The sequence below is a fragment of the Bacteroides sp. AF39-16AC genome (assembly GCF_003602735.1).
Classification (GTDB): Bacteria; Bacteroidota; Bacteroidia; order Bacteroidales; family Bacteroidaceae; genus Bacteroides; species Bacteroides uniformis.
This window is the reverse complement of the sequence record NZ_QTLN01000028.1, coordinates 9,990-57,187: the sequence shown is the minus strand read 5'-3', so window position 1 is coordinate 57,187 and position 47,198 is coordinate 9,990. Positions and strand designations below refer to the sequence as shown.

Sequence of the window (47,198 nt, the reverse complement as noted above, 5' to 3'; positions counted from 1 at the left end):
CGAAAACGACCGATGCGACAGAAAGACGCATTAAAAAAAATGTCGGATAAACGTGGTTCCATAAACGGGGATATCCCTCTTTTACAATCTCCTTTTGTGTAAGGGCCGTACGTCCGATCTGTGCTTCCGGCACCCATATAGGCCGTGATTTGCCTCCCCGTATTATCTGCATGGCAAAAGATGTCATGGCAGGATCAAAAGGGTGTCCGATATCATTCCCATAGAGATGTTCCAAAGTCACATTTACAGGATAATTGTCGAACGACAGGACATCGCATTCATCTGCCAGTTCATAGAGGTTCATGGTGGTCACAAAGCCGCTTCCTCCGATATTAGTTGTCACTGTCATGCCGGGAGCCACGGCCTTAACCACATCCCGCTGTATACGGAAGAATTCCAATGCTACATCCGAATAAAACCGTTGATAATCCTGATAAATGCCCGGATTATCCATCCTGCGGGGTAACCATACCTGTTCGAAGTTATCTAATGTTTCGCTCCAGAAGACGGTTCCCCAGGCCTTATTTAAGGTTTCTATAGTCTGATATTTTTTCTTCAGCCATAACTGGAATTTTTTCAGGCATTCAGGACAATAGCAATAGGGCTCTTCGGTGGCCAGCTCGTTGTCTATCTGAAATCCGATGACGGATTTATTGTCTTTATAGCGTTCCGCCAAGGTGCGTGTAATGCGAGTGCAGTATTGGCGGTAATCCTCGTTGTTGAGACAGGCATGACGCCGGCGTCCATAGGGCTTTCTCTGACCGTCTGCTCCCATGATCATAATGTCGGGGTGTGCATCGTGCATCCATTTGGGTATGGCGGCAGTAGGGGTACATAATAGAGATTGTATGCCGCGCTGTGACAGTGTCCGGATAGCATGGTCTAACCATTCCAGAGTAAAGACTCCGTCTTTAGGTTCCATACTATGCCAGGCGAAATCACCCATTCGGGCTATGTTGAAATGCGCTTCCTCCATGAGGTGTGCATCCTTTTCAACCTGCTCTTTATCGGTATGCTCCGGATAATAGGCAGCTCCTGTATAAACTTGACTATGGATTGAAATGAAACCGCCAAAGAAGAGCAGGCAGCTGATCAGTAACTTCCTCATAGCTATAGCTGAATGATAATGGGATGATTGATGCATAATGCCTCATGGGCTATCAGGTTGATGAATGTCTCCCGTTCCCGGAACTGTTTGTCTCTCAACTCCCAGGCTGCATAAGCCCGGTAATTGTAGAGTCCGTTTGCGTCAGGTTTCATTTTGACGCACCAGGTTTTTATAATATCTGCGTTTTCTTCCGGTGCGTGGAAGGTTTCTACCAGATTGTCACCAGGTATCAATAAACTCATGCCGAAATAGAAGCTTTCGTTTACGGTCTGTTTGTCATGGGTGAGCATGGCATACTGTTTTCCTTCATATTCTTCTTCCGTGAAAGGTTGTGTATTCAGGTTATTGACAATGCCTGTCACCAGGAAGTAATTGCCGGGTAGGGTAGTGGTGCTGATTCTCTTTTCATATCCGTATTTTCCTGCCCATATACTGATTTCTTCGCAAAGATCTATCTTGTTATTTCCTATTTGCCATCCTTTATATGTCAAGCGAATGATGGAGCGGACCGGTCCTTCTGTAACCAGCTCGTAGTAGGTGGAGTCGATAACATCTTCTGTATAACTTGCGGGGACACCCATACGTACCAGGCTATCCGGAGTCTGCATGGCAAGTCCGCCCAAACCGAATGAGTTGGCTGCACTCAGAATGTCGCATCCCCATTCGCGTACTACCTGGTATGTATTTGCCGGATGTCCTTCCGGACTGATTCCCACTGTATCCAGCACCATTTCAGATATTCTTTTACCGAAAACATCGCAACAGTTACGACCATCGAAGTATTGCCGGAATCCCATTTTATCATTTTCCCAGACAGGACCATCCATTTGATAAGGATACATCTCACTTCCTCGTGGAAGATTGTGTTTGTCGTGTGCATCCCGGGACAGTTCTTCGATAATTCCGGGGGAGGTCATCTTTCCATAGCGGACATTCGTGCGAGGGGCGAATACCGGATATCTCTCCAGAGCAATCCATTCCACTTTTAAGCGGGTCTTTTCGGAAGGGGAAAAAGTATATACGAACGCCAACTCATCCCATTCTCCGTCTCCGTCGAGGTCGTCCAGCTGACAAGGAATATATTCTCCCTGTCTGTTGGTTATCACAGGTTTGAGTAGCTTTTCTGTCGGATTGAGTTGGGCACGTGTCAATACCAGTGCTTCGTCTTCACGATTTATATCCAAAGGATTCTCCACGGTAAATTCCTTTAAACTCTGCGGAGGGTTACAACCGGTCAGCATTGCCAATCCTCCTGACAGAACGAAACAACTCGCTATGAAATGATATTTTATATTCATGATTCTTCTATTGTTAATTGCGTATTACTTCCCATTCGTCACGGTTACCCATCTTTATTTCCAACTTGACAGGGCTTTTGCCCTGCTCTTTCCATTGAATATTTACTTGATAACCCTTATCTACCAGATTTTTTATTTTTATGTTTTGTGATAACTTGATAGCATTCGTTTCTTTGGAATGAGGTACCAGGACAGATAACCAACGTGTGGTTTTTCCGGCCTCCAGCGGACATTTGCTATAAACTGCATAATCATCATTCTTCCAATGTTTAGGCTGATACTGAATTCCGTTTTCCGATCCTGCCGGTGCATCGAAAGCAATAAACAGACATTTGTCTCCTTCACCGTATTTATCAGTGAAAGCCCGTGCTTGTGCAGGGTAATGTAGCAGGGAAGCATCAAACCAGTCAGCTGTAGCCCCATCCGAATTTCCGCAACGGGGAGTGGAGGGGACGTGCCATACCGGACCCGCCACCAGCTTATCAGCAGCTTTTCCCGGCAGGAACTCATCCAATACGATCAGAAAACCTTCTTCTGTCAGAAGAGTGCTTCTTTTCCAGGATGAATCGTGGGTCCAGATTTCTTTATAAGATACGGAACCATAACTGTCAGCTGCCTTATTTTCAGCTTTGGCATCAGTCAGAATACCACCTTGCTGACGGTCTAGGCGTAAGTTATGTTTCATATCGTTATCGTTGAAGGCTATCAGGATGGGTACTCGTGTCCAACCCTTGATGGGAGTGACGTATTTATATGATAATCCGATGCGGCTATAATCTTCATTCACATTAACCTGTTCATTCATTTTAATACGAAGAACCGTACGGCCATACTTCGTGCGGATGCGCAATACTTGTTTGCCCGTTTCTGCATCGGTTACAATGCCATAATCCTCTTTGGCTAATTCCGTTTCAGGGAATTGCTGTGTCTTGTCGGGAGCAACAAAACCAAATGATAGCTTGTCCGTCAGTTTATCAAACGGTACCAGTATTTTCTCTCCTTTATCTCCGGCAATGAACAGGTCACTGATATAAATATCTACGGGAACATCCGAAGGGCATACATTGCGTTTTTCATACCCTCCGAACCAAGTTCTTCCGGGAAATACCTTACCGACTGATTCTTCTCCTTCGGTAGGGAGTAGTGCAAACTCCAACCTGATTTCATGCAGGTTTATTAGGTCGTTATTTCCGGCTACAGCTTCCGGATTTCCCCACATATAACCATAAGGAGCCTTCTGGTCAGTCAGTGCATAATGGACATCGGTAGATTTTTGGGAATTGATGGTGTATCGTTTTGAAGGCATATACCCTCGGGTAACTCGCATATTGGCGGAAGAATGATACCATCGTCCGGAATATACTCCCGTGGTCTGACGGAAAGGATACTGCGCATCCGGTTCGGAAACCAGTAGCGTATTGTTCCATGCCGGCCATTCATAGCGCCCTCTGTCGGCAATGATCATGGTGCCGTCTACTTCATAATGTATCAGGTCGCCACGTGTGTCGGAAATTCCACCATGATAGAGGACATTGCAATCATCCTGAATCCAGAATTGGGCAAACGGAGCGCCTTCTTTGCGTGAAGGTGCCAGTATCAGACGATCTTTACTTTGGTAAGTGGCAGGGAAGAGGCATTGCACGGAAGCTTGTAGTTCCGGGGCTTTGGCTTCCATGCCTGCATATTGGGGATAAGCTTTTTCAAAAGCCTTTTCCGGAAGTCTTCCGGTTTTCATGTTGCCTGCCAGATACGTTTTTTTAAGCGCCCATAAAATAGTAGGTTCGGGGCAAACTTCCATAATGGCATCAAAAGCTTTTACGTAGGATTCCTGGTCGTACGGTTCTCCATCTCCTGTAGAACATACCAGGCCGGAAGAACTGACATGGTTTCTGAATTTGTAATATACCTGTTTCAGTTTATCTCCTTTTAATTCCTTCTGCTTGCCAAGCTTTACACCTAAAGCTATCAGGCGGGGAATATTATGGGCTACATATGCAGGTTCATAACTGTCTCCTGGTTCATACCAGTCATTCCATACGGCTTCGGCATAAGCCTTCCACAATTTGGCATCTTTGTGTTTCGGAAATAATCTGGCAGCTGCCAGTGCTCCCATGGCATAATTTGCTGCCCGGTTGTTCGGACCGCGTTCTTCACAGAAACTCATCTGACTGACAAGAGATTCGGACTGTTGTCTGAGTTCCGCGTCCATCAGTTTGTTTTCTTTAAGTATGCGTATGGCATCGAAGAATTTCTCGCGGGCAAAGAAAGATACTTCCAGGGGGCGGGATTGGTTCCGGGTAGACTCGAAGGCATCCAGGATACCTAATAGAATGGTTTTGCCTTGAAGCATTTTCTCCTTATTGCCGGAGCTTGCCAGATCATAGACAACGTAGATATCCTTATCGTTACTATGATAAAAAGTAACATGATCCTTGATTTCGGTGTGTCGGAGGATTTCCTGTCGGGCTTCACTGCGTGTCATCCGGTCGAGTACCTTTTCTTGTGCACACAGTGGTGGTGTGCACAAGAAAAAGGCTGTCAGCAAAGAATATCCGGTGATTAATACTATGTTTTTCATGTTTTGTGAGATTAGTTTTTACTTTGCAAAGTACGTGATTTTATTTGGCAAGTAATGCATAGGCGCACCATAAAACCGGAGCTTGTCCATGGAGATCTCCCGTTAAAGCTTTACGGTTGCGGTAGTGTTCACTATTATCTCCCAGCATGGTACCTTCGCATACGGCTTCCACATCTCCCTGTTCATTTACATATTTGGTTAAAGCTATCCAGGCGTTCCGGGCTACCGGTCCGTATTCTTCGGCAGGTAACCAACCTTTCTTGACACCTGTAATCATGGCGTATGCGAACATGGCCGAACCGGAAGTTTCTTCCCACATGGAAATATCATCCACTACCTGTTTCCACATACCATTTTCATCCTGCGTATCTTTTAGCTTCTCCATCATTTTCAGATATCCTTTCATGATTTCCGTTCTGTCCGGATTGTCTTGCGGAAGCATCCGGAGCAGTTCGGACATACCGACTGCCATCCAACCATTACCGCGTCCCCAGCAGAAGGGAGCTGTTGGTGCGTGATAGAACAGTCCTGAAGTTTGCTGTATTGAATCCAGGTAAAGCACCATTTCGCGAGCTGCTCTGTCTATATATTTACGGTCGTTCGTTACCCGATAGGCCTGCGCCTGGATAGTGGTGATCATATACATATCGTCCAGCCAAAAACGAGTTTGCCAGGAATAACCTTTGTCGGCCCATTCCTTTTGTTCCGGTTGGCAGATATCGGCATCTTTGAAGTCTCCATACATACTACTTTGACGTTCTTCGCCTTCTTTTAGTTTCCAGTTGGCTGGTAATTCCCATTGAGAGTCGGCATACATCATGCCTAATGTTTTATAGCGCTCTTCTCCTGTTTGCAGGTAGAGTTCCAGCGGCACGGCTCCGAAGACATTATTGTCTACATGATTCGGCTTCGGCTGCAAGTAAGCCTCGTTGGTGAATAAGGGCTCGAAACGGGCTTTCAGACGTTCTGTCAATTCCTTGTTATCTGTTTCCTGAGCAAACCAAAGTCCTCCCAACCAAGTGCATACATCCGGATAGGTGATTTGTGTTCTTGGTTCGTTCACTCGTAAGGGGCTGCCATATTGCGAATGCCCTTGCTCCAGAAACCGATTCGTAATTTTATTCCCGATTTCTATAGGGTTGGCTTCTTGTGGGAGGTTGTCAAAGTACCCGTTCTCTTTAGGAGTACAAGATGACAGCATCAACGCAGCTAATGCTGCTGTGAATAGTTTACTTTTCATATTTTCTTGTATTTTTTATATTGTTAGTTCGGATAATATTTCTCGGGTGTCATGAATGCAGGTACATAAGGTTCCATCCAGAATGCAGAGGTACGCTTGTATTTCAATTCGGTATTCGGATACCAGTTGGCCCAGGATGCCGGATGCGTATCGGCAACAGGAGACTGTACGCTTTCGCCATACCCGTTCACAGTGGTAACGGTATATTCATAGACTGTAAACGAACCGGCATCAAGAGTCGGATTGTCTAACTTACCGGGGAATCGGCATGCTTTGATGACTCCGGTTGTTTTCATGTCTGTATACTGATTAGCTTTACCTTCAAATATAAGTGCGAAATCTTTATCACCGGCCTTTCTCCGGTATATACGATATTTCTGTGCACCTAATACTTTTCCCCATGATAAGTCTACCTTCCCCTTGCCTAAATTCAGGTGCAGACCTTCCGGGTAATGTGGTGCTTGGTTAGTGGTATAAACCGGATACTCTTGGGCAAAGACGGCCGTATGTTTTCCATTTACGGACAGAGCTCGTACATGTATCTTCCCGGCAGGTTGCGGAGCAAGTTTGTATATTGACCGGGTGGTTGTGCCTACCTCCGTCCATGTTTGCCCATTGTCCCGTGATGTTTCTATTTTTACCTTTTTGGCTGATGCAGGTATATCCAGATAAATAAGGGTACCATTAGGAGTATATTCTGTGTCGATAATATCTGTTTGCATTGGAATTGCTTCACGTGCAAACTCTATGTGATGCTCTCCTGCGGGTAAAGAGATATTGCTTGTTCCCTGTTGTGCGATACCGTCGATATATAATTTTCCGCCGGACATTCCTTTTAGGGTTAACCTAGCTTTTCCATCACTCTTATAGCGTCCTTTGCAAGTGTTGGCGTTTGTGCGGGTCATGGCAATTGCCGTACCGGCGTCCGACAATTCAATCGAAAAACCATCGGCAGAAAGGAGTGTACCCTTCATTAAAGCAAGTTGCAAGGTTCCATTATCCATCCGGCGGATTACACCGACCTCTCCGGTGAATGATTCCTTTTCGGACTGATGGCTTATTCCTGTTCCATCACGGAAGATAACATCGGTACTGTGAGGAGCTTTGATATACAATATATTAGATGGTGCATTTTTTTGCTCGGACACAAATTCGTAAATGCTTGTATGGGCCAACAAAGCCGGGTTCACTACTTTCCCATGTAGAACGTTGATATCTCCTTTCTTGTGTGAAACCAATGTCAGTAGCGAACCGTCCGCATCCCGGTAGAAACCTTTGGAATTATTGGTTTCTCCTTTAGTCCAATGATCCGGGCGTGCTTTTTTGCCAAAGAAAACGATTTGTGGAAATTCATCTTCTTTCTGAACGAACCAAGAGAAACGGGCACCTGCTCTCCAGTTCGTTCCGGTCTGGTCGTAGAGTAGGAAGTAGTCTGTACCTACTAGTAGGATGCTGCGTGATAAATATTCCGGCCAGGCAAAACTGTCTTTTCCTTTAGCGGAACGAAGTTCTGCCAGCTGCACTATATCCAGGTCATAAAGTGGAGCCACAAGTTCGTTCATTCCGATGTTACAGAAAGCTCCATTTTTCATTACTCCGAAGTTAGTGATGCCATCCAGGTTATTTTGTACATGGTCGCCTACCACTTCGTTTTCATGCCCCGTATATATTTTACCTTTTGCATAGAAGTAAAGTCCGCCGGAGTTGCCTTGTCCCTGATGCCCCCAACGATAGTTAGGGCCTTTATCCACTTGGTTTAAGTGAATGGACAATTCTTCGTCTGTGTCTACTCCTGCACGCAGAACAATGCCGTGTCCGGTATATTTCGTGCTTCTTAAATGCGGATTGGTTCCCATGTTATGGGTAGGGTATTGTTTCTGATGGACATCCCCCCAATTGGTGTGTGTATCTTTGGTTTCAACACCCGGACCCATCTTGCCGGTCCAATATAGATTTTCGGCTAAGAGTGGATCGTAGTATTGCATCCAGTCTGCTAACTGGTAAACGGAGCAATAGCGTGGAACAATCCGTCCCCCTCCGTGAGCACCATGGGGCGGATAACTTCTTTCCATCTTTTCATTGTATTGAATGGGAGCGGTCATCATGTCCAACATCCAGTGTCCCCGTTGCGCCATGTATTTTCCGGCAAAACGATTTTTGCCATCGAACTCTTTTAGTGCGATATTGGTGGCTGAGGTAGGACGTAAGAAAGCCCAATTATAGATACCCAGGCTTTCTACCCAACGTCCGCCTTTGGATTCGAAGGCTTTTACTTCAGGACGTGTATAGAAGATACCGTATATTTCCAGTGTTTTTTCAAAGAAATCCGCCCATTCTTTGGCCATCGGGTGTTCGGGGTAGAGGAAAGACATCTGCCCCGGTACTGCCCAGCCGTCTGCTGCCATATTAGCGGTTCCTGCTAATGAAGTGCGAATGGTATTCATCGCTTCCAGTGTATTGATGTAGGCGGATATGAGCATCAGGCCGTCTACGGTCTTCTTTTGTTCTGTGGTCAGTTGTTTGTAAAGTGCTAGGTAATCTTCTATCCAGCTACCGAAAAGCGGGCGGTGAGAAATGGAATGAATGCCGGGAAATCCATTTAAGCCTGTCATATAATAAGCCATTGGAGAGGTTATTATCTGCTGATAGAATTGTTCGGCAGTGGGTGAGCCTGTTTTCCCTGTAAAGGGAGTATCCGGATGCTTTGCATGTACCGGATACTCCAGAATCCAATCTTTCACCTTATTTAAATTTAATAGCGCATACTGGCGGTGTAATAGCATAGCGTAGCGGAAGCCCATTTCATCCGAATGGTCTGCACCACCCTTGACTGCTATTTCGTCAATGCGTTTATTGAATTTGTCAACTATACCCTGTTTCTTTTCAATCGTGTATAAAGTTATGGCCGTGGACCGGCTGCCGGAATGGAGCGGGTACTTGAAATATAATTTCTGACCGGCATAACGGAAATATACAGATAAATCCGGAGTGGGTTGCCAGATCCCGTATTGCTGATCATCCCAGCGATTATGGTCATATACAAATATGCCTAATTCTCTGGCTGCATCCTGAGTTTCCCAGAAAGAGATTGCCGGAACCTGTTCACGTGTTGAATTTCCTCCGAAGGGTAAGAGGCGATACAACATTTGCTTATCGGGCTCTTCTATCCAGCCCATTCCTGTCCAGTGCGGATCTTCCTGGCTCCAGTTGGTGTATATGGGTTGGTCGATGGGCAAACCTCCGTCTACTGATATTTCCTTTTGTCTGTCCCAGTTGCCATAACGGCGCGTAGGATAGAAGTTATCCCATTCCATATCTATAAACACCTCATCTTGGTTTGATATATTCTCCATTTGTTCGTCGAGGATGACGAAGGGATAACCTTGTATGACTTTTACCTTGGCATAATAAGAAGCTTGGTTATCTAATATATAATGTATTCCACATTCTATAAACAAGTCGCCTAATTCTAAAACAGACGTTTCTATCTTTTTTACGGTGCGCTGTCCGGTGTGCAGCTTGTTATTGCCTATCTTTTGATGATCGTTCAATATGGAGATTATGGGAGCGGGAATTGTGTGCCCCGGATTGATTCCTCCGGCAGGTATTTCCACACCGAAGCTTCCGTCACTAATCAGCCAGGTTGACGCCTGTTTCTGAAGTATAACGGGTGAACTTTGCCGGGAAGCATTGTTTTTCCGAAGATACAATGTATAGTCGAATTCCCCTCCGCTTGGTAGCTCTGCGAAGAAGTTTATAACGGCAGATTTCAGTTTCCCATTTTCAATGACTTTGTTTGATAATTGGAATGGAACAGAACAGTTCTGCTTATTATCGGAAAGGTTAAGCTCCGATTCGGACTGTATTCCTTCCGGAAAGTAAACCGGATAACTTAAAAGGGTGCGGGGCCAGTCGTATATAGATAGGTTTATACAATCTTTCCGGGAGAAATTCAGCGGCTTCTCCCTGGATACGATGGTCTGTTGTGCAAAGCCTGTATTTGCAAAAAATAGTATGAGTAATAATGTAATCACGTGGTTTCTCATGGTCATAAACTTTACCTGAATTTTTTGCAAACTTAGGCGAAAAGCCTTTGACAGACTATGAAAATAGTGTCAAAGGCTTGTATTTTAGACCTGCGACCGATTATTTACCTATATTCTTGATATATTCGGTAGGAGTTTGATTGAATACAGATTTAAAAACCTTACTAAAGTAAGCCGGATCGGAGAAGCCTACTTCATAGGCAACCTCTGCAATGGTCATGCCTCCGGACTGGAATTTTTCCACAGCCATTTTCATCCGGATATTTAAGATCAGTTTGTTGGGTGATAAATCGGATATCGCCTTAATTTTCCGGAAGAATTGTGTACGGCTCATGCCTAATTTATTATATAGAACTTCCATGGATAATTCCGGATCCTGTGCATTTTCTGTAATTAATTCTACCAGTTTTTGCATGAATGGGTCCTCTACTGTGATTTCCTCTACCGGAACTTCTGTCCTCTCTAACTTCTGGCAGAACAAGTCTCTCAGTTTTTCTCTGTTTTTGATGAGGCTTTCTATTTTAGCCAGTAGTATTTGCGCATTGAATGGCTTTAATATATAGTCGTCGGCTAAAGCCTGATACCCATCTTTTACATGCTCTTCCAGGCTTTTTGCTGTTAGCAAGACTACCGGAATATGAGCTAAGGCCATATCATTTTTTATAACCCGGCAGAGTTCCAGTCCGTCCATTACGGGCATCATGATATCACTGATAATCAGATCGGGTATCTGCTCTCTGGCTATATTTATGGCACTTTTTCCTTCAGGAGCTTCCTGCACATTGTAGGTCTTGGATAGTTTGGAAACGATGTATTGGCGCATATCCTCGTCATCTTCTACTACCAGAATCCGCAGGCGGTTATCAGAATCTTCGGGTATTTGCTGGTGATATTCCGGTTCTACGGACAATACACTATTTTTTTCTACTTTCAATGTATGAGTAATTGCCTGGTCAGTATAGATAACATTGGAATTGGCGTAGTGTTCCTTTCCCAGTTGCAGGCGTATGAAGAACGTCGTTCCTTGTCCGGGCGTACTTTCCAGCCATATCTTGCCGAAATGCAGTTTAACCACGTATTGCACCAGATTAAGTCCGATGCCACTGCCGAACATTCCACCTTTGTTGCCATTTCCTATCTGAAAGAAAGGATCGAAAACTTTGCTTTGGTTTTCAGGAGATATACCTTCCCCGAAGTCTTTTACGGAAAGAACAACGCTGTTTTCCTCCATATTGGATTCTAGCTGGATCTTTCCACCTCTGGAAGAGTGCTTTATTGCATTTGAGAGCAGATTAAACATTACTTTACTCATCAGGTCTACATCTACCCACAAATTGTTTCCATAATAGTTGTTGGAGTACGAAATGGTAAGTTCGTGCTTGTTCAGCAATTCGGAGAAACTGTCAATCTGTTCAGTAATAAATACAGGTACATTCAGGCAGCTTAGTTTCAGTTGCATGGCTCCATGTTCTAATTTGCGGAAATCCATCAACTGGTTCACCAGAAGCAGCAGGCGGTTTGCGTTCTTTTGTATCTGTTTCATCGGATATTTTAAACCCGAAGGAAGCTGTTCATCGTTGATGATATCGTCTACCGGACCGGTTATCAATGTGAGCGGTGTCCGGAGTTCGTGAGAGAAATTAGTGAATAACTCAATCCTCATCTGGTAGTTCTTCTCGATATTCTCTTTTTCTATCTGTTCGATTTGGCGTTTGTACTTGGCTGTTTTCTTTTCATAAAAATAGCGTGCTAATACTGCCAGAAAGACGATGATGAATAAGATATAGAGGGCCTTTGCCCACCAGGTGGCCCAGAATGCAGGATGTACCGATATGATAATGGTTGTTTCTACCGTGCTCCAGATTCCTTCGTTATTGCATGCCTTAATACTGAAAATATACTTACCTGCCGGAAGATTAGAGTATATTACTTCATTATTTTCAATATAATTCCACTCTTTATCCAGGCCTTTTAACTGATAAGCATATTTATATCCCTTGGGGGAGATGAAGTCGAGCGCAGAGTATTTGATTCGTATAGATGAGTTATCATACGGCAGATCAACCTTGTTTCCTTCATTGAAGTTATTGATTTCAATATGGTCGGGTGCATTTTTAGAATTTAGTGACTCCACCAGGGATATCTGTACCAAAGGTGCCGTCTTTCTGTCATGAGACAAACGTGTCGGGTCCAGTTCCGCCAGTCCGTTGTTACCGCCTATATAGATGTGTCCGTTGCTGGCTTGCAACAGTGACTTGTGCGAAACTTCATTCAAAGGAAAGCCGTTGCCACGCGTAAAATTTACGATGATTCCATCCGGTTTGATCTGTGACAATCCGTTGATGGCAGATACCCATATATCCTTGCTGGTACGATCTTCCAGGATGGCACAAATGGAATTGTGTACTAATCCGTTATCTTTATTATAATGATGTATTTCCTGTTTTTCCAGATTACATTTATATAATCCATTGTCATAAGTACCGATCCAGATGTTCTTGGCGTGATCCTCGTAGAGTACACTTATATTCTTGTCATTCAGTTCTTCGAATGTGGTTCGTTCACCTTTAAAATAGTGTTCGGGATTTTCAGGTTGATGCCTGAATATCCATAAACCATTGGTACGAACTCCCACTATCATGTCATCTTCATATCGCAGAATATCCTGTGTCAACATATACCGGGTAGTGGCATTATAGTTGGTCGATAGATTCCGATCCAGCTTTTGCGTATTCTTATCCCAGTAAGACAAGTCATCTTCTGCTATCCATAGGCGATTTTCTGCATCTCTTGCCATTGCACGAATTTGTTCTTCACCACTCATTGGGGCGATCACTTTGGTTATGGAACGGGTTTTCAAGTTGAGTGAATAAACTCCCATATTTAAAAAATAGAGATAGAGCTCGTCTGGTGAATTCCGGTAAACATAGTATAAGTCCGTATCGTGTTTGGGAGAATTACCTCCGGATATATTTACTTCTTCTATATGCTTCGGATTGTTTACATCCATGGCTATAAGCCCCTTGCTATGTCCAATCCATAATTTACCTTGTGATTCGGATAATGAACCTACTACTTGGATTCCGGTGGCCTGCTGAGGGGAGGATATTAAAGAATGATGAGTAAAAGTAAACAGCTTGGGATGATAATAAATGGCTCCCTGACCGAAAGTTCCTATCCATAATGCTCCTTGATTATCCTTATAGACTGTCATTAGGCGGTCGCTTATAGCAAGGTGTTGATCAACTTTGGTATAAAAGAAAGAGTGCTTAATATCATAAGCCACCAGTCCGCGGTCGGTTGCAAGCAGCAAGGTGGAATCATTATATTCTGTGATGTCATGAATGTAATTACTTTCTATCGGAACATCCGGATGAACCGTGTATGAGATAGGCTTGATTTCTTCTTCTTTAGGAAAATATTGATAGAAATTCTTTAGCTCTTCTCCCAGCCAGATGCGTCCTTTGCTATCTGTAAATCCTTTCATTAAGGAGAAACGCTTTTCATTTTTGTGTAATATCTTGTAACGCTCGGTCCTTACGTCATAAAGTGCCAGCCCCTGATTCACCACATCCAGCAACAGGGCATACGGGCTCGCGGCAGCCATCATGTGAATATAGGTATCACGCATATCTTTCACATATGAACACGTTCCGTCGCTTTTGAAAACATATAATCCTTGTTTGGTAGCTACCCAGATGTTTTTCTTGGGATCTTCGTGCAGGCCTACAACCACGGACGAGGGAAATTCTTTCCCCGCATACCGTTCCTGTAAATCGATAAACTTTTCCTGCATGGGATCGAAGAGAACGATTCCGCTGAAGGTACCGATCCAGAAGAGACCGTCCGATAGTTGCGTAATACTCACTATATCGTTAGGCTGCTTGACTTCTTTGCCTGGCAGGTGATAATAGTTCTTTATTTCGTAACCGTCTAATCGGTTTAACCCATTTTTGGTACCAATCCAAATGTAACCTTTATCGTCCTGGCAGATAGCTTTTACAGTGCTGTTTGATAATCCATCCTTTACAGAATAGCTATTCAGCGTGATGTTCTGTGCCGATGCGCTAATATACCCTAATGAGAGTATGGACAAGATAAATAGATGCTTTGTGATATTCTGCATTATCTTCGGAAACATAAAATTCAAGTTATAAATTGAGCCCCTAAAGATAATGCAAAACATGCAATTCATACAAGCATAAACGCTTTTTATATGGTTATTTACGGAATACATTCCAATTCCCTTTCATGTCTATTTGAATGGTGATTTCTTCCTTGTTGTTTTTTATTTGAACGGTGCTGCATCCATCCAGAGTTCGTGTAGATAAAGACTGTACGATATCAACGGCCTTTTTCTTTATGCTGTAGGGCACGATTACGGTAACAAATGTCAAAGGCTCGAATGGAGTAACACGTTGCTTGGAGAAGACTGTGGTGGGCTGTATTGTATATTCTTGTTTCTGAAATCCGTAACTGCAGTCGGGTTGCTTTTCAAAATAGACTAGTAATTGCCTTTTCTCTATTTCGTTACCGGATGCGTCTTTCCACGGTTGACCTGCGTTTGGGGTATCCCTATATATTTTTTTCCCTCCGTGAGTACTGAACCAGTTTTCACCCCGTTCATCCATTTGATACAACTGCCAGATACTACCTGCCGTATATCCTTCGGTATCTTCTCCGGGAATCAGATGATCCTGTAATATCAGAATACCTTCAGCTGTCAATACCATGCGTCGTTGCAGGGTGGAACCATCGACACAGTGATTATCCAGAATCACTTCAGCGTATGAGTCTTTATCTTTATTCACAACTTTGGCTGTCCGCACGATATTGGGATTGAACAGCACACCTACTTCTTCATGTACATAGTCTTCTACCGGTTTTCTGATCTTGTTGTAGGCTCTAATCTTGAAACTCATGGGAGACTTGATTCTGCCGTCAGTCGTGTAATGTTTCCAGTCGCAACCAATGTATCGGTACTCATTCAGACTGAAATCTGCCGCCACTTTCAGATTAATAAAATGAATGCCGTTATCTTTCAAAGTAATACGTATCATCTTTCCACCTTTCTCATTGTCTGCAAGTTCTACACCGTCTCCCCATGCATCCAATGTGTTGCAATCATGCAGAATCTTTTCTCCGGCCTTACCTCGTAACCGAACCTTATCAATGCAGATCACTTCGCCCGGCTGTCCATTCTGAAAACGGAAAGTGATGTTTTGAAATCCCCTCATTTGCGGATCACTTTTTGATATATGTGTGGTTGAGCTGAAGTCAATCCAGTCTGTAAACCAACGGTTGGTCAGCCAGCGGTTGGAGCCTTCACCGAAAGGGAAACCATTGCTTTTTTCTTTCATCAGGATCACGGTGTTGCCATGACGCATATCCGTAGCATGACGTTGCACGCCGTGAAAGTGCGGGCAACAGTCGGTTTCAAAATAATTGATGGTTCCGCGCAGATTCGGATGTTTGTGAGAACCTTCGGCATAAAGATCACTCATGACAAAAGGAGTACCCGGAACGTGTGAAGCCGTTAGCAATAACTGGTCCGGTATACCACCTTGTCCTTCCCGGTTGGTGCGTGTTGTCACCATGCCACCCCAATCCGGGATAGAAGTCTTTGGAATAAATGGCGGTAACAGGGTTATTTCCGCAATCGAGGCCCATTCACAGGCATCCCGTAGAAACCAGCCTCGTTTAGTATATTTTTCGGGTAAATTAGGAAGTCCTGTTTTATATAATTTGCGGGCAGCTTCCTGATAGGTTGCATTACCAGTCAAGCGAGCCATCTTTTCAAAGACTACGATCCATTCAAAATAGGCAAAGAAGAAGTCATCTCCATATTCCGGCATGTAACCGCTGGGAGCTTGCTGATGAAGATAGCGTGAAAACCATTGTTCTATTTCGGGAGTCTGTAGCAATTCGACCCGTCCACTTTCTTGTGCGATGGTGATAATGTCATTTAAGTGGATGGCTGAATATAAAGTAGCGGTTTCGTCTACATCCTTATTGGCATACCAGAAATTCCACATAGTATCTGTATAGGCTTTCCACTGGTTTGCATTGGGAGCATCCGGAAACAAGTTATACATTCTGGTGAAGCCTAAAGCACGTTCCTGTCCCTGATTATGATCGGTGATGAAATGAGGCTCGAAGTGCAGGTCGGCAAAACGGATCACAATTTCCCGGGCTTCGTTTCCTTTCAGGCGTCTTTCTTTTTTAAGTAATTTGTAGGTGGCTGCCACGTTGCGGGTAGAGAAGAAATCATCTCGTCCCCGCATCAGTTGTTCGTCCTTTTCCCAGGCGGTGACGGCATACCGGAAAATCTCTTCGGACATGTTCAGAAATCGTTTCTGTCCGGTAGCTTCATAGAAAGTACCGGCAGCGCTCATCAGGTGGGTGGTCCAACGGACATTGCGGTTTTGAATTTCCTTCTGGATGCGTTCTTTACTGTATGGGTAGGTCTGGTTGTCAAAGGCTTCGACGGCTATGGACAACGGATCTTTGTCTATTGCTGGATACAGGTTTCCATACACTGAAATAATTCCCCAAAGGCAAAGAAAAATGGAGGCAGACAATTTCTGTATCATATTGGATTTCTTTTGATAGAGTTTATTAATAAGAGAGTGGGCAAACCGGATTTTCCGGCTTGCCCAACATACATATACTCTCTTTGTTCTATGACAGAATTTTAATATTCGGGATTTTGCCACATGATTGTTCCGTCACCATAGGCATTGATTTCAGATTGTGGAATCGGTGCCAGCAGATTACGTTTTTCCATTACATACATCGGTGTTTGGGTAGCTGTGTTGAAACCTTCGTTTTTGAGAGAGAAGTGTTTCTCCATTGCTTCTTCGGCAAGCCCCCAACGAATCAGGTCGGGCCAACGAAGTCCTTCGTAACAGAACTCGATAAAACGTTCGTGAACGATGTAATCGAATGTAGCTTGCTTACTGTTCAGTCTGGTAGCATCAATGGCTTCCAGACCGGCTCTTTTGCGCACTTCGTTAATGATGGATAAGATTGTAGTGATATTCTCTGCATAGCCCACTTCATTCAGAGCTTCGGCATACATCAGTTTGACATCCGTGTAACGCAGAATAGAGATGTTATTACCCCATTCGTCATAAGAACCGGGTTTCGTCTGCGTTGCTTTCAGGAACTTACGGGCTGTGTAAGTGTCAGCATGCTGGTAATCTTTATCGTAATAAAGGTTATTCACCATGGTAGCGGCCCGGCGGATATCGCCTTCTTCGTAAACACCTTCACCCCAGATGGACTCGGAAACCTGGGCGGTACCGGAAGGACCTTTGAACGTTACATTATGAAGGAACGGAGCATCCTTTTCAAGATTGATACTGGAAGCGAGCAACATACTGTTGAACGTTTGGCTGATACCCAAAGCTTTACCGGTGGAACCGCCCATGTATTGCACTTCCCAGACACGTTCGGATGTGTTGTCGAATTTATCATCGAAACAATCTTCATAGTTGTCGGCCATTTTATATAAAGCGGGTTCTTTGGCAATTATCAGCTTCAACCATTCTACTGCCTTTGCAGGATTATGCATATACAGGTAAGTACGTCCCAGCATACCGGCCATTGCATATTTGGTGATACGTCCCACTTCTGTGCCGCTTCTTTTTTCGGGAAGCAGGTCATAAGCCAGTTCGAAGTCCTTGATTGCTTGCTGGTAAGTCTCTTCCTGTGAAGAACGTTTCACTTTACGCAATTCGGCCAATGAAAGGTCCGTAGTGATAAGTGGAGAACCTCCCCAACACCAGGCGAATTGCAGATAGGCTAGTCCGCGCATGGCATAAGCCTCGCCTTTGATATGATTTTTCTGATCTTCATCAGAGAAGTCTACCCGGTTGATGTTGTCCAATATCTTATTGCTGCGTGATACCAGTACCCAGAGCGATTTCCATGCGGTTTCCCAGGTCTTTTCGGTAGAAGTATCCGTGAAGCGGGTGATGTTATTGTTCATGTTTTTAATAGCGTCTTCCCTCAATACGATTGCTTCCAGATAGTTACGATTATAGACAGTCTGTAGTTGTGAGTAAACTCCGGCAATGGAGGCTTCACAATCAGCAGGAGTCTTGTATAAGCTCTGGTCTGTGTAAATAGACGGTTGGTTGACGTCCAGATAGCTGTCGCAGGAGGATAGCCCCCACAAACAACATACGGCTACTATTTTAGTTATTATTTTCATGATCGTTACTGATTAAAAGGTTACGTTTACACCAAATATATATTTTCTTGACAGCGGATAAGTATTGTAATCTGCACCTCTGAGCATCGGATTGGTACTATAGCTATTGGTATCCGGGTTGCCGACATAATCGGTAAAGGTATGCAGGTTTTCTACTGTTCCGTAAATTTTGGCTGCTTTGATTCCCAGGGCATTCAGCCATTTCTTGGGCATATTGTAGGCCAGGCTGACATTCTGAATACGTAAGAAGGTTGCGTCAAAGATTTCCAAATCTGTTCTGTGTAATTGTCCGTCCTGCTCGGAGTTGTCACCCAAACCGTAAGGAGTCGGTGTTTTCCCATCCCATGACATATCTACACCCAGTTCAGTAGGAATGGGGTTGCCGTTCGGATAATCTTCTTTGTAGCAGTGCAACCATCTTCTCAGTGTGTTGTTGGCACCATATTTACCACCGGTATCCAGGTTACGGGCACCAATCCAAAGTACATTACCGCCAATCTGTCCGCGCAGGAATATGCTCAACTCGAAGTCCTTATAAGTAAATCTGTTGGTGAAACCGAACATCACGTCAGGTTCATTTGAACCGTAAGCTACTCTGTCGTCATTGTCGATAGAACCACTTCCGTCAACGTCTACGTATTTCACGTTACCGGGTCTCTGCTTTTTACCTTTTACGGTAGGAACCAATGGTTTGTTGGGATTATAACGCCCGTCAGCGCCTACTTCGAAGTCAGCTTCCGTTAGCAGACCGTCTGTGAGGTAAGTATAGAATTGAGAAATAGGACCTCCTACTTTTGTGATGAACTGTGCGTTCCATGCATCGGTGATGATTTCATCGTTTCCACCTAAATCCAGTACCTTGTTCTTGTTTCCGGAAAGGTTTAGTGTGCTTGACCATTTGAATGATCTTGTATTGATATTGGTTGTTGTCAGGTCAATTTCCCAACCACGGTTCTCAATGGAAGCCAGATTTGTGCGCATACTGTTGAAGCCGGTAGCGGCGGGGAGCTGCAAATTATACAGCAAGTCGTCCGTGCGGTTAATGTAATAGTCTACGTTCAACTGTATGCGGTTTTTGAATAGGGAGAGGTCGAAACCAAAGTCGAATGCTTTGGTCGTTTCCCATTTCAAATCTGAGTTGGCATAGTTAGTCGGATAGATGGCTATTTGTGAAGTATTTCCGTAAGCGACATTTCCGGTAGTGAAAGTAGAAACATAGTCACTGTAGCCGATACGATCGTTACCGGACATACCCCAGGAAGCACGGAGCTTTAACAGAGAGATGAACTCTACATCTTTCATAAATTCTTCACTGTTGATTTTCCATCCGGCGGATACGGAGGGGAAAGTAGCCCAGCGATTGGAAGGACCGAAACGGGAAGAACCGTCACGACGCATGGATGCAGATACTAAGTATTTATCATCATAATTGTAGCTTAAACGACCGAAAAGAGAAGCTGTGCGAACGATGTTCTTCAGGGTACTGGCCTGACTTGGAGTGGCACCTTGGTTCAAGGTCGGAACGTTATCCAACGGGAAGTCGGTAGCTTTCATATCGGCAGTATAGATGCTGCGGTTTTCTATACTTTGTCCTAACAATACATTCATCTGATGTTTTTTCCAGAGAGTAAAGTCATAGCTCAGTGTATTCTGCCATCCGGTACGACTGCCGGAGATCACTTTGCTTGAAGCAGTAGCGCTCTTGACAGACATTTTCTGCACGTCGAGCGGGAGGAAATATTCATCGATGCGGTTTTCAGAACTATAGTTGAACATAGACTTGAACGTCAGTCCTTTGATGATATTCGCCTCCACCCATGATGCAACATCGAAGTTCTTGATATTTCTGCTGTCGGTAACTTGTCTGAGGCGTTCGTATGGGTTAACGTCATCCTTTCTGAATTTGCTGAAGCCTAACGAGCGGGTACCTTCGTTGATACCGATAGTAGGAATCATGGTCAGGGCAGTCATGATGACTTTATCCTTACCTTCAGATTCACCTCTGTCTTGTGAGGAAATGGTAGGAGCAAAATTCACACCGGCTTTGATGTGCTTGTTAATGTTCATGGAAGCGTTGATACGGAAGTTGAAACGTTCGTATCCGGTATGTTTTACGATACCTTCCTGGTTCAGGTATCCGGCAGAGGCATAGATAGAATATTTGTCGCCTTTGCTGGAAACCGATACCTGGTGACTGTGGGTGAAAGCGGTCTGGAGAATGGCGTCAATCCAATCTGTCTGAGGAAGGTCGGAACGCAATGTCCAGTCGGCTGTGTCGGAATTAGGGTTCAACAACCAGTCCGGGTTTACGCGGTCACCGCTCGGACGGTCTTTATTGGGGGTATCCAGTGTATTGTTGCCGTCTTTTTGCAGCCACATCGCATTTTTCAGATACAGGTTGTATGCCATCCATTCTTTAGGAGACATCATTTCGGGCAGGCCCACGGCGTTCTGGAAACCTAAGTATGATTCCCATTTAACGACGGGAGCACCTTTCTGAGCCTGTTTGGTCTCAATCAGGATTACACCGGCAGAACCGCGTGCACCATAGATAGAAGTGGCTGCCGCATCTTTCAATACTTGGATAGATGCTACGTCGGAAGGGTTCACATTGCTCATATTTTCGGTGATGACTCCATCCACTACAATGAGGGGATTGGAAGAACCGTTGATAGAGCTGACACCACGTACGGTAATCTGCATTTCTTCACCCGGAATACCACTGCTGGTCTGAGTTTGCACACCGGCCAACTGACCGGAGAGGGCGTCACTCAGATTTGTGACCGGACGTCCTTCAATGGCTTCGGAGGTCATCTTGGATACGGAAGTCGTCAGATTACTTTTCTTTACGGAGCCGTACCCCACTACCACTACCTCGTCCAATGACTGAGAATCTTCTTCTAATGTTACTTTCAAATTTGTACTCCCGTTGAGGGCTACTGTTTTGTCTTTGTAGCCAATGAAAGAGATGGTTACTGTGGCCTTGTTGCTTTTTACATTTAAGGTAAAGTTTCCGTCAATGTCGCTGATTGTACCGTTTCCCGGTACACCTTTTTCTACGATGTTGGCACCGATAATGGCTTCACCCGACGGGTCTGTTACAACACCGGTAACTTTTACTTGTGCCCAAGTAAAATTACAGAAGCATAGAAGGAGTAAAGTCACCCAAAGTCGGGATTTTCCTTCCACACGTTTTGAGAGTGTGATTCTGTTTTCCATAAATTAAATTTTTTAGATACTATTAATTTCTTTAAATATGCATAAAGCAAGTTTGTTTTTCATTCGCAAAAGTAGCCGATGGGCTAGGAAGGGATATGGAAAATCGTTTCAAAACCTATAAAAAAGGTCTCAAACGACCGTTTTCCCCAGCTTTGGTACGTTATTCCAATTCCCAGCTTTTTGTACCTTCCGGGGTGTGGAACAGGAGTACGTTACTATTGGCTTTTTGCTCCATATACTTGCTTTGAGATATGTATTCGGTATTCAGTTTTACAGGATTTCCATTCAGTTTATACTGTCCGTTATAGGCTGTTTCAGGGGAAAAGAATGTCAGTTCCAGTGTGTGTCCCTGTAGGTTGGTATATGAAATTCCCGGAGTTTCACTCGTTTCATAGTCACCGGAACAGTTAAACTTTACCTTTTCGCGAATATCATTGGCTAAATTCTCCAGTTCAGCTTTCATATCTCTTCGGGCATCTTTGTATTGTTCGGTGATTTCAGTCGTTTCCAATACCCAGGAGCCTCTGCGACGCTTCTTGTCTTTAAGAATGAGAACATCGTGTGCTTTTATATCATACTTGCCGCCGGAAATTTCAAAAGCCCATTCTTCCGGAGTAGCGAAAGCGAACATCATGGAACCTGTGTGACACAATATCCATTGCAATCCGTTGATCTTCTTCACCATTCTCTTTTTTATGCCTTTGCGGCTGAATGGTACGTACATCTGATAGAAATGGGGGATATTCATATAGTTTTCTGTAACATTATATACGCCAATGGCACTTTTTTCGTATCCGAAGACACGGTGATAAGGATTCTCCCCATACCCCAGCTTGTTGGAGTGTGTCTGATAAATCTGAGGGCGTTCGGGGTTATCGTGGCACACACTGAATACGGATGCTTCCGAATTATCCGATTGCCAGACAAGATGTATGTTCTTAGTCTCTTTAAATGCGTAGGTGTATTGGAAATCTTTCAGTTTATCAGGAAAAGCTTCCACTGTCTGGGTGGATAAACCGTAATTCGGACTTTGATAAGTGTAGCGGCAATAGTAATGCTTGCTGTCTATCCGTAAAGCTTTGAAATCGTAAGGATAACTTTTCGAGTTATTCAGAGCTTGTAGGAAAGGGAGTGGTTTTACAGTACGTTCGTAGGCCAGCCAGAAGTTGAAACAGCCGAAATTGTCTCTGTTTGCAGCTTCACGGAGGATGATACGCTCATCGGGGCTACCGTAGAATAACCAGGTTAGCTGAACGATCTGTACGCCGGTGCTCAAATTACCTGTATATAAGTTCTTCCAACCTTTACAACGGGGAGGGTTGGCACAATACAGGCCTTGATTCCAGGGTAACAGCAATTGTGCCACAATATGGTGGTAAGCTGCTAAAGCACTTTTACGTATCTCTTCATTTTTAGAGAACTCGGCAAGCATCCTGATATATTGAAGATTGGTTCCCAGATAGGTAAAAGCATCTGCTTCAGGACAGTTATGAGTGATGAATTGCTTTAATGTATGTACGATTCTGTCATGCAGAAATTCTTTTAGCTGGACAGAGGTTTTGCCGTCGGCATCTGTAAAGTCAGGCCATTCTTCGGCGCAGAGCAATCCGCTGGTCTGATGCATGAGTTTCATATTCAGCGTACCGTTATCTCTGGTATATTTACCTATTTCCATAAAGGCTTTAATCTTTTCTCGCAGCGAATCCGGCATTTTTTCTTTGGTGAGCATGTAGCCGTGCATGGTGGCATGGGCAAAGAAATCCATATCGGAACCGGAGTTATAGAACGCTTTCACATGTTCCAACTGGTATTGATACATTTCGGTTAGTTTTTCTATGGCTTTTTCCTTTTCATAGTCACGCCATAAGCGGGCGAAGTAGAAAGGCGACACATATTTTATATTACCGTTGGCCACCGGTTGGGTCTGTAACATCTGGTCGATGAGTGAATGACTGCGTTCTTCATAAGTAGAACCGTGCATATAGGCTATTTGGGCATTTACGGCACTTGCAAAAAGAAGTCCAGCCAACAGAAAAATAAAGTGGTGATAAGATAGAGTTTTCATGTATTTCCGTATTTATATTTAGAGGACAAATGTAAATGCGAATCCTTTTTAGAGGTATGAAAATCGTCTTCTATTTTAGTAAAATCATCTCTTTCTCGTCTTCTTTTGTTTGCTTATGGGAAAATCAGTACCTTTGTACCCTAAATCATCACCCAAAGGGTGAAGGATATGGCGAGAGACTTGTTCTTCCAATCGCAATGCCTGAAGTTGCGTACCTCACTTGCGAAGTGGGGTTTTCTATTTTGATAGGTAAAGGACTTTTAACTTCATTTTCTGCCTACTTTCGTTCTTGACAGATCTTACAACGTAAGTAAAGAATTTCTATTTTACAGGTCTAATTGCCATTTTAGCGAAATTAGCATTCCAACTTGCATTATAATAATGGCTTTTCGCGTTATAATAGAAGATGTATCCAAAACGCCCATAAGAATCTTTATAAGATTCTCCTACCCAATAATAACCATCATTAGCATTTGTTATTTGAGTCTGTCCTATAGGACCACTCATCGGCAATCCATAACCCGTAGGAGGTAGAAATATACTGTTTCCATTACGACCAGTTACTTTCATACCTACCACCCCGTTTACTGTAGCTTTTGCCCATGTACATTGCGTTACCAGTTCCACTTGCTCTGTTTTACTCGGTAACCTCCACGTCCCTCCCCATGTTGCGCGTACAATATCATATTTAGTTCCACAAATATTATCAACATCCGGAGCTTCATAATAAGGTGTCATTCCACTATTCTCAACATCTCCCCACAGATAAAGCCCACCTGCTTCCGAAGATGTTGTTGCTCCTAAATTGAATGAAGCCCATTTTACACTAAGGCCTAAGTCAATAGCCTTATAAGGTGACTGTTCGCCTAAAGGAATAACTACTTCTGTTCCATCCTTAAGAACAATTCTCAGTTCATCTTCTGTTGCTTCTACTGATTCAAAGAATGAATCACCATTTTTACCAGAGGCTTTTACTGCATTTCCATGTTCATCAAGTAATTTAGAATAGGTGTACCCATTGTCATAACTTACAATCCAATAATTATCTGAATCCACTTTCAATAATGGCGTAATCGCATCTGTTCCTGACGCAGGAATTCTATTTCCTTCAGTATCATAAAGCCAAGTAGTTGTACCATTAATAGTCTGGGTCCAATAGTATTTACCATTATCATACCGAACATTAATCACCGGAGCATCCTTTCCATCAACTCCATCTTTTCCATCAGATATTGTTATTTTTGAACCGTCAGAAAATGTAAGAGTATAGCCATCTCCTGACGTAGTAACCTTGGCAACGTACAACCTATCCTGAAGTGCAGCCACAATGGACTTAATGGTAGTAATATCACTATTCAGCAATTTTAACTGCTCTTCAATGGAAGTCACTCTATTATCCAGTGAATTAATCTCATCCCATAATTCGCTGTCATCATACTTACTGCATGCCGACACGCAGATTAACAATAGGATTACTCGACAAATAAACTTTATTTTTTTCATCTTCCTTCAATTTAAATATATCATTAATAATTAAAAAACACATAATCATAATTTCCATTCAACAACGACTCCTCATAAGTTGGCTTATAAGCAAACCCATGTGAAAGTTCCAATCTTGTGCCTAAGAAAGTATCTACATTCACTATTTGATCATCAATTCCAAAAAGTCCACAATCCAAAACAAGATCATCCATATTCCAGCTATAACTTCCATTATATTGAATAGTGCCATTTACCAATCTGAATCTTCCATCAGTATAAAATGTTAAAACTGTATCTGTTGCTATATTTTTCCAACTCCCAACAATCACTTGTCGATTCATATTGAGATCAAAAAAAGAATTAGCCTTCCAGTATTCATGGTCCGCAATAGAATTACGAGCCTTAAAAGAATGGTAATTTCCATCCTAATCAATACAAGTCATAGCATACGAAGCCAGTTCTGTAATGCAAAAATCATATCCACATGTCGTACTTATTCTCCGAGTTTTAGGATCATACCCCCAACTACCTTTTCTATTTAAGGTATCAAAACCTCAATATATTTTGCATGTCTTATCAGCGTTCAACCGCATCCCCAAACTATTCCAATTAGGAGCATCCCAAATGCCAATAACTTCTCTATACTCTGAAAAATAATCTATAAGAAGTACATCGTCATCTAATTTATCGTAAGCAGACATACTTATCCCTATAAATAATATGAGTATAAACTTATAAACATCTTCTTTCTATTATTCTATAATAAAAGGTTTAGCATTTGACCTAACATATTCTAACTCATCTTGGTGAAAGGTCACATTTAGACTATTATCTTTCTCCAATTTTCTACATACTACAAAGTCAGTCTTTTGCATGGACAAGCCTAAACCAAAGACTTCTTTATAGCGAAGTACTTCCCATTCATTTCCCAATTTATCTTTAACAAAGTCTCCTACGTTATAATTTTTTTGTTGTATCATAGTTCATATTTAATTATACATTCTATTTATTGCTCACCGCAAAGCAATTAACATTTAAACTACTACTATCCGTTTCTTTCTTAAATATATTATTTACGCCACTTGTTCCTTAGAGTTGGGGCTATTACACAAAAAGACAGCGTGGAACTGCGTGCTATTCATTGTCTTTGAAGGTCCTAGGAAAACCCAACTATACAAATGAACAGACAGCAGACCCACGCCGAAACCAGCGTAGGAGCAGTCTATGCCATTCTTGTATAGTTTCGAAAATTTCCTAGGTTCTCAAAGACAAGAATGAAGCACAACGCTTCTTACAATATCATTTCACAAAACATTGAGGCTAAGGACACTTCCTTGCTTCGATGGCAAATTTAACGATAAAGAATGAAAACAAGAAAAAGATTGGAAAGTATTTTTAAGGCTGATACCTACAGAAGATAAATATGATTTTGTCATTCTGACACTTTGTATTTTCTATCGCACGAGAATCCCGTACTTCCGACCGATTATCCACACAGAAAGAAATACGAGAGCGAAAATCCATAAGTGTCAGGTTATAAGCATTATACCAAAACGAACGTCCTTCCAATAAATCGAAATCACACCTCCGAAAGCCCTGATACACCGAAAATGCAAAAGCAAAAGAACGTTTTACTAAAACAGAGTAACCGTTTTACTAAAACGCAATACCCCTTTTAGTAAAAAGCAATCACCCTTTTAGCTTAAAGGTGTAGCCAATTTCTGCATAAAAGCCCTACAAAAGCGGAAGAATATGCAAGAAGAACGCATCTTTATGAACCGAATATCCACAACATATCCCAAATCCGTTCTTCTGTAAAACCAAGTGCGGCAGGAAAACCGGGAAAGACATTGCTTTTTGTCAAGGTTATAGGGATATTCCCGTCTTTCTGCCCCTTTCACAACAACCCATGCAGTTCCCACGCCCGCACATGCCGTATTCCTTCATTGGACGGCAGGCAGAAGTCATCAAGCGAGACAACCAGTTTCTCATAATTATCTTGTATCGCCTCCAACGAAGCATACTCACGGCGCGCCGTCTGTTCATCTACCAGCATGTAGGTGGATTGCAGATATATCGTACGGTCACCTTTCCGAGCGATGAAGTCCACCTCTTTTTCTTTTGCACATCCGGTATAGACATCATAGCCCGCCCGAAGCAACTCCAGATAGACAAGATTCTCCAGTTTATAACCCACACCATAGGCTGTTCCGGGATAGAGGAAATTCTTAAAGGCAAGGTCGTTGATGTAATATTTCGCCGTACCGGACAGTATTTACTTTCCGCGCAAGTCAAAGCGTTCACAACGATACGCCAAGAACGAGTCTTCGATATAGCCTATGTAGGCAGCCACGGCATCATAGCTCGTCTTCCGGCCCTGGCTCTTGAAATAGTTCACGATGTTGCCGATGGACACTAAATTAGAGGCATTGCCTACAAGAAACGCAAAAAGGTCCTCAAGCAGTCGGGGGTCACGTATGCTGTAGCGTTGGATGATGTCCTTCAGCAAGATGGTGTCCTTCAAGGCAGACAAGTAATTGCGCTGCACCTCCTGCTTTTCGGGCAAGACAAAAAGTTCCGGGATTCCGCCCGTATTCATATAGCTCTCGCGGTTCTGTTCCAGATGCCTTATCTCTGCATACTCCTGATAGCTGAAGGGATATACCGGGAATTGGACGTATCGCCCGGAAAGCAGCGTGGCAAGCTCACCGGACAGCATCCGTGAGCTGGAGCCACTGATAAAGAGCTCGTACTCCTCGGTATAGTCCTGCGAATAAGAATTGACCGACTTTTCCCATTCTTCGATGAGCTGCACTTCGTCGATGAAAATATAAATCTCCTCTTGTCCAGAGATTGTACTTCCTAAGTATATCCATTCTTTCGTTCATAACCTAAAAAGTTTGCGAAAAAGGCTAGATTTTCGGTTATAAACGAAAGATTCATTTAGACAAGCAAGGAGGATACTTCCTTTCCGCATCCCCTTTATCGGCCGGATATTCCCTCTATAGAATCATCATTGTTGCATCTATATATCCACCGCGTTGCATCTATACTTCCACCGTGCTGCATCTATAGATGCAGCAAATCCCTTAACCTATCCTAATAATGCTGCTTATTGTCACCTATTTAGAAGCGAAATCATTATATTTGCGCCCATATATGCCAATACGTTAACTAAGCGGATGGCAAAACAACTTGTAAAAAACAAAACTGAATTATAACGAATTTCATCTGAATGAAACAGTACAAAACCGTAAACAACCTTGTAGGCTGGATTACCTTCCTCATTGCAGCGACGGTCTACTGCATGACCATCGAACCTACTGCAAGCTTTTGGGACTGCCCGGAGTTCATCACCACTGGCTATAAGCTGGAAGTAGGACACCCGCCCGGCGCACCGTTCTTCATGCTGGTAGCCAACCTGTTCTCACAATTTGCTTCCGATGCCTCCACCGTGGCCAAGATGGTGAACTACATGAGCGCACTGATGAGCGGCGCATGTATCCTGTTCCTTTTCTGGAGCATCACGCACCTGGTACGCAAACTTGTGGTGACAGACGAAAACAATATCACACGCGGCCAGATGGTTACCATCATGGGTAGCGGTCTGGTGGGCGCACTTGCCTACACGTTCAGCGATACCTTTTGGTTCAGCGCTGTGGAAGGCGAGGTGTATGCCTTCTCCTCACTGTTCACTGCCGTCGTATTCTGGCTCATACTGAAATGGGAGGACGTTGCCAACGAGCCTCACAGTGACCGCTGGCTGATTCTCATTGCCTACCTGACCGGTCTGAGTATCGGCGTGCACTTGCTGAACCTGCTCTGCCTGCCCGCCATCGTACTGGTATACTACTACAAGAAAGTACCCAACGCCAATGCCCGAGGTTCCCTGCTGGCATTGCTCGCTTCGGGCATACTGGTAGCAGCCGTACTCTACGGCATCGTGCCGGGTATCGTGAAAGTGGGCGGCTGGTTCGAACTGCTCTTCGTCAACACGCTGGGCATGTCCTTCAACACGGGTGTCATCGTATATATCATCCTGTTGGCAGCCTGCCTCATCTGGGGTATCTACGAAAGCTATACCGAACGCAACAAGGCACGTATGGCACTCTCGTTCATACTCACTATCGCCATGCTGGGTATCCCGTTCTACGGACACGGTACCAGCTCGGTAGTTATCGGTGTCATTGTCATTGCCGCATTGTGGCTCTACCTCCGTCCGAAGACGCAGGCAGCCGTCAAAGAGAAATTCCGCGTATCGGCACGCACGCTGAACACCTCGCTGCTCTGCACCATGATGATTGTCATCGGATATTCCTCGTATGCACTTATCGTCATCCGCTCCACCGCCAACACGCCGATGGACCAGAACTCTCCGGAGGACATCTTCACACTGGGCGAATACCTGGGACGCGAGCAGTATGGCACACGCCCGTTGTTCTATGGCCCTGCCTTCTCCTCGCAAGTGGCGCTGGACGTGAAAGACGGTTACTGCGAACCGCGCATCAAGTACAACGGCACGAAGTTCATCCGCAAGGAGAAAGCTACACCCGATGAAAAGGATTCGTACATCGAAATCCCCGGACGCATTGAGTACGAATACGCCCAGAACATGCTGTTTCCGCGTATGTACAGCAGTGCCCACACACAACAATACCATGCCTGGCAGGACATCAAGGGTTACGATGTGCCCTATGACAAATGCGGCAACATGATTATGGTAAACATGCCCACACAGTGGGAAAACATCAAGTTCTTCTTCTCCTACCAGCTCAACTGGATGTACTGGCGCTACTTCATGTGGAACTTCGCCGGACGCCAGAACGACATACAAGGCAGCGGAGAAATTGAACACGGCAACTGGATTACCGGTATCCCGTTCATCGACAACTGGCTGGTGGGCGACCAGAGCCTCTTGCCTCAGGAACTGAAAGACAACAAGGGACACAACGTATTCTACTGCCTGCCCCTGCTGCTGGGTATCATCGGCCTGCTATGGCAAGCCTACCGTGGACAGAAAGGCATCCAGCAATTCTGGGTGGTCTTCTTCCTCTTCTTCATGACCGGTATTGCCATCGTGCTCTACCTGAACCAGACTCCGAGCCAACCGCGCGAACGTGACTATGCCTACGCCGGTTCGTTCTACGCCTTCGCCATCTGGATTGGTATGGGTGTGGCAGGACTCGTCCGTCTGCTTCAAGACTACGCCAAGATGAAGGAACTGCCTGCTGCCGCCATCGTTTCCGTAGCCTGCCTCTTTGTCCCCGTGCAGATGGCAAGCCAGACTTGGGACGACCACGACCGCAGCGACCGCTACATGGCACGCGACTTCGGCCAGAACTACCTGATGTCCCTGCAAGAAAGCGGCAACCCGATTATCTATACCAACGGTGACAACGATACCTTCCCCCTCTGGTACAACCAGGAGACCGAAGGTTTCCGCACCGACGCCCGTACCTGCAACCTCTCGTACCTGCAGACCGATTGGTACATCGACCAGATGAAGCGCCCCGCCTACGACAGTCCTTCTCTCCCCATCACGTGGGACCGAATGGAGTACGTAGAAGGCACCAACGAATACGTCCCCATCCAGCCTGAGTACAAGAAAAGCATCGACCAGCTCTATGCCGAAGCCGAGAAGCAGGCACTGGACGGTAATCCCGAAGCACTGGTCAATGTAAAGAAAGAATTCGGTGACAACCCGTATGAGCTAAAGAATATCCTCAAGAACTGGGTGCGCAACAAGAATCAGGACTTGAAGGTGATTCCTACCGACAGCATTGTCATCAAGGTAGACAAGGAAGCCGTGCGCCGCAGCGGCATGATGATACCGGGCGACTCAATCCCCGACTACATGCACATTTCGCTGAAAGGCAAACGCGCCCTCTACAAGAGCGAGTTGATGATGCTCGAAATGCTGAGCGAGGCCAACTGGGAACGCCCCATCTATATCGCTGTCAGCGTAGGCAGGGAGAACCAGCTGAACATGGAGAACCACTTCGTTCAGGAAGGTCTTGCCTATCGTTTCACTCCGTTCGACACCAGTAAGACGGGCGTGACGATAGACTCCGAAAAGATGTACGACAATCTGATGAACAAATTCAAGTTCGGCGGCATCGACAAGCCGGGCATCTACATCGACGAGAACGCCATGCGCATGTGCCACTCTCACCGCCGCATCTTCTCGCAGCTCGTGCAGCAGCTGATGCGCGAAGGCAAGAAGGACAAGGCAAAAGCTGCCCTGAACTATGCCGAAAAGGTGATTCCCGCCTACAACGTGCCTTATGACTGGCAGAACGGAGCCGTACAGATGGCCGAAGCCTACTACCAGCTTGGCGACACCGCCAAGGCGGACGAGATGATGAAAGCCCTTGCCGACAAAGCCGTAGAGTACCTGACCTGGTATCTGAGCCTGGACGACAACCGCTTCATGATTTCTACCCGTGAATTTGAATACCACTGGGCTGTACTCGATGCCGAGGTGAAGGCCATGAAGAAGTACAACTCCAAGCTCGCCGAAATCTACGAGCCGAAGGTGGAAGAACTGTATAATATGTATGTGGACAGAATGAAGGAGTGAGAATAAGGATTAGGGATTAGCCTGTGCAGTTCATCACTAATCATTAACCCCTAATCCTTAACCCCTAATCCTTAATCCCTAATCCCTTAATCCTTAATCACGTGTTTATAGAACAACCTCCTGAGTTTTTTCGCAAACTATATCCCGGTGCAGTCTGGAGGATGGACCCCAATGAAAAAGCCGTTTATCTGACTTTCGACGATGGCCCTATCCCCGAAGTAACTCCCTGGGTGCTCGACCTGCTGGATAAGCACAACATCAAAGCCACCTTCTTCATGGTAGGTGACAACATACGGAAGCATCCGGACGAATTCCGGATGGTCGTTGAGCGTGGGCACCGCATCGGTAACCACACCTTCAACCATATCCGTGGATTTGAATACACGGCCAAGAATTATCTGGGAAATACCGAACAGGCGAAGATTTTCATGGAAATGGGTGGGGACATCAATTGCAATGTGGAGAAGGTTCTCTACCCTCTCTTGTTCCGCCCTCCCCACGGCCATATGTTCGCCAACCAGTATCTCACGCTGAAACGAACCTACAAGATTGTGATGTGGGACCTCGTGACCCGCGACTACAGCAAGAAGCTGCGCGGTCCGCAAGTGCTAGCCAACGTGATGCGCTACGCCCGCAACGGCTCCATCATCACCTTCCACGATTCCTTGAAATCCTGGTGCAACGGAAACCTGCAGTACGCATTGCCGCGCGCCATTGACTTCCTGAAGGAAGAGGGATATGAATTCAAAGTATTATAAACTTGAAACAGCAGAAAGTTACCAACATCTGCTGTCACAATAAATTCCACATAAAATAAGAAGGGGTTGTCTCGGCAAAAGGCAACCCCTTACATTTTATAGGCTCATGTCCTGTTCCACAAGAATAAACAGATGTTTTATAATTACCAAATAAATGTACATCTGTATTCATCCCACTGGTCTTTTACAACCAGTTCCGTAGGATAACTGTCGGAATTCAATGTCCATGTAAAATACATATCGGACACAGAGTCCTCGCCATTGTATGTATAATGCCCTACAAGCGGCAGATGTTTCGTAGCCTTACCAAGCATGCCTCCATAATAGGCATATATCATCTCGTCCATATCCACATCCAGTATTTCATCAAACAACATCAGGCAGCCCTTATTCTCGATAGGAGCTGTTATATTATCCGTCGTATAGTCTATGGCAGCACTATACTCCCACTCGTCATTGCTGTCGATAATTCCGTCACCATTGAGATCCCCACTAGCTACATAACGTGTGGAAGTCTTCACCACATCTCCATCCTTATAGGTGATGTTCGTTATTTCACCATCGCTTTCAGAGCGTTTCATTACAACCAGATGGCCTTCAGTGTCGTATTCCATCTCCCAAGTAAACTCATCGGCATCGGGAGTACCAGCGTGGTCTATTGAGTTGCAAAATTCCACATAACCATCGCTGTTGAGCTGCAAGTTCAGTTCTGTAACATCGCCCTCTTCATCCGTCACGGTGATTCTTGCTCGGTCCTTTGCAACATCTGCCTTTGTAGTAGCGGGAAAGTACTCAAAGACGGCTTTATCCCCATCCTCAGTTGTAATGTTCGTCACCAGCCCTTCTTCATTGTGAGAAATCGCCATGCCCGAAACCGACTTCGGAAGCCCTCCCGTAAACACTTGCGAAGGATTGACCACAGTGGCGGTGTTTTCGCCACCCTCACCATTCTCATTTTCGTCATCGTCACTGCAAGCAGTGAATCCCAAGCACAACGCCACACCCAACATGGAGGCAGCCATCATTTTAAACATTTTCATAAGTTACAAATCTTGTTTTATCCCCATCCCTCTAAGGAAAATCCATAATAACAAAAGTATAAGGAATGCCGTCCGTATCTCACGACAACAAGACTCTGCCATTCAAACCCGGACAGATACTTTTGGCCATTTATCATTCCCAGACAAAGCTTAATATTTTTTGCAAAGTAATAAACTTTTCCTTTCACTCCTTGTCACTGAAAAAGGTGATTTTTCAGCCACATACAGAAAAAATTCAGCATCTCCAATAAAAAGCAAAATGAATAAGACGTATATTTGCAACAACTAAGCACAGATTGAATTCCACTAAAATATACCGATATGAGGGTACGCCATACTAAGCTATTATCACTCCTCTTTTCTTTAACCACTATCCTGCTTCACGCCGGAGAAATACCAACAGACACTCTGTTGGCACACTTCTACAACCGGGCAGCCAATCTCATGGAAGAAGGACACTACGATGAAGCGCAACGTAGCTTCGACAGCGCCTTTGCCACCCGGAACGTAAAGCACTCCTTCATGTATCCCATCTTGCTGAACGAACAAGCCACACTACTGATCTATGTGGGAAAGACAGAAGAAGCCTTTGCCATGAAAAAAAATGTGCTCCCCTACCTGCCGCAGATAAATGATTTGGAAAAGCACATCAGCGTATACAACGATTTGGGCCTCCTCTACCGTCAGCACCAAATGAATGACTCTACACTCTACTATTACAATAAAGCACTGGACAGTGCCTTGCAATATGGGGACGAAAGCTGGATAGCCCACATCTGCAACAATGTGTCCATCCTATACTTCAATATCAGGCAGCTGGACGAAGCCGAAAAGTATACCGACATGGCCGCCGAACATGCCGCCAGAACCGAAGACCCATTCGTAGCTTTCACCACCTGGCAAATCAGAGCAACCATAAAGGCTGAACTAAACAAGCTGGATGATGCTGAAAAATCCAACCGCAAAGCCTGGAACATTGCCTGCCACGGAGAGGGAAACGAAGACCTATGGAAGATACGCTGCCTGCCCGGCATGCTGAGACTCTTTGAACGAAAAGAACAACCCGATTCCATAGACCACTACTTGAAATTGGGGAACAAACTACTACAACGGGTACCATCCAACTCCATCGCTGCCATAGGATTCATACAATCGAGGGCAGCCACCGAAACAAACCGCAAAAACTATGCCCGCGCCTTGAAGGACTTCCACTGGCTGCGTAACCGGAAAACCGGTACCGAGCCCAAAACATTATTTACACAAATGGCACGATGCTACGATGCCTTGGGAAACCCCAAACTGGCCTACACCTATATGGATAGTGCCCGCATGTGGACTGATACGCTGGCACAGCACAATCTGACGCAACAAATGGCAGAATTCAACGTGAAATATCACACACAAGAAAAGGAATTGGAGATAGCCCACCTGCAACAAGAACAACTGGAACACCAAGCCTTCCTGCTAAAAGCCTCCATTGCTGTAGCCCTTCTGTCCGGTCTTGCTCTCATTACTTTGTTGACGCTCCGCCACAAGAAACGAATAGCCGAAAAGAAGATTGAACTGCTAAAGCAAGAAAACGAACTGAACTCGGCACGCCGTTACATTGAAGGGTTGGAAGAGGAATGCAAATATTTTGCCAAGGAACTGCATGACGGCATAGCCAACGACCTGCTGGGGCTGCAAATGAAGATAGAAACTTCTGCCAGCAAAGGGAATGAGCAGGAACTGGCCTCACTCGTCAGCAAACTGAGAAACAACGTGCGGAATATCTCACACGAACTGATGCCTCCCGAATTCGAGCATCTCAGTCTAGACCAGATACTCGACCGTTATGCTGCCAAACTGACCGAGAACACCGGCATAGAGGTCAGCTATCATCCAACGGAGAACAACGCATCACGCCATCTTCCCAATGAAACCGCTTATGAGCTGTACCGCATCGTACAAGAGCTCACCATGAACATCGTGAAACATGCCTCAGCCAGTCATATAGTCATCAGTCTCCGTGCCGACAATGAAAATAAATATACCCTGCAAATTACAGACAACGGTAAGAATGCAAACAAGCAACAAACAGCAACAAACAACAATGACGGCATAGGATTGCGCACCGTAAACGACCGTATCAGAGCCATCAACGCTACCGCCAATGTATGCTCGTCAACAGAAAACAACGTTTTCACCCTACTGCTTAACATAAACGAATGAAACCAAACAAAGAAACATACAGAATACTGGTAATAGATGACCACCCGATTGTTGCTGAAGGCATCATCGCATTGGCCTCGCAACTCGAAGGAGTGACGTGCAAAGGAGCCACTTGTGCAAAAGACGTGGAACAACTGACCCTCAAAGAGAGATTCGACCTTTGCATCATTGACCTTGAACTACCGGATATGAATGGATTCCAACTCATATCCCACCTTCACAGCCAGATACCCGAATGCGGCATTTTAATCTATACCATGCATGAAGAACCTTGGATCATAGCCAAATTATCCACCCTAAACATCAACGGAGCTGTTTCAAAAAATGCCAGCACCAGCGAATTGAGAGACGCCATCAGTACACTGAAAAACGGAACCAGATACTTCAGCAATGTTTTCAGCGAACTGGACAAGGAAAAACAAAACACCCTACCACATGCACTTCCCGAATTGTCGAGACGTGAAAAAGAAGTGCTCGCCTATCTCTCGCAAGGACTGAGCACTTCTGAAATATCCCAATTACTATTTCTCAGCATCAATACAATACAGACTTACCGGAAGCGCCTGATGGAAAAACTGGAGGCCAAAAACGTTGCAGAACTTGTCTACAAGGGGAAGAGCTTATTCTGAGAACACTTGTCATTCGCCCAGACAGTTACAAGCCTCCAGCTTCTCAAGCTTCTCCGTCTGAAAAGGAAGAAAATCAACTTAGCGGATACTCACCGTCATCGGATTGCGCACCTTCTGTGCAAAATCAGCCATGTATCGGTTCCAGGCTTCAGCAGTCTTGATGTCCGCGCGGTCCCAGGCAAAGCCCCAGTAATACACGTAGTCAGCGCCCGGCTCATAGTCGCTGACAACCAGTACATGACCGTCCGCATTGTTACGCATCTTCTTCTCCTCTATGGGGAAAAGCACGGTTTTGGCTTCCTTCACAACGGCAGGGAAAGCGGCCCCCATAAATATCTTGCCATTATCCGGTCCGGTAGTGGGGTCTACATACGTCATATAGCCACCGGCGGCATCAGCCACCACAGCACCGTCCGGTTCGTGCAGCACAATACCGGTAACAATGGGCAAAGATTCCTTTAGATTGCTATACGAAACGGCAGTACGGTTCAGATGAGAACCGGCATCCAGCGTAATCAGACGCGTTTCCACCACCGCAGTATCCCCTTTCACAGCCAACGGATTGAACTCCAGCTTCACCGTGAAGCGCAACGGACCGTTGTCCAGCACCTCCTGCGTCTTGTAGCACCACGGATAGATAATGGTATCATTCACCATCAATGCAGACACTCCGGCTCCCAATGTTGGGCCTACTGCATAGCAGTCCATGCCATAACCGTGGTCTATATGATAGGAGAATGTGCGTACCAGCTCATCGGCTGCCTTCGGGTCTGTCTTGCGCAATTCATTAACCTGCTTCCAGGAGTCTGCATCCAGTTCCTTGGCATATATGTCTTCCAGTACCGGTGCAGCAGTGCCTCGCTTCGTAAACAAGTCGTAGCCGAAACCGCGTTCACCCCTTGCCTGCAATGCAGGACCGTAGGCACGGAAGCCTACCAAGTCGTTCTCCCAGGCCATGTCGTCCAGACGTTCGGGATACTGCCGCCCACAAGCCCTTACCTCCACATCGACGGGAGTACCGGCCTGGACGGTATATGCAGCCGATGCATTGGCAGCTACCGTCGCAGGGAAGATTAATTTGTCATCGTAGGTCACTTGGTAAGGCACCTGCTCCCCTTCGACATTCAGAACCACAATCTGTGCGGTGTCTGCCAGATTCAGAAGGTTTGAGATTTCGGTCATGGACACCTCTACCATCTCATCGGAACGGTCCATCGCTAACGGATTGGTTACCGTAACAGTCACTATCTTGCTATCGTTGCAAGCAAGACAGCAGAGGGCCGCCATACATAATAAAAGAAAGTTTCTCATATAATCATTGCTTTTTCCTAATCAGTTGTATAACTTTCTTTTAGGCGCGGATTATACGGATTTTCCTTATCCTTTCCGCGAAATCCGCGTAATCCGCGCCCAAAAGAAAAAGGTGACAAGTGACATTATCCTGCCACTTTATCACCTTCTCAATTATCCTTAAATTTATTTCGGTTGCTTTCCGATATAAGCCAAGATACCTCCGTCTACATAGAGGATGTGACCGTTTACCGCATTAGAGGCTTCCGATGCCAGGAACACTGCCGGACCGGTAAGTTCTTCCGGAGCCAGCCAGCGGCCTGCCGGAGTCTTGGCGCAGATGAACGAGTCGAACGGGTGACGGCTACCGTCGGCCTGCTTTTCACGCAGCGGAGCAGTCTGCGGGGTAGCGATGTAACCCGGACCGATACCGTTACATTGGATGTTATATTCACCATATTCAGAGCAGATGTTGCGAGTCAGCATCTTCAAGCCACCCTTGGCAGCGGCATAGGCCGACACAGTCTCACGCCCCAGTTCGGACATCATAGAGCAGATATTGATAATTTTACCGTGGCCCTTCTTCATCATGGCAGGCAGAACAGCCTTTGATACGATGAACGGAGCATTGAGGTCGATATCGATTACACGACGGAAGTCAGCAGCCTCCATCTCGTGCATAGGAACACGGCGGATGATGCCGGCATTGTTTACGAGGATATCAACAGAGCCTACTTCCTTTTCAATCTGGGCTACCATGGCCTGAACAGCAGGTTCATCTGTCACATCACATACATAACCGCGTGCCTTGATACCCTTTTCAGTATAGGCAGCCAAGCCTTTGTCTACCAACTCCTGGTTGATATCGTTGAAACAGATAGTTGCTCCTTGCTCTGCAAAAGCTGAAGCGATAGCAAAACCGATACCATAAGAAGCACCTGTAACAAGGGCTACTTTACCTTCCAAAGAAAAATTCAAATACGGATTCATAACGTTAAATTATTAAGTTTAAATAAGTGATATTCTATTTATGTACGATTTGCAAGTAGTTTATACTCAATGGAAACTTTATTTTGGGAGAATGCCTTCCCTATAAGGAAATCGCAGCGAATGCTTTTCGTATCGTAGCTTTTCACATCATCGGGATGCTCAGCATAGCGAATTTCATAGTTCGTTTTCATGATTGCACTACATTTAATAGGTTATAACTTCAGCCATCAAATACACATCGTTTGCGTACACGATGCAAATGTAACAAAAGAAAATGGAGAAACCGTATAAATTTGTGTCAATTATATAGCAATATCGTTCAAAGATTCGTAAAAAGAAAAAATCTATACCTATAGTGCCAACAAGAGGGGGAAAGAATAACAAAAAAACCCACTAAAACTTGCGATTTTAGTGGGTTTTTAGCTGCAATTAGCTGTATCGTAGTTGGACTACCAGGATTCGAACCTGGACAAACAGAACCAAAACCTGTTGTGCTACCATTACACCATAGTCCAAACATAGGGCTTTCTGTTAAAAAGCGGTGCAAAGATAAAAGGAAGCCCCGAAATATCCAAATATTTCGGGGCTATTTTTACTGCCGAAGCATTATTTCCTTAATTACTTCTCTTTAGGATACCGCTATTTGGCGATAATCAGATAGTAATTCTTCTTGCCGCGCTGTACCAGCAGGTATTTTTCGTCCAGCAGGTCGGCTGTCGTAATCACCTGGTCGAAAGCAGCCAGTTTCTCCTTATTCAGAGAAACGCCACCGCCTTGCACCAGCTTACGCATCTCGCCCTTGGAAGCGAATACAGCAGCATTATCCACGAACAAATCCACCGCCTTCACACCGGCAGCCAGTGCATCACGGGATATTTCGAACTGGGGAACACCCTCGAACACAGCCAGCAGCGTATTTTCGTCCAACTTCTTCAGTGCATCAGAAGTTGCATTGCCAAACAAGATGTTGGATGCATCCACGGCGGCATTATAGTCCTCTTCGGAGTGAACCATGATAGTCACTTCCTTCGCCAGACACTTCTGAAGGACGCGCAAGTGGGGAGCAGCGTCGTGCTCGGCCGTCAGAGCGTCAATCTCTTCCTTGGACAGTGCAGTGAATATCTTTATGTAGCGTTTGGCATCCTCGTCGCTCACGTTCAGCCAGAACTGGTAGAACTTATATGGAGAAGTGTAGCGCGGGTCGAGCCAGATGTTTCCGGACTCTGTCTTGCCGAACTTGCCACCGTCGGCCTTCGTAATCAGCGGGCTGGTCAGTGCAAATACCTCCCCACCGTTCGTACGGCGAATCAGTTCGGCACCGGTGGTGATGTTACCCCACTGGTCGCTGCCACCCATCTGGAGCTTGCAGCCTTTGGTTTCATACAGATGAAGGAAGTCGTACCCCTGCAACAGCTGGTAGGTGAATTCCGTGAAGGAAAGACCGTCACGTGCCTCACCGTTCAGACGCTTCTTTACAGAATCTTTCGCCATCATATAGTTTACGGTGATGTGCTTACCCACTTCACGGGCAAAATCGAGGAAAGTGAAGTTCTTCATCCAATCGTAGTTGTTCACCAACTCGGCACGGTTGGGGGCATCCGAATCAAAATCCAGGAACTTGGAGAGCTGGGCCTTCATACCAGCCAGGTTGCGCTGCAACGTCTCTTCCGTAAGCAGATTGCGTTCGGCAGACTTTCCGGAAGGGTCACCAATCATACCCGTAGCACCGCCAATCAGTGCCAACGGCTTGTGTCCGCAACGCTGGAAGTGACGCAAAATCATCACACTGCAAAGGTGCCCGATGTGCAAAGAGTCCGCAGTAGGGTCGAAACCAATGTATGCAGTCACTTGTTCCTTAGCCAGAAGTTCTTCCGTACCCGGCATCATATCGTGGAGCATGCCACGCCATCTTAATTCTTCTACAAAATTCATCGAATGATTAAGTTATCTGATTAATTATTTAAGTGATTATCTATGAATTGTTTGATTCCTATTTTAATCTGCGCAAAAATACGACTCTTTATTCGAAGAAACAACTCTTAGGGTTTAAAAAAGACTTTGCAGACATTTCTCCGGAGTGTTTCTCCAAGCTCCTCGGGAGAGATGCCGCGCACTTCGGCAGCGCGTGCATACAATTCCCCGATGGAAACTTCGCTTTCATCCGTTTCGATGAACAGCCGGTCGGCAGGTACCCGGCACAAGGCTACTTCCTGGTATTTCTCCCCGAATGAAAGGTAAAAGCCATGTTTCAGATATTCCTCCACCAGCGCCGCCTTGCCACGGAAACCATGTATTATCCACGGATTCGACGGGCGCAAGTCCCGCTTCACCTTCAGCAGTTCATCAACCGCCTTCACCAGATGAATCACCAGCGGCTTTCCCACTTCCTCTGCCAAACATGCCTGGCACCTGAACACTTCCACCTGCAAATCCATCGGAGCATCTGCCAGCTTGTCCAGCCCGGCTTCGCCCACGGCAAGTACTTGGGGATGGCGCACTAACTCCTCCAGGCCGCACACCCTGCTAGCCACAGCACCTTCAACTCCTGAGTGTTCACCTCCACTCCGACCTATACGCCAGGGATGTATCCCCACCGAATACCATCCGCCGCTCTGTGGAGAGAACGTTTCGGGATAGCAATTTGCAATGGCAGTTCCGGGTACTTGCGGAAGCCGGTGTGTATGTATGTCAACTGGAATATTCATGGAACGGGATCATATCCGGAACCTCCCCAAGGATGGCAACGCAGAATGCGCCTTACTGCCAGACAAAACCCCTTGAAAGGTCCGTGTTTCTTGATGGCCTCCACCGCATATTGCGAACAAGTGGGGGTAAAACGACATGAAGGCCCTATCATGGGCGATATGCACTTCTGATAGAAATAGATGGGAAGCAGCAGCAGATATGAAAGCAGACGCTTCATGACACCTGCGGAGTTTGCTCAGCTTCAGCATTTGCCGCTACCTTCTCGGCAATGCGTGCCAAAGCTGTCTTCATACGGTCCTCAATGACAGAAGAGTCTACCAACTGGTCCGAAAGATAGATGAAGGCCACGGCCAGACGGCACTTTTTTTCCGTCAGCACGGCCAGCAGTCCGTGTTTGTTCATGCGGTAGGCTTCACGTATCTGGCGTTTCACGCGGTTGCGCTTCACCGCCCGCTTGAAACGGCGTTTCGAAACACTTACAAGAATGGAAACGGGTGCCTCCAGCTCCTCCACCGGCAGATACACCACACGCAAAGGGAAAACCGAAAACGAGCGTGAGCCGCCCGCAAACATCTTCTCTATCACTTTCTTCTTGTCCAACCGTTCGGACTTACGCAAGGTATTTGGCATGGGGTGATGAGTTATAAGTTATGAGTGATGGGTGATGAGTTATGAGTGATAAGTTATGGGGGCGATACAAAAACGAGCTACAAGTACCTGGCAACATAAAAGCACAACCACTTGTAGCTCAATTTTATAAATCCATTGTTATGCCTACAAGCTATAAGCAAATCACTCATAACTTATAACTCATAACTCTTTTTACTTTCCTTTATTATTTTCCTTGATAAACATGTCAAGCGCCGCCGTCATTGAGGGTGCCTGCACGCTGGGAGCTTCCAGGTCAAGACGAAGCCCGGCATCACGGACTGCCTGGGCAGTGGTAGAGCCGAATGTTCCGATCTTGATTTCCTTCTGGTCAAAATCAGGGAAATTCTTCTTCAAGGCACTGATGCCTGCCGGACTGAAGAACACCAGCATGTCATAATCAAAAGCCTCATCTGCAGCAAAATCATTGCTGACAGTGCGGTACATGACAGCTTCCGTGTGCTGAATCTTATTCTTATCCAGCAGATTCTTCACGTCATCATTGTGTACATCCGACATCGGTACCAAGTACTTTTCAGTCTTATGCTTAACAATGGAAGGTATCAAATCGTCAATCTTCCCGGTGTTTCCGAAGAAAATCTTACGCTTACGATACTGCACATACTTTTGGATATACAGAGCAACGGCCTCCGTCACGCAGAAATACTTCATTGTTTCGGGAATTGTCACACGCAATTCTGTACACAAGTGGAAGAAATGATCAATAGCATGACGCGAAGTAAAAATAACGGCAGTATGATCCAAGACCGAAATTTTCTGTTGTCTGAACTCTTTCGCTGAAAGGCTCTCCACTTTGATAAATGGGCGAAAATCTATTTTCACACCATACTTCTCGGCGATGTCGTAGTAAGGAGATTTCTCTGATGCCGGTTTCGGCTGCGACACAAGTACTTTCTTAATTTTCAACGTCCTAAAATTTTATTATCAAATAATCGTTTAGCTGCGTCACGCCTTGATATAACACAAAACAAGGCATGATTTCAAGGGCACAAAAGTACACAATTAAAAGCAAACCGCCATATAAATTGTTACAAAAAAGCTTTAACCACTTGTATAACATCAATATTTTAGCAAAAAAGGCTAAAATCAATCCGATTATTATCGTCAGCTGCAAACTCAAATCAAAATAGACTACGAACAGGGCAAACGGGAAAAGGGCGAATCCCAAGTAATAAAGTAGCGTAGAATAGGACTCAAGCCATAGCGTTGTAACACTTTCGTCAAAAAAAATCCAACCCAGAAAAGAGTAGAGCATCCACTTCAAGCACAAATAGAAGAGACACACACCGATGTAAATCCCCAGCAGAAGCCCCGGCGACACATGACGTACCAGTTCCGGCTGTATATCATTGAAGTAGCTGAAGATACAGACACCCGCAAGGATGCAAGTCTGCAGGATGAGCAGCAGCAAATAGCGCATATCGGCGGCTGTGGAAGTGGCAAATATGCTGGTACGTTCGCGATGAAGCAGGAAATCCTTCACCAGTTGCAGCAGGAACTTGCGGCTGCGTGACAAGACATAGGCCGACAGAAAGAAACAGCACAAAAGGACCACGGTGATGCCATCGTCCATTCTCGGAGAATATGGAATAGGAATCCCCTCCGTCCCCACTACTGCCCAAGCCATCAACAGCCCTATCATATTGCAGCGAATTTACGGATGGAGGCGTCCCACAAGGGAGTGGTATATATCAGTTCCACGGCTTCCTGCGGTGTCTGCGCCACATGCCAGATGGCACCGTGCTGCGTACGCATGAAGTTTTCGTCCACCGCCTGTCGGAGCATATCGAGCAGAGGGTCGAAATAGTTCTTGACATTCAGTATCACAATCGGGTTCAGATACAGTCCGAGTTGCTTCCAAGTGATGATTTCCAGCAGTTCTTCCAGGGTGCCGCAACCACCGGGCAGGGCGATGACGGCATCGCTCAGGTCGGCCATTGTCTTTTTCCGCTGGTGCATGCTTTCCACTTCCACGAGTTGGGTAAGTCCGGTGTGATGCCATCCCTGCTCCACCATGAAGCGGGGAATGACGCCCGTCACCTCTCCCCCTGCCCGGAGTGCCGCATCGGACACAGCGGACATCAGTCCCATATTTCCCGCACCATTAATCAGGCGAATTTGCCGCTGCCCCAGCAGAGTGCCCAACTCACGGGCTGCATCGAAATAAACGGAATCTATCTTTGTGCTCGAAGCACAATATACGCATACGGAATTTATCTTGTTCATCATCTTGTTACTTCCTTTTTTAGGTACCGCCACAAAGGTACATGATTTCGGGGAGATTTGAAACAAATTTCTTTCTTCCCACTTACGACGGGGGATTTTTCATGAGTCAATAACGGATTATGTGTGCCGCAGGCACTGATAAGGCACATTAAACAGAGCTACACCCTTTGCCCCGGATAGCTACACCCTTTGGGGTAAATGGCTACACCATGTCAGGGAAAGGGTGTAGCCTTATATAAAAGGTAAAATTCCCTGTTGACATATAGTGATGAAAGCAGGGAATCGTTCACTTTATTGAATCAGAGGACCTTATATATCAATATTCGAGCCAAAAGTAATCCGTCAAGGTCAATCCGATTAATAGGATTATTCCCGCAATAAGCATAGAGACTTGTATTGAAGTAATTTTCAGCAGAAGGGTCCACCGTCGTAAACCTTCCCAGCGCAGCATCATACATGCGTGCCCCATAATCATACAGATTCAACCCCTTCTTGCCATCGTACTCCTTGCCGTTGTATTTATAAGGCTGCACATTGCCTGAACTTGCAAACACACCACCGAAGGGATAGTAATGGTTCGCTTCCTCAACAGCACCGCTGGAACTGAGGACAACGCGGTTGTTTCCCTGATGGTCCTGCAGGTAATAGTGATACTTCTTGTCCGAAAGCGTAACATACCCCTCTTCCGTAAGAAGAAGCTTGGCAACACCGTTTTCATAGACCACATTGCAGCAATACACAGTAGGAACCGGATTGCCCGAACCATCTGCCTCCTTATACATCATGCGCCGCTTGATGCCGTCGGCAGTATAGCCATACTGTATGAAACCGCCGGAAGCAAAAGTGACGCCTGTTGGCAAATTTAATACATTATACGTAATATCGCTAATTCCCTTGTTTAAATCTTTGGTCAAATTGCCGTTCGCATCATAAACGTACTCGTTCGCCTGCTTCACACCGTCCTTGAACTCGAAGCCACCGTTGTAGGCGGAAGCCGTCACGGCATCGTCCACACGGGTCAGCTGATTGCCGTTCAAAGTGTAAGTCAGGTTATCAATCAAACCGTAACTGGAAGCAGCGGTCTGACCGTAACGTTGCAGGGTCTTGATGTTGCCGTTTTTGTCATAGGCGGTTACATTCTCACTGAAACGGTTGGTGTTCGTATTGATGCCGGCTGTTTCACCGTAGGTGGCGTTCATCAGGCGGCTTAATCCGTCATAAGTGAATTTGTAACCGCGGACTGTACTTTCGTTCCCGGACTTCCAGGTCATGCTGCTGATATTGCCATTGTACTTCGCTGTACCCACACCCGTGTTGTAGTACACGTTCTGTGTGAAGCATGTACCGCTGATGCCCGTCAGCCAGCTACGCAGGTTGTAGGCATATGTCAGTTTGTTGATGCTCGTTCCGTGATACTGCTTGGTCAGCAAACGACCGAAGTTGTCATAAGTGGCTTTTCCACTGCCTCCCAATGTATGCTCCACCTTGCTCACCCTGTCAGCATAGTCGTAGCTGTAAGTGTATACTTCCTCTCTTGTAGTCTTTCCGGAAGCGGGAAGTAAATAAAAAACTATCCTAACATGCAAGATATAGTAATATCTGATGTTAGGATAGCAATTAAATAGATTATTTCAAGAATATAAAATACTTATTTATTTAAGATATACAAAACTCCAGTTTCGCAATCTGTATTAAGATAAACTCCATGATGAAATAACAAATAAATCAAATATTTTTCTTCTGGATATGACAAACCAACAGAAAGTACACCTTTCTCATTAAAAAGCAAAGAAATAAGATTTTCTACTTTTCCTTTATAAATTGAATCTATGTATGGCTGTGGAGTTACCATACAGTCCATTTCCTTTAGTGAACAAAATGTAATGCTGTCTATACCCAATGTCTGTTCTAATAAAATTGGAAAAAGTTCATATCGATATTTCTTATTAGCTACCCCATCATTCAGAAATAGGTACATATCTCCTTCTCTTGGAACTATCGAATATACACTATCTTTGTATTCTATATTCATTGCAACAAAAGGGCTTTGCCAAGTAGAATCAACAAACATATCTTCATACCTCTCACTTGTTTTATGTACACACATTACAAATAAGAGATTAATACCCAACATAAGGATAATCTTATTCCAACAGTTTTTGGGGTATTTTCCTTCCACGATATTCCGTTCTTTTTGCATCTCCTGTTCTTTTTCTAATTTTATTCTCAGTATTAATAGCACGAATTTCTCTCATGGGTATTCCATTTCCTATATTTTCATAAGACATAATACCTTTATCTACATCCGACGAATGCTGTAACTCATGGATTAAACCAATTCTTGGTGTCCGATGATTTCCATTAATATCCGTTTTAACATCAGGGTCATAATTTATAATGCTTCCTTGCGGAGTGTCTTTTTTAGCTTTTTCTCTATCAAATCCTGAAGAATTAGACTCTCCTCGTTTAGTCCTTGTTATTGAATGAACATTCTTACTTTTCTCCAGTTCAATAATCATCTCACCAATTTCCTTATCATCCTTCTTAAGTTGCTGCAAATCTGCTTTCACGTCCTTTTGATACTTGGTATCAAATCCAAAGAACATTTTCACATTATCTATCAAACCATTCGGGTTCGGATTTACAACAATTGTATCTCCATTCACATCTATGTTATTCACCGGATTATTCGCCCCATACTGATACGGTGACATCGAATAATACTTCTCTGCAAACCTGTCATTCGTCGTAAACCGTCCCAACGCAGCATCATAATGTCTCGCCCCATAATCATACCAGTTCAAACCCTTCTTCGTATCAAGCTCCTTACCGTTATACTTGT

The 47,198-nt window shown here is 45.0% G+C and carries 29 protein-coding genes, 1 tRNA gene and 3 pseudogenes; 4 read left to right on the top strand and 29 right to left on the bottom strand.

The features are described 5' to 3' along the window. The 14 genes and pseudogenes from DW039_RS18010 to DW039_RS17945 form a co-directional block, all read right to left on the bottom strand. Positions 1-1,108 (bottom strand): beta-galactosidase (locus DW039_RS18010; RefSeq protein ID WP_207810815.1); only part of this gene is annotated, 1,108 nt, incomplete at its 3' end. Between the two features lie 2 nt (positions 1,109-1,110). After that, positions 1,111-2,406 carry a DUF4861 domain-containing protein gene (locus tag DW039_RS18005; protein WP_120382190.1) on the bottom strand — a complete coding sequence of 432 codons (1,296 nt, stop codon included), beginning with the start codon at positions 2,404-2,406 and terminating at the stop codon, positions 1,111-1,113. Positions 2,407-2,419: 13 nt separating this feature from the next. Beyond that, a complete protein-coding gene (locus DW039_RS18000) occupies positions 2,420-4,984 on the bottom strand; it encodes a hypothetical protein (protein WP_117703886.1) in 2,565 nt (854 codons plus the stop codon). A 40-nt stretch (positions 4,985-5,024) separates the two neighbouring features. Next, positions 5,025-6,224: a glycoside hydrolase family 105 protein gene (locus DW039_RS17995; RefSeq protein ID WP_044467393.1), complete on the bottom strand. Its 1,200-nt coding sequence runs from the start codon at positions 6,222-6,224 to the stop codon at positions 5,025-5,027. Positions 6,225-6,247: 23 nt separating this feature from the next. Next, a complete protein-coding gene (locus DW039_RS17990; RefSeq protein ID WP_165853120.1) occupies positions 6,248-10,270 on the bottom strand; it encodes a hypothetical protein in 4,023 nt (1,340 codons plus the stop codon). Positions 10,271-10,370: 100 nt separating this feature from the next. Then, on the bottom strand, positions 10,371-14,411 hold the full coding sequence (locus DW039_RS17985; protein ID WP_052573184.1) for a two-component regulator propeller domain-containing protein: 4,041 nt from the start codon (positions 14,409-14,411) through the stop codon (positions 10,371-10,373). A gap of 79 nt (positions 14,412-14,490) precedes the next feature. Then, on the bottom strand, positions 14,491-16,863 hold the full coding sequence (locus DW039_RS17980; protein WP_052573214.1) for a hypothetical protein: 2,373 nt from the start codon (positions 16,861-16,863) through the stop codon (positions 14,491-14,493). Positions 16,864-16,964: 101 nt separating this feature from the next. Further along, a complete protein-coding gene (locus tag DW039_RS17975) occupies positions 16,965-18,488 on the bottom strand; it encodes a RagB/SusD family nutrient uptake outer membrane protein (RefSeq protein ID WP_044468231.1) in 1,524 nt (507 codons plus the stop codon). 12 nt (positions 18,489-18,500) lie between these two features. Continuing rightward, a complete protein-coding gene (locus DW039_RS17970) occupies positions 18,501-21,707 on the bottom strand; it encodes a TonB-dependent receptor (RefSeq protein ID WP_044468230.1) in 3,207 nt (1,068 codons plus the stop codon). Between the two features lie 160 nt (positions 21,708-21,867). Further along, positions 21,868-23,772, bottom strand: a complete 1,905-nt coding sequence (locus DW039_RS17965; RefSeq protein WP_052573212.1) for a hypothetical protein — start codon at positions 23,770-23,772, stop codon at positions 21,868-21,870. A gap of 321 nt (positions 23,773-24,093) precedes the next feature. Continuing rightward, the gene (locus tag DW039_RS17960; protein ID WP_120382188.1) at positions 24,094-25,275 is read right to left on the bottom strand and encodes a DUF4988 domain-containing protein; all 1,182 of its coding nucleotides are present in this window, start codon (positions 25,273-25,275) and stop codon (positions 24,094-24,096) included. Positions 25,276-25,298: 23 nt separating this feature from the next. After that, positions 25,299-25,598, bottom strand: coding sequence for a hypothetical protein (locus DW039_RS17955; RefSeq protein WP_120382187.1), 300 nt, complete (start codon positions 25,596-25,598; stop codon positions 25,299-25,301). A 411-nt stretch (positions 25,599-26,009) separates the two neighbouring features. Beyond that, entirely contained in the window at positions 26,010-26,237 is a 228-nt protein-coding gene (locus tag DW039_RS17950) for a hypothetical protein (RefSeq protein ID WP_117703882.1), read from the bottom strand. Between the two features lie 917 nt (positions 26,238-27,154). Then, a pseudogene (locus DW039_RS17945) lies at positions 27,155-28,102 on the bottom strand (ATP-binding protein); the annotation flags it as partial. Positions 28,103-28,492: 390 nt separating this feature from the next. Between DW039_RS17945 and DW039_RS17940 the strand changes: the two are divergent. Together DW039_RS17940 and DW039_RS17935 are read left to right on the top strand one after the other, a co-directional pair. Further along, on the top strand, positions 28,493-31,837 hold the full coding sequence (locus tag DW039_RS17940; protein ID WP_120382186.1) for a DUF2723 domain-containing protein: 3,345 nt from the start codon (positions 28,493-28,495) through the stop codon (positions 31,835-31,837). 101 nt (positions 31,838-31,938) lie between these two features. Then, a complete protein-coding gene (locus DW039_RS17935; RefSeq protein WP_005831030.1) occupies positions 31,939-32,595 on the top strand; it encodes a polysaccharide deacetylase family protein in 657 nt (218 codons plus the stop codon). Between the two features lie 143 nt (positions 32,596-32,738). On the opposite strand, the gene DW039_RS17930 is transcribed toward DW039_RS17935, so the two are convergent. Beyond that, the gene (locus tag DW039_RS17930; RefSeq protein WP_120382185.1) at positions 32,739-33,635 is read right to left on the bottom strand and encodes a DUF4595 domain-containing protein; all 897 of its coding nucleotides are present in this window, start codon (positions 33,633-33,635) and stop codon (positions 32,739-32,741) included. Between the two features lie 321 nt (positions 33,636-33,956). Between DW039_RS17930 and DW039_RS17920 the strand changes: the two genes are divergently transcribed. Beyond that, entirely contained in the window at positions 33,957-35,846 is a 1,890-nt protein-coding gene (locus DW039_RS17920; RefSeq protein ID WP_044468668.1) for an ATP-binding protein, read from the top strand. Then, positions 35,843-36,475, top strand: coding sequence for a response regulator transcription factor (locus DW039_RS17915; RefSeq protein ID WP_005831042.1), 633 nt, complete (start codon positions 35,843-35,845; stop codon positions 36,473-36,475). Before DW039_RS17920 ends, DW039_RS17915 begins: the two co-directional genes overlap by 4 nt. A gap of 78 nt (positions 36,476-36,553) precedes the next feature. Here DW039_RS17915 and DW039_RS17910 read toward each other — a convergent pair whose 3' ends face one another. From DW039_RS17910 to DW039_RS17845, 14 genes and pseudogenes are all read right to left on the bottom strand, one after another. Beyond that, positions 36,554-37,786 (bottom strand): DUF4861 domain-containing protein, encoded by a 1,233-nt coding sequence (locus DW039_RS17910; protein WP_044468667.1) that lies wholly within the window; start codon positions 37,784-37,786, stop codon positions 36,554-36,556. A gap of 165 nt (positions 37,787-37,951) precedes the next feature. Then, positions 37,952-38,755, bottom strand: a complete 804-nt coding sequence (locus DW039_RS17905; protein WP_005831048.1) for a gluconate 5-dehydrogenase — start codon at positions 38,753-38,755, stop codon at positions 37,952-37,954. A gap of 56 nt (positions 38,756-38,811) precedes the next feature. Continuing rightward, positions 38,812-38,946, bottom strand: a pseudogene (locus tag DW039_RS21365) (5-keto-4-deoxyuronate isomerase); the annotation flags it as partial. Positions 38,947-39,199: 253 nt separating this feature from the next. After that, a tRNA-Gln gene (locus tag DW039_RS17895) sits at positions 39,200-39,270 on the bottom strand. 124 nt (positions 39,271-39,394) lie between these two features. Continuing rightward, entirely contained in the window at positions 39,395-40,687 is a 1,293-nt protein-coding gene (tyrS, locus tag DW039_RS17890) for a tyrosine--tRNA ligase (RefSeq protein WP_120382184.1), read from the bottom strand. A gap of 107 nt (positions 40,688-40,794) precedes the next feature. Beyond that, positions 40,795-41,460 carry a TatD family hydrolase gene (locus tag DW039_RS17885; protein WP_005831054.1) on the bottom strand — a complete coding sequence of 222 codons (666 nt, stop codon included), beginning with the start codon at positions 41,458-41,460 and terminating at the stop codon, positions 40,795-40,797. Beyond that, a complete protein-coding gene (gene yidD, locus DW039_RS17880) occupies positions 41,457-41,678 on the bottom strand; it encodes a membrane protein insertion efficiency factor YidD (protein WP_005831056.1) in 222 nt (73 codons plus the stop codon). The genes DW039_RS17885 and yidD overlap by 4 nt, the downstream gene beginning before the upstream one ends. Further along, positions 41,675-42,091 carry a ribonuclease P protein component gene (gene rnpA, locus DW039_RS17875; protein ID WP_022400586.1) on the bottom strand — a complete coding sequence of 139 codons (417 nt, stop codon included), beginning with the start codon at positions 42,089-42,091 and terminating at the stop codon, positions 41,675-41,677. The genes yidD and rnpA overlap by 4 nt, the downstream gene beginning before the upstream one ends. A gap of 192 nt (positions 42,092-42,283) precedes the next feature. Further along, positions 42,284-43,036 carry a uroporphyrinogen-III synthase gene (locus DW039_RS17870; protein WP_005834069.1) on the bottom strand — a complete coding sequence of 251 codons (753 nt, stop codon included), beginning with the start codon at positions 43,034-43,036 and terminating at the stop codon, positions 42,284-42,286. A 4-nt stretch (positions 43,037-43,040) separates the two neighbouring features. Continuing rightward, entirely contained in the window at positions 43,041-43,772 is a 732-nt protein-coding gene (locus tag DW039_RS17865; protein WP_061411983.1) for a DUF4271 domain-containing protein, read from the bottom strand. Continuing rightward, positions 43,769-44,356, bottom strand: coding sequence for a TIGR00730 family Rossman fold protein (locus DW039_RS17860; protein ID WP_034523289.1), 588 nt, complete (start codon positions 44,354-44,356; stop codon positions 43,769-43,771). Before DW039_RS17860 ends, DW039_RS17865 begins: the two co-directional genes overlap by 4 nt. A 338-nt stretch (positions 44,357-44,694) precedes the next feature. Further along, positions 44,695-45,627, bottom strand: a pseudogene (locus DW039_RS17855) (RHS repeat-associated core domain-containing protein); the annotation flags it as partial. Positions 45,628-46,004: 377 nt separating this feature from the next. Continuing rightward, the gene (locus tag DW039_RS17850; RefSeq protein WP_117976562.1) at positions 46,005-46,490 is read right to left on the bottom strand and encodes a hypothetical protein; all 486 of its coding nucleotides are present in this window, start codon (positions 46,488-46,490) and stop codon (positions 46,005-46,007) included. A 10-nt stretch (positions 46,491-46,500) separates the two neighbouring features. Beyond that, the coding region (locus DW039_RS17845) for an RHS repeat-associated core domain-containing protein (protein ID WP_243635050.1) at positions 46,501-47,198 on the bottom strand (698 nt) is incomplete at its 5' end.

Excerpts from the sequence above, each read along its gene's own strand:
- DW039_RS18005 (WP_120382190.1), bottom strand. The coding sequence starts at position 2,406 with ATGAATATAAAATATCATTTCATAGCGAGTTGTTTCGTTCTGTCAGGA.
- DW039_RS17850 (WP_117976562.1), bottom strand. The coding sequence starts at position 46,490 with ATGTTGGGTATTAATCTCTTATTTGTAATGTGTGTACATAAAACAAGT.
- DW039_RS17960 (WP_120382188.1), bottom strand. The coding sequence starts at position 25,275 with ATGAAAAAAATAAAGTTTATTTGTCGAGTAATCCTATTGTTAATCTGC.
- DW039_RS17865 (WP_061411983.1), bottom strand. The coding sequence starts at position 43,772 with ATGATAGGGCTGTTGATGGCTTGGGCAGTAGTGGGGACGGAGGGGATT.
- DW039_RS17920 (WP_044468668.1), top strand. The coding sequence starts at position 33,957 with ATGAGGGTACGCCATACTAAGCTATTATCACTCCTCTTTTCTTTAACC.
- DW039_RS17930 (WP_120382185.1), bottom strand. The coding sequence starts at position 33,635 with ATGAAAATGTTTAAAATGATGGCTGCCTCCATGTTGGGTGTGGCGTTG.
- DW039_RS17940 (WP_120382186.1), top strand. The coding sequence starts at position 28,493 with ATGAAACAGTACAAAACCGTAAACAACCTTGTAGGCTGGATTACCTTC.
- tyrS (WP_120382184.1), bottom strand. The coding sequence starts at position 40,687 with ATGAATTTTGTAGAAGAATTAAGATGGCGTGGCATGCTCCACGATATG.
- DW039_RS17905 (WP_005831048.1), bottom strand. The coding sequence starts at position 38,755 with ATGAATCCGTATTTGAATTTTTCTTTGGAAGGTAAAGTAGCCCTTGTT.
- DW039_RS17990 (WP_165853120.1), bottom strand. The coding sequence starts at position 10,270 with ATGAGAAACCACGTGATTACATTATTACTCATACTATTTTTTGCAAAT.
- DW039_RS17970 (WP_044468230.1), bottom strand. The coding sequence starts at position 21,707 with ATGGAAAACAGAATCACACTCTCAAAACGTGTGGAAGGAAAATCCCGA.
- yidD (WP_005831056.1), bottom strand. The coding sequence starts at position 41,678 with ATGAAGCGTCTGCTTTCATATCTGCTGCTGCTTCCCATCTATTTCTAT.
- DW039_RS17955 (WP_120382187.1), bottom strand. The coding sequence starts at position 25,598 with ATGAATCGACAAGTGATTGTTGGGAGTTGGAAAAATATAGCAACAGAT.
- DW039_RS17885 (WP_005831054.1), bottom strand. The coding sequence starts at position 41,460 with ATGAATATTCCAGTTGACATACATACACACCGGCTTCCGCAAGTACCC.
- DW039_RS17985 (WP_052573184.1), bottom strand. The coding sequence starts at position 14,411 with ATGTTTCCGAAGATAATGCAGAATATCACAAAGCATCTATTTATCTTG.
- DW039_RS17975 (WP_044468231.1), bottom strand. The coding sequence starts at position 18,488 with ATGAAAATAATAACTAAAATAGTAGCCGTATGTTGTTTGTGGGGGCTA.
- DW039_RS17910 (WP_044468667.1), bottom strand. The coding sequence starts at position 37,786 with ATGAGAAACTTTCTTTTATTATGTATGGCGGCCCTCTGCTGTCTTGCT.
- DW039_RS17915 (WP_005831042.1), top strand. The coding sequence starts at position 35,843 with ATGAAACCAAACAAAGAAACATACAGAATACTGGTAATAGATGACCAC.
- DW039_RS17965 (WP_052573212.1), bottom strand. The coding sequence starts at position 23,772 with ATGAAAACTCTATCTTATCACCACTTTATTTTTCTGTTGGCTGGACTT.
- rnpA (WP_022400586.1), bottom strand. The coding sequence starts at position 42,091 with ATGCCAAATACCTTGCGTAAGTCCGAACGGTTGGACAAGAAGAAAGTG.
- DW039_RS18000 (WP_117703886.1), bottom strand. The coding sequence starts at position 4,984 with ATGAAAAACATAGTATTAATCACCGGATATTCTTTGCTGACAGCCTTT.
- DW039_RS17950 (WP_117703882.1), bottom strand. The coding sequence starts at position 26,237 with ATGATACAACAAAAAAATTATAACGTAGGAGACTTTGTTAAAGATAAA.
- DW039_RS17860 (WP_034523289.1), bottom strand. The coding sequence starts at position 44,356 with ATGAACAAGATAAATTCCGTATGCGTATATTGTGCTTCGAGCACAAAG.
- DW039_RS17980 (WP_052573214.1), bottom strand. The coding sequence starts at position 16,863 with ATGATACAGAAATTGTCTGCCTCCATTTTTCTTTGCCTTTGGGGAATT.
- DW039_RS17995 (WP_044467393.1), bottom strand. The coding sequence starts at position 6,224 with ATGAAAAGTAAACTATTCACAGCAGCATTAGCTGCGTTGATGCTGTCA.